The following is a 57,247-nucleotide window of genomic DNA, read 5'->3' as shown; positions in this document are numbered from 1 at the left end:
AGCTGAACACCCAGCCCCAGGAAGGACAGGGTGGACTCCAGCAGGATTGCCGCGGCGATGGAGAAGGTCGCGTTCACAATGATCACACCGACGCTGTTGGGCAGCATGTGCTTGAGGATGATGCGTGTCGGTGATGCACCCATGGCGATAGCAGCCGAGACGTACTCCTTCTCCCGCAGGGAGAGGATCTCGGCCCTGACCAGACGGGCCAGGCCCGTCCAGGTGACGCAACCGAGGACGAGTGCCAGCGCCCACACGTTACCTGCCACCATCTGCCCGAGAATGGCGGCGAGAACCAGAAGCGGCACCACGATGACCATGTCGGTGGCACGCATCAGCAGAGACTCGATCCACCCGCGGAAGAATCCAGCCGCCGCACCGACCACCACACCGATCATGGTGGAGACAATGCCTACCACAAAGGCGATGATCAGCGACTGCTGCATGCCGTACATCGCCTGGGCGAAGAAGTCCTGGCCCATCTGGGTCTGGCCGAAGGGATGCTCACCGAGGATCTGCCCGTCCTGGAACATCGTGGGCTGCCCACCGTTGAGCACCGGCCCGGTGGCAGTGAAGGTCTTGTCCCACCAGCCGGGGATGATCCCGTAGCCGATGGAGCTGAAAGCCAGCACTGTCAGGAAAGCAAGGAGGATCAGGGAGATCACCGCAGGCTTATGCGCAAAGAAGCGCCGGCGCACCAACTGGCTCTGGGAGAGGGACACCCCCTTGGCTTGGAGTTTGGCATCCTCGACCTCGGCGAGGTCGGCCATGTCCTGTTCAGTCTGTGAAGTATTAGGAGTCTGCTCGCTCATACTCGGATCCTTGGGTCGAGAACGGCATAAAGAATGTCGGCGAAGAAGTTGAAGAGCACCGCCACGAAGCCGGTGATGATCATGAAGCCCATCACCGGTGCTGGGTCTACCTGCTGCAGCGCTGTGACGAACAGCTGCCCCATACCGTTCCAGTTGAATATCCGCTCCAGGACCACCGTGCCCCCGATGAGGCCCGCGAAGTCAAAGGCAACAATGGTGGCCAGCGGGATCAACGCATTGCGGAAAGCGTGCTTGAGCACCACCGTTCGCTCACTAGCGCCTTTGGCGCGGGCCGTGCGGATGTAGTCCTGACGGGCGACCTCAAGCATGGAGGAGCGGGTATAGCGGGTATAGGTGGCCAGTGAGATCAGCATGAGAATCACTGTGGGAATCCACAACTGGGTCAGCAGATCAAGGTTCACCTGCCACCAGGTGACGTCGTCTTCGGTGAAGCGCCGAGTGTGCGAACCGATGGTCGAGATCGGGCGCGGCTTCAGCGACATCATATTGGGCCAGTGATACATGAAGTGATCCAGAAGGATGAGCGCTGAGCTCAGCACACCGGTCAGCACAGCCACTGAAGTGGCCTGCCCCTTAGCATAGCCGCCCATCGTGCGAGCAATGACCACACAGATCACAATGGTCAGCACGAACAGCGCCCCGAGGAAGAACCACCCTCCAGGTGGATCCTGCAGCAGATTCCACGTGGCGTAGTAGGAGACGATGCTCAGTGCCGCCACAGTCAGCGCGGTGTAGAGCACCTGCCGGTTTTTCAATCCCGCGATCAGTGCCGTCAGACCCACAGCCAGGCCGAAAGACAGGAGGATGACGCCCAGAGCACCGACCCGGGGGTAGAGCGCAAACTGCGCCGAGTCGAAGTACCAGAGAGCCCCAGCGCTGAACAGGCCCACCACTGCGCCGGTCACCAGCCGCCGCATGGCCGAACCACCGGCAATCAGCGGTACCACCACGGCCATCACGCCTGATATCAGCAGAAGCTGCCCCCAGGAGAACTCTGCGCCCTCCTGCATCCAGTCATTGAAGTAGATGGCCAGGTAGTCCTTGGCCAACACCGCTGCCCAGAAGGTCGGCAGGGAGAAGAAGAGAAAGACGATGAAAGAAACGCTGTAGTCGAAGACGGAGTACTGACGGATAGCGGTCAGAATTCCGATCAGGATACCCAGCACGATGGACGCGATGGTCGCGATGAACACCAGCCGCAGAGAGTCCTCCGCAGCCTGCATCAGAATGGGGTTGAGGTCCTGGCCTTCACGGTTGGTGCCAAAATCGCAGGAGAGCCGGAAACAGCCCAGTACTCCCTGCAGCCACCCCCAGTACCGGGTGTACCAGGGCTGGTCGAGCTGCATGTGATAGATGCGCTGCTCCATCTCGAATGGAGCGTCCGGGTCGTTGCTCTCACGCAGGTCCGCCAGCGGGTCGCCGGAGTGCACAGTGAGAAAGAAGACCAGGATGGACGCGAGGAACAGCACCAACACCGTGCTGCCGAGTCGTTTTAGGGTGTATTTCAGCAATGCTGGGGTCGCCTTCCAGAATAATCAGGAGGTACAGCCGGTGGGGCCTGCCAGAAACACTCTCTGCCAGACCCCACCGTCATGTATTCACTTACCTGAGTTCAGTGAAGATCAGTCCGGGGACTGAACCTCACTCAGCGGAGCGTTGCCACTGGTCGGCGTTCCACGTGATGCCGGTCTGCGCGGCGGTGGTCCGAACGTTGTCGATCGAAGCATCCGCGGCGAAGGTGCCCGGGTGGACGAACAGCGGAATGCTCATCAGATCATCCCAGAGGATCCGCTCGATCTCCTGGATCAGCGGGATCCGGTCCTCTTCGTCCATGGTGACCACCAGCTCGTCCCAGGCGGCATCGAGGTCCTCGTTGCTCCAGTTGCCGTCGTTCTGACCGCCCTCGGAGTGGTACAGGTTGCGGCCGGAGGCGATCTGCCCGGAACCGGCCCAGGCGAACAGTGCCACGTCCCAGTCCCCGGTCGGGATGACCTCGGCGAAGAAGGCGTCGTGTCCGCCGTCGGAGATCTCGAAGCCTGCCTCAGAGCACTGCTCGGAGATCAGCTGCACCTGGTCGGAGCGGCGCGGGTTGGGAGCCTGGTAGCCGATCTCGATTTCGACAGTGTCGTGGCCCGCCTCATCCAACAGCTCGCGGGCCCGCTCGATGTCCTGCTCGTCGTAGCGGCCGTCGTAGGACTCAGAGACGACCTCGTCGTAATGGTCCTGGTAGTTGAAGACCTCACGAGCATTGAGCAGTTCAATGTCATCAGACAACGGAGCGATCAGGTTGTCGATGATCAGCTGACGCGGGACACAGAGGGCGAACGCCTCACGGACCTCGTGGTCGCTGAACGGAGATTCTGACCCGTGGTTGAGGTCCAGGTGCTCCCAGGTGGCCAGCTCCTGCTCATAGATCTCGATGTCGCGGTTGGATGCCTCGAGCTGCTCGAGGGTGTCCACCGTTGCCTGCGGAGCGATCACGTCCACATCGGCGTTCTCCAATGCCTGGGTCATAATGCCGTCATCCAGGAAGTGGAAGGTGACGCGCTCAGTGCCGGCCGGAGTGCCCCAGTAGTCCTCATTGGCGACCAGTGAGAGGTACTCACCGGTGGCGTAGGAGTCCAGCACGTACGGACCGGAGGACGGCAGCAGGTCGGCGTCGGGCAGATCCCCGCCCTGGACGTGCCAGCCGGTGTTCCAGAACTCAGCAGCCTCTTCGAGCGCGCCGCCGTCCTTCTCGTAGAAGGCCTCAGCCAGCTCCTCCACGCTCAGTCCGCCCTGCTCAGCCACGATGTGCGAAGGCTGGGGACCGCCGACGACCAGCTGCCAGTCGACGTAGACATAGTGGTCAGAGTACTCGACGGTGAAGGTCTTGCCGTCGAGATCGCCCTGCGGGCCGTCCGGCACGTACTCACCGAAGGACTTGGAGACCGAGTCGAACAGGTGCGGAGACTCGTCGTAATCCGGGTCCTCCTCGGCTGCCTCCTCGTCGAAGTCGGGGTTGCTGATGCCCGGCGCCTGGGTGCCCCAGGTCAGGACGAAGTCAGCCACGGTGATGTCGGTGCCGTCCGACCAGACCGCGTCGTCGGAGATGGTGTACTCAACGACCATCGGAGAGGACTCGTCCTCGTTGATGACCGGCTCACCGGTCTCTTCATCCAGAACGGTCTCGCCGTCCTCGTCCTCCTCATAGACGGCCTCGCCCTCGTCGATCACCTCGTAAGAGCCGAACTCGTCGAAGGGATTGATCGACAGGTCGGTGCCGAAATACCAGAAGCTGGAGCCCATCAGGCCCACAATGGCGGAGTTGGTGGTGTTGTTGGCGGTACGGGCGTTGCCGTTGTAGGACACGAAGTCGACATCGGCCACGGAGACGTGAATCTCATCGTCGGTGGTCTCCAGGTCAAGGGCCTCGCGCTCACCGCTGGCTTCGCCTTCGTCACCGTCCTCCTCACCGCCCTCGTCGGTGGTCTCGCCGTTCTCATCGGTGACGTCGTCACCGTTGCCGTTGTCATCGTCGTCGCCGGGGGTGCATCCCGATAGGACCAACGCGCTGGAGGCCAGGATGGCGGCCGCAGCAGACAGTTTGCGTAGTTTCACTTCTTGCTCCTCATGCGAGTAGGTGCTAAGTGACCGGTGGTGCACAGCACAGAACCGGTACAAAGGTGGAACCCAGATTACGGCCGCCCGGTTCATCAGGTGAGACATTTCCAGCCTTGTAATCGAATCGTTACCGCCTAGTAGAACCGCACTCTCGAGGCAGTAGCATCTGCCCCCTAGAAGTCAAGCCGAGCCATTCAATCTCCGCGAAACATCGACTCAGGACGGCAGGGACCTGATTTTCTCCCAGGACTTCCCCGGCTTTTCGGGAAAGTTGATACTCAGGAAAAATTCAGGTCACGCCAAGCTTGCTCAAGGCAAATCGTCGACCAAATCACCTGGAGAAACACCGCCGTAACGCAAGCTGCCTTCTAGCAGGATCTTCCGCATCATGAAATATGACGGATTGTTACGTCATGAGATGCGAGTCACATGAAGGGCCCCACTGCACAGCTCACCAGCCACACCCCGGACTACCGCCGCCAAAGGTCCTCGGGGTCACTCGTCTCCCCCTTGGACATCCGCAGAGCATGCCCTGAGGCCACCAGCTTTTCGTAGGAGGAGTTCTTCTTCTCCACCCCTTTGGTCTGCCGCGGCGGAAGCAGGATGGTCCGCTCTGCCTCCACACCGGCCTGCAATTGCCTGCCTCGCTCCAGCTCGGCATCCAGCTCGGCACCCAGCAGCAGGACTGTATTCATGATGTAGACCCAGAACAGGAAGATGATCACGCTGGCCAGCGCCCCGTAGGTGGCTTCATAGTTGGCGAAGTTCATCACGTAGAACCCCACGCCCACCGTGGTGATGACCATGACCACAATGGTGATCAGCGCGCCGGCAGAAGCCCACCTGGACCAGGGTTGACGGATGTTCGGAGTGGCGAAGTACAGCAGCCCGATCCCGGCTGCGGCCACCACGATCAGCACCACCGGAGTGGCCCAGCTCCACACCGTCAGCGCGGTCTCCCCCAGCCCGACGGTGTTGCCCAGAGACTCAGCGATGGGCCCGGAGACCACCAGCATCACTCCGGCCGCCGCCACCAGCAGGATCAGCACCACCGTGACTGCATAGAGCACCGGACGCAGCTGCAGGAAGGACCGGCCCTCCTCGACCTCCCAGATGCGGTTCATGGCCCGGGAGAAGGCGTTGACGTAGTTCGACGCCGTCCAGATCGCCAGCAGAATACCGATGGCCAGCCCCAGCCCCGCTCCCCCGACACTGGTGATATTGCCGACCACGTTGTTGACAGTCTCCATGACCTGTTCATCGCCGCCGGTCATGTCATCGACCAGATCCACGAAAAACCCGGTGACCCGGTCGGCCTCGCCCACCAGGCCCAGGATGGAGACCAGGGCGATCAGCGCCGGGAAGATGGACAGCACCGTGTAGTAGGTCAGTGCGGCGGCCATATCGGTGCACTGGTCCCGGCCGAACTCAGCCAGAGTGCGCTTGAGACTGTATTTCCACGTGGTGCCGGTGAGCTTCAGCGGTGAGGCAATCTGGGCGCCGTCGTGCTCTTCTCCTGCACCCTCGGCATACTCCTCACGCTGGCGGGCCTTGACCATATACGGCTGGTCGGCAGCGGCGAAGACGGTACCTGGGCGTGCAGCGTCCTCATAGGAGGCCTCCTCCTCGAACACATCATGGGTGTCCTCTGTGCGCTCGCGGGCGTGATACGGCTGAAGTCCCGGCTGCTGCTCACTCATGGGCCCCACATTACCGGGGTTCGGCCTACCTGGAGTCGGCGGAGTCCCGCCTGGTCTTGATGAGATCATCAGTATGGGTGATCTCCGCGGGCCTGGAGTTGTTGAGGTATCCGGACCGGGCAATGGCCATCGAGCCCACCGCAGAGGTCAGCAGCTGGGCGATGATCGCCAGCAGCGCCTTGAGCAGGTTGAGCCAGCTGAAGTCCATCAGCAGCGCTCCCAGGACAATAGAGGCCACTCCGAGCCCGGCCGAGGTGCCCACCGCTGAGGCCCGCAGATACAGATCAGGGAGTCTGAAGAGTCCGAGGCCGGCCACAATGATGGTGAAGATCCCCAGGAAGATGAAGACCAGGCCTGCACCGTGCATGATTCCTTGGAGTTCCATCAGCGGCGTCCTCCTGATCCGAGCCGGGCCATAGAGATGGCAGCCATGAAGCCCAGAAGGGTGGCGATGAGAATGATGTCGAACAGTGCCTCGAAATCGCTGCGCAGACCGATGAGTGCGATGAACCCGATGATCGCGAAGAAGATCAGGTCAGCGGCCACGGCCCGGTCGGTGATCTTCGGCCCCAGATAGGCCCGCACACCGGCCAGGAGCATCCCCAGGCCCAGCAGGATCAGGGCTATCTCCAAGGTGATGTCTGAGATCACCGTCCCTCACCTCCCGGGGTCTCCTCGCCGGGAACGACGTCGGGCAAGCGGGTTGGCCGAGTCAGGTCACCCGGAGAGCGCCGCAGAGCCCGCAACATCCTGTCCTCCATCTCCTGGATCTCCCCCACCAGGGCCTCCCGGGAGTCCACGAACATGCCGTGCACATAGAGAATCTGGTGCTCGCGGGAGATCGACAGTGTCAGTGTCCCCGGAGTCAGCGTGATCAGACAGGAGATCAGAGTCCATTCCGTGTCAGAGGCACTGGCCGCCGGCACCGCGATGATCGCCGGTGACATCCGCATTCGCCGTTTGGGCCGGAGGACATCCAGGGTGACGTAGACATTGGCGAGCACAAAGGCTTTGGCGTACCAGAGCAGGAAGCTCACCATGCGCCAGGGCCATGATGCCAGGGATGCGGGGCTGCTCATGCGTCCATCACCGCCTCCACGTAGCCTTCAGGGTTCAGCAGGTTCTCCGCGGCGGTCTCCGAGAGCAGCATCAGCAGCTCGGCGCCGAAGCCGAAGAACACGGTGATGGCGGCCAGTATCGCTCCCGGGATGATGAGCTTGACCGGGACCCGGACCGCCCGCTCACCGGAGAGGACCGCGGACATGGTGGCCGTGGGCGGGCCGATGGTCAGCGTGGGGTTCTCCGCCTGCGCCTGCACCCGCAGATACCGTTTGCCGTGCATTCTCTCCTGGTAGGCCAGGGCGCGGTCCTCCAAGTCGGCAGGGGGTTTGCCCATGAAGACGCCCACCCAGATCTTGAGCATCGACAGCAGCGTGAAGACACTGACGATCACCGCCACCGCAGCCACCCAGTAGTGCGAGAGCTCCAAGGTGGCCTGGATGATGCTGAACTTGGCCACGAACCCGGAGAACGGAGGCAGACCGGCCAGGGACAGGGCGGCGATCATGAAGGTGACGGCAATCAGCGGCTCCCGTCTAAGCATGCCTCCGAGCTTGTCGATCTCGCCTGTGCCGTAGGTCTCCTCGATGGCGCCGGTGGACATGAACAGGCTGGCCTTCACGATCATGTGGTGCAGCAGGTAGAAGATGCCGGCGGTCAGCCCCAGGCCGGTGAACAGGCCCACACCAATGAGGATGTACCCGATCTGACTGATCATGTGGAAGACCAGGATGGATCGGGTGGTCTTCTCTCCGATCGCCCCCAGCACACCGATGAGCATGGTCAGGCTGGTCACCAGCAGTGCGATCCACAGGAAGCGCTCGTCACCGTCGAACATCACCGAGTAGATGCGGTAGATCGCATAGATCGAGACTTTGGTATGAATGCCTGAGAACAATGCGGTGACAGCAGGCGAGGTCATCGGGTAGGTGCGGGTCAGCCACCCGTGCACCGGGACCACTGCGGCTTTGATGCCGATGGCCGTGAGCACGACGCCGCCGCCCACTGCCACTGCCGGATCATCCACGGCAGCCCCGTGCAGCTCGGCCAGATTGACCGTGCCGGCGGTGCCGTAGACCAGACCGACGCCGAAGAGCAGCAGTGTTGAGGCCAGCAGGTTCACCGACACATAGATCCGCGCACCATGGGCACCGAGCTTGGCCCCCATCATCGCCAGCAGACCATAGCTGGGAAGCAGCATGACCTCGATGAAGACGAAGAGGTTGAAGATGTCTCCGGTCATCAGCGCCCCGGCCACACCGGCCATGAGAATCAGGACGAACGGGTGGTAGAACCGGGCCCTGGCCTCGTGGGTGGCCATGGCGAACATGACGCTGGTGATCCCCAGAATGGTGATGATCATCAGCACCAGGGAGTTCAGGGCGTCCACCACGAAGGGAATGGCCACCTGGGGTGTGAAGTCCCAGAATCCCACCTTGTGCGCCAGCACGGTTCCGTCATGGGTCTCGATGACCAGCAGGACCGAGAATGCGAACATAGCTGTCAGGGTGCCCAGACTGATCATGTGCCGGGCGCGCTTGCTCTTGCGCAGAGCCGCGCCCAAGGCGCCCATCAGCAGGGGGATGCCGACCAGCAGCGGCAGCAGCGGGGGAAGCAGCTCCGTCACGTCACATCCCTCCTGCGCCGGCCCTGGCGCCTTCCATCCACAGCATTGGGGACCTCCGCGGTGTCATCGTCCTGGGCCTCGAAATCGTGCACCGGGCTCAGAGGCGAGGCATCCGCGCCCCCTGTGCCCGCAGCGGCTGCTCCGGTGACGGCGGTGTCCACCGAAGAGCCCGCGGCGTCGCCAGTGTCCGTTGAGGTCAGCACTTTGGCCGGTGATTCCTCATCATTCTCCGTATCGTCGTCATGGGTGGTGGTGATCGCCAGAGTGATCATGAACATGGTGATGGAGAAGGCGATCACGATCGCTGTCAGCACGAAAGCCTGCGGAAGCGGATCTCCGCCCTCTCCGTAGTCTGAGGTGCCGATGTAGGGCACGCCGCGAAAAGCGGTGTTGCCGGCGGCGAAGAGCAGCAGGTTGGCTGCGTGGCTGGCCATCACGAAACCCAGCACGATGCGCACCATGCCCCGCTGCATGAACAGGTAGACCGCTGCGGCGGTGAGCAGCCCGACGGCAATGGCAATACTCATCAGGCCTCATCTCCTCCGCCGGTTCGCGGCCGGCTGGTGAAAGGCTCTGGGTGCCAGCCCTCGCCCTCTGCTTCCAGGGGTACGTCACCCGGGTCCTCACCGGCGTGCATCTCGATACTCTCGATCTGACCGGTCCTCTGCCCCTGGGACTTCATATGGGCCTTGAGCAGCTCAGCCGGATAGCGCTGGGCCTGGCCCAGCCGGTCCAGTGCCACCAGGACCGCACCGATGACCGCCAGGTAGATGCCGACATCGAAGATTAGCGCGGTGGTAAGCGTGAAGCCGGCCTCCGTGCCCCAGGGAAGCGGCAGATTCTCCCAGATCACCATGGGCCTCAGGTAGGACCCTTCGGCCCCGTCCAGGAAACCGGCAAGCCCGATCACTGCACCGATGGCGATGCCACCGACTATGATCAGGGCATAGTCGAACCGGAGTTTGACCGCAGAGTCAGAGGGCGCCACCAGATACCGCAGGGCGAAGAACCCGCCAAGCACCAGCGCGGAGATAAAACCGCCACCGGAATCGTAGTGGCCGCGCACCAGCAGCACCAGGGAGAGCAGCACGATGAACGGAGCCATCCAGTTGAACACGCTGCGCATGGCCTGAGTGTTATCCGCGGCGTGGTCCAAGGGAGTGCCCACCCACAGCTTGGACTCTGCCGGATGCGAGTCAGAGGTGGAGAAAGCGGAGTTCAGCAGCGCCAGGATCGCGAAGCCCGCCACCCCGAGCACGGTCAGCTCGCCGAAGGTGTCCAGGGCGCGGAAGTCGACCAGGATGGAGTTGACGGTGTTGAGCGCGCCGACGGTTTCGTAGGTCTCTTCCAAGTACCACTGTGCCGCCGGTGACTGCCCACGCCGGCCAGTCAGCGCAAAGGTCGCCACAAAAGCGACCGCACCGAAGCAGAGGGCCACCACCGCAGAGACCGCAGTGCGGGACCGGGAGACCCTGTGGAACTTGCGCGGGAGCTTTCGCAGCACCAGGACCAGCACCACCACTGTGAGGATCTCCACCAGCAGCTGGGTCATGCCCACGTCGACGGCCCCCAGGGCGAAGTACCAGGCGCCGACCACGAAGCCTGCTCCGCCGGCGAGCACCACCGCTGCGGTCCGCGACTCGGTGATCACGGTGCCCAGCAGGAACACCGCCAGCAGGCCGATGAGCACCCAGTCGGTCATTCGGGTATGTCCGGCCGTGAAATCTCCCACGTCCCCGACGTGCAGCAGACCGGCCAGGAAGATACCGGCCAGGAAGATACCGGGGGCGGTGAGGTGCACGGCGTGGACATCTGTACGGGTGATGTCTCCGACCCGGCGGCCGAAGGCGATGCTCCCGGTGCGCAGCTGCTCGGTGACCTCCACGCCGGTCCATGGCAGGATCCGCCGCGGAATGAGACTGTCCAGCCGGGTTCTCGCCAGAACGGCGACGACGCCCAGACCCATGATGATCACCGAGAGCATCAGATCGGTGCTGAGACCGCCGTAGAGGTAGAAGTACGGCTCATAGCCTGAGGTGGTCGAAGCCTGGGTTGAAGCGGTCAGCAGGCCGTCGAAGAGGAAGGGAACGAAGCCGAGGACAGCGCCCGCGGCGGCGGGCAGCAGCGCCGGAAGGTTGAAGGACAGCGGCGCTTCGTGGGCGGCCCCGGGCGCCATCGGCGCTTTGGCCTCGTCGTGGTCTCCTGTGCCGGTGTAGCTGGTGAACACGCCCAGGACGATCCGGCCGCAGTAGGCGAACGTGCCGACTGCGGCCAGCACGCCCAGCAGGGTGAGCGTCCAGGTCAGTCCCGGGCCGAACAGTGCGGGCTCCTCAGTGGCGGACAGGAGGCCTTTGAGCAGGTTTTCCTTGGAGACGAAGCCGAACAGCGGAGGAATCCCTGCCATGGACAAACAGCCCAGCACCGTGATCACGAAGCTGACCGGCATGGCCCTGCGCAAGCCGTTGAGCTCGCGGATGTCTCTGGAGTGTGCCTCGTGTTCGATGATGCCCACCATCATGAACAGGCTGGACTTGAACAGCGCGTGGGCAATCACATGGATGGTCGCTGCGGCAATCGCGATGGGGGTGCCGATGCCGATCACCGCCACCAGGAAGCCCAGCTGGGAGACCGTGGAGTAAGCCATGATCTCTTTGATGTCGTGGCGCTGCAGCGCAAAGAGCGCACCGATCAGGGCGGTGATCAGACCGCAGATGATCAACAGGGACTGCCAGACGACTACGCCTTCGAATACCGGGGAGAAGCGCAACAGCAGGTAGATGCCAGCCTTGACCATGGCTGCAGCGTGCAGATAGGCGCTCACCGGGGCCGGGGCCACCATGGCGTCGGGCAGCCAGAGGTGGAAGGGGAACTGGGCCGACTTGGTGAAGGCGGCGAAGGCGATGAGCACGGCCACCACGCCGGTGAAGACGGCGTCCTCGGCCCAGACCTCGTGCTGCAGGGCCGCCGAGAGGCTGGTGGTGCCGGTGCGCACAATGATCCACAGCACCGCGGTGAGCAGCCCGAGGCCGCCGGCCATGGTGATCAGCAGCGTCCGCTGGGCCGGAGCCGGCGCCTTGTCCCCGGACCGGTTGATGAGAAAGAAGGAGCACAGCGTGGTGAACTCCCAGAACACGAACAGCAGAATCATGTCATCGGCGAGCACCATGCCTGACATGGCGAAGACGAACAGGAGCATCCAGACGTAATAGTCGCTGGTCTTCTTCTTGGCCGAGAAATAGCGGGCACTGTAGGCCATCACCAGCGCTCCGATGAAAAGCACCAGCAGCAGGAAGACCATGCCGAGGCCGTCGAGCCTCAGGCTGATGCCCACGTCTACTGTGGGGATCCACGGCAGGTGCTCGTCGATGGTCTCGCCGGCGATGACCCCGGGGAGCCAGATGAGGCTGAAGCCTCCCAGGACCAGCAGCGCCGCTGCAGCGAACCACCCGGTGTCGCGGCCCAGGAACGTGTGAACAGCGGCCGCTGCGGGAACCAGCAGGAGGGTGAGGAACAGCAGGACCAGTAGGGTCACCGAACGCCTCCCGCCACGGCCGGGGCACCATACAGAGCGACGCGGCACACGGCGGGCACAGGCCTTGGCGACATCTCAGCCTCCTGTGTGCTCGGTATCGGTCAAACGGGTGCGATGAAGCGTCACATGCGCTCAGAGCATCCTACATTTGCTCCAATGAACGCAGTGTTGCAGCTACTTCCGCCGACCAGACTTCCCGGCACACCGTGATTCAGCTTACTCACAGCTTGAACGTCAGAGCAAAAGTGCGCTGCTCCCTGGGACCGTGCACCGCGCGGAGAGACTAGCCGACCACGCCGCAGGCGACCCGGGTGCCGGTGTCCCCGGTGGCCTGGGACTCGGCGTCCGGGCCGTAGGGAGCGTAGCGGCCGGGGATATTGCCGTGATGATCGGGGGCCGAGTGGATGATCACGGCTCGGCCGCCGTCCTCCAGCAGGAGACCCTCGCTGAGCCGATCGGTGACGAACTCGATATACCCGGTGCCATCCTGGTTGACCAGGACATTGGGCAGGTTTCCCGCCCGGTCCGGATGGTCCACCTCCGGCTCGGGCTCAGACTGCTGCTGCACTGTGATGAAGCTGAACCCGCCGCCGGAACCAACTTCGGGCGCGTTGGCCGGTGCCTCCCACGCCGGGCCAGAGGCGAACGGGGTTTCCCCGCTGGTGCCAGCACTTCCCTGCGGCGGGGGCTGTTCGCCTTCCCCGCCTTCATCGGTCCAGGTTTCGTCCTCTTCAAGACCGTCCTCAGCACCCTCTTCGGGCGGGGCCTCATCCTCCTCGAGGCCCTCCTCCCCATCGATGACGTCCGGTTCCGGCTCTGGTGTGCCCTGGAGATGACCGCCGGCTGAGAAGAAGTCGCCGATCTGACCCCACTCATTGGCGGACTGGACCTCGCAGACACCGTTCTGGTGAATGCTGATGCCCCGGAACCCGGGGGGCATATCCCGGACCTCGACGGCCACGCGCACACCAGCACCCTCCTCCTCGGTGAAATCCGCTGTCCCGACCTCATTGCCGGCAACATCCTGCAGCTCCGCCTGGGCGAAGGGCTCTGCCGACTCGTCCTCATCCTCCTGGTCCTGGTCCTGGTCCTGGTCCTGGTCCTGGGGGGCATCGTCTGCGCCCTCCGCCGGGGGCGCGGTGGTCTCCTGATCGGGCTCAGGGGCATCACCGGCGTCGTCGCCGTCTCCGCAGGAGGTCAGGAGCAAGGCTGAGGTCAGGGCGGCGGCCGCGAGCGCCGGCCAGTGGTGGGTGGTTCTCATCAGGGCACACTATAACGCCGTGGGGCCGCGAGCGCCTCCTCGATCAGGTGTAGAAGAAGCGCACCAGGTGGAAGAACACCGGGGCGGCGAAGCACAGCGAGTCCAGCCGGTCCATGATGCCACCGTGGCCGGGAATGGTGGAGCCGAAGTCTTTGATGCCGCGGTCACGCTTGATCGCCGACATCACCAGTCCTCCGGCGAAGCCCATGACACAGGAGACCAGCGCGAAGGCCGCTGCCACCAGTGGGGAGAACGGGGTCAGCCACCAGAGGGCTGCGCCCAGTGCGGTGGCTGAGAGCACCCCGCCGATGAAACCCTCCCACGTCTTATTGGGGCTCACCGAAGGCGCGATCGGGTGCTTGCCCAGGGTCTTTCCCCAGATGTACTGCAGCACATCCGAACCCTGCACCACGATGAGCAGAAACAGCAGCAGGTGTGCCCCTGTCGCCCCGCCCGAACCCGGTGAGGAGCCTTCAGCCGCCTCCCGTCCGAGCTCCATGGCCACCGGCAGCTGCAGCAGGGCCGGGGCGTGGCTGATGGCATAGACGCAGACCATCAGTGCCCATTGGATGGTGGCGCTGCGCTGCAGGAAGCCCTTGGTCTGCCCGGCCAGGGCGTTGCGGGCCGGCAGGAACAGGAAGGCGTAGACCGGGATGAACACGCTGAACATCCCGTACCAATGCTCCCAGAGGAACCAGTAGTGCACCGCAGGGATGATGAACACCAGCCAGACCAGGACTTTGTGGTCACCACGGCCGGTCGGTGAGATGGTGATGAACTCGCGCAGTGCCAGCAGACTCAGCACGAGGAACAGCAGAACGGTGACTGTCTCGCCGGCTGCTAGCACCGCACCGATCAGCGCGACCATCAGCCACCAGGCGTTGATCCGCTGCTTGAGGTTGGTGATGGTGCTGGTCACCCCCAGTTTCCGGCCCAGCAGCCAGGCCGTGGTGCTGGCGATCACCAGGATGACGACGACGCCGCCGAGCAGCCACAGCGCGGTCTCATCCAACAGGCCCATTCCCCAGTCACTCACTGAGCGTCCTCTCGCCGCTGATGCTCAGCGAGGCATTTCACCAGCACATCGCGGGCCCTGGTGAGGAAGCTCTGGCGGTCCTCGTCGGGCTTCGGGTGAATCGGATCGCAGAAGACGACTGTGGACAGATGCGGGACCGGAACAAACTCGCCCTTGGGCAGGATGCGGCCCATATTGGCCAGCGTCACCGGGACCACGGGAATCTCCGGGTTGTGCTGGGCTAAGCGGTAGAGGCCGCCGTGGAATTCGGCGATGGACTCACCGTCGCCGCGGGTGCCCTCCGGGAAGATGATGAGCGAGTCACCGGCGTCAAGCACCTCCGTCATGCCCGCGATCTGGCCTTTGGGGCTGACCCCGGAGTCGGATTCACGGCGGCGTGTGGAGCTGGAGCCGTGCCGGTCCACTAAGTAGGCGTTGAACACTCGCTCCACCACAGCTTTCCGGACTCCGGTGCCCCAGTAGTCTTTGGCCGCCACAGGGCGGGCACGGTGCTGCAGCTCAGCCGGCAGTGCGGCCCAGATGGTGAGGAAGTCCAGGTGGCTGGAATGGTTGGCGTAGTAGATCGCTTGGTCCGGCAGCTGCGGATCGGAGCCGCCGTCGGCCCCCATCACTCGGGCGCCGGCGAAGCCACTGATGGTTCTGGCCAGGGCGCGGCGGGCGAGCGGAGGCATGCTCACGCCTCCTCTGCGGAGCTCTGAGCCCGGGAACGGAGTACGGCAGTGACCCTGCGCAGTCTGCGCAGGCAGGTGAGCAGCGATCCCAGGGCGATCAGCGCCAGCGTGGCGAAGAGCACCCATCCGGGGGTCCAGGGCAGCCAGGGTTCGGCGATGGCGGCCAGGCATCCGAGCATCAGCAGCCACATCCGGTGCGGTTTGGCCAGTGGCCCGTCGAAGAAGCTTCCGGTGCCCAGGGCTGCACCCAGGCTGCGGATGTAGGCAGTGAGCACTGCGAGGATCGCTGCGGTGAATCCCAGGACGATGCCTACGTCGATGCCGCCTGCGGTGACCAGACCGGCGGTGGCGAACCCGGCGGCGGCGATCAGCAGCACATCGGCGATGCGATCGGGCAGTTCGTTGTAGATGTCGCCGACCGGGGAGCTCATCCCCTTCTCGACGGCCAGCATGCCGTCGAGCATGTTCAGCAGCAGGCGCAGCGGAATGCAGACCGCGGTGGCGGCAAGCAGGACGCTGCGGGCGGCGTCGTTGTCGGTGTATGTCGAGGCGATGAGTGCCGCGGCACCGGCAGCGGCGAAGATCACTGAGCCCACCGAGATCTGGTTCGGGGTGAGCTTGGCAGCTGCGAGGGTGTCAGCGGCCTTGGCCGCCCAGCGTGTGCTGCGCTGCGGGATGGCCCGCCGGTCAGTTCTGTGCTCCATCGGCTCTGTCAGCTCCTTCCGTTCCACCACACACGCTAGTACGGCAGGGTCGTCACCGTCACCCATTGATCCGCATACCCGGCGAGTTCCTCGCACAGGCCGCTGTCCCGCTTCCCACACCAGCACACACGTTCACTGGCCGAATATGCCGCCAATTCGGACCGAATCCACCGGAATTATGTGCAGAATCGGCCAGTGAAGAGAGTGGGCAAGGCAATCCTGCTGATTCCGATCGGTGAGCGCCAGTCTCAGGTGTCCGGTGTGCTGAGTCCCTGATCCGATAGGCTCGCTTCATGAGCATCAGACTCAGGGGCAGAGACCCGGGCTCGGGCCGGGCTCATCCTGCGCCGAACCGTCCGGTGCGGGATCACAGCGTGGCTGCTGCCTGGGGATTCGCCGAGGCGACCTTCTTCTTCGTAGTGCCGGATGTGTGGACCTCCTGGGTGGGGCTGCGCAAGCCTAAGCGCGCCCTGGGCACCACGGTCTCCGCCCTCGGCGGAGCGCTGGCCGGAGGCGCGGTGACCTACGCCTGGGGGCGCCATGCCTCGGCGTCGTCGTCGCGAACAGCACTGACCAGGGTTCCTGGCATTACCGACGGGATGATCTCCGAGGTGGAGCGCGAGGTGGCTGACTCCGGCCACGCCTCCCTCATGCGTGGACCGACCCGCGGGGTGCCGTACAAGATCTACGCCCGGGCCTCCGGGCTGCAGGGAAAGTCGCTGCTGAACTTCCTGGCCTGGAGCGTGCCGGGCCGGCTGGTCCGGTTCGTGCTGGTCACCCTGGTCGCCTCAGGGGTCGCCGCAGGTGTGCGGCGGCTCTTCCCCCGCATCCCGGAGAAGCTGATCTCCGGGATCTTCTGGGGCTGCTGGACCGCGTTCTACGCGTGGTTCATCCCCACCGTCGCCCGCCGCCGGTGAGCCACCTGCCCGACATATAGTTGCAATACGCAACAATCTGGGGCCGCTGCGTGGCAGACTGGCGCCCATGGCTGACTCGACTTTCTCCGATCTGGACCACTACGTCGCCCACCCGCGGATCAGCGGCCTCACTCTGAGCCCGGACGGTTCCCGTCTGGTCACCACAGTGCAGACGCTGAATGCCAAGAAGAACGGCTATGTGACCGCTATCTGGGAGGTCGATCCCGCTGGGCAGCAGCCGGCTCGGCGGCTGACCCGCAGCGCCAAGGGCGAGGCTGGGCCGGCATTCGCCGCCAACGGGGATCTCTACTTCACCTCCGCACGCACCGATGATGAGGGCGGGGAGGACGATGCCGCGCTGTGGTGCCTGCCCGCTGCCGGTGGCGAGGCATACGTGATCAACCGCCGCCCCAGCGGAGTCAGCGCCACCTTCACCGCCTCGGACGCCGAGGTGGTGGCTGTGACCGCCTCGCTGCTACCCGGCGCTGCCGATGAAGACGCCCACCAGAAGCTGCACACCGCGCGCAAGGACTCCTCGGTCAAAGCCATCCTGCACTCCAGCTATCCCATCCGGTACTGGGATCATGACCTCGGGCCCGGGCAGCCGAACCTCTTCGCACTCGGTGAGGAAGACACCGGGGAGGACGACGCCGCCGGCGGCACCTTCGAGCCGGCCCGCCGGAAGCTGCGCCTGATCACCGAGGGCATCGGCCACCGTTTCGCCGGTGAAGCACACCTGAGCCCAGACGGCTCCCAGGCATTGATCGGTGTCACTGTGCCGGAGCCGAAGACCGAGAGACGCAGTGCGGTCGCTCTGGTAGACACGGCAACCGGCGAGCGCAGACTGCTGGTTGATGAGCCAGGGATGAGCTACTCCCCCGGCCCGGTCAGCCCCGACAGCACCAAAGCGATCGTCTCCGGCACCATCATCCCCAGTCCTGCACAGGCGATGGCGCCGAGGCTCTACGCGGTGAACCTGCCCAGCGGCGAACTGACCCCACTGGCAGAGTCGGTGGACCTGTGGCTGACCCCAGGCTCGAACCGGCCGTGGATCGATGATCAGCGTGTCCTCGCTGTGGCGGATAAGAACGGCCGCGGCGCGGTGCTCATGATGGACATCACCACCGGCCAGGCCAGCGAGATTCCCGTGGAGGAGGGGGTCTACTCCGAGGTCTTCCCCTCCTCCGGCGGGAGCTCCGCCTACGCGCTGCGCAGCAGCTATGCCTTCCCGAACGAAGTGGTGCGCATCGACCTCACTACCGGCGAGACCGTTCGGCTGAACAACCCGGTCGAGCGCCCGGAGCTGCCCGGCAGGCTGGAGGAGGTAAAGACCGAGACCGATGACGGCGTCGTCGTGCGTGGTTGGCTGGCGCTGCCCCAGAACGCCTCGGGCGCTGAGCCGGCCCCGCTGCTGCTGTGGATCCACGGCGGACCGCTGGGCTCCTGGAACGCCTGGACCTGGCGGTGGAACCCCTGGCTGGCGGTGCAGCAGGGCTATGCGGTGCTGCTGCCGGACCCTGCGCTGTCCACCGGCTACGGGCAGGAGTTTGTGCAGCGCGGATGGAACTCCTGGGGTGATAAGCCCTATACCGATCTGATGAGCATCACCGACGCCGCCGAGGCCCGGGAGGACATCGACGCCACCCGCACCGCGGCGATGGGCGGCTCCTTCGGCGGCTATATGGCCAACTGGGTGGCCGGGCACACCGACCGGTTCTCCGCGATCGTGACCCATGCCAGTCTGTGGGCCCTGGACCAGTTCGGCCCGACTACGGATATGTCCCCGTTCTGGCGCCGGCAGCTGGACCAGGCGATGATGGATAAGCACTCACCGCATGACTTCGTCAGCGAGATCGTCACCCCGATGCTGGTCATCCACGGGGACAAGGACTACCGGGTGCCGATCGGCGAGGGTCTGCGGCTGTGGTTCGAGCTGCTGGCCGACTCCGGGCTGCCTGCCGATGAGAACGGCGAGACGAAGCACCGGTTCCTGTACTTCCCGGATGAGAACCACTGGATCCTCTCACCGCAGCACGCCAAGATCTGGTACCAGGTGGTGTTCGCCTTCCTGGCCGAGCATGTGCTGGGGAGTCAGCAGGAACTCCCGCAGGAGCTGGGGCTGAGCGCACCACGGGAGGCGCCGGAGAAGAGAGTCGGAGAAACGGAGAACGACGACGCCTGAGCCTCGCCTGCCCCCACGCCCCGGCATCACCGCCTGGGCTGGCTCAGCGCCGGACCTCGAACCCCTCCCCGGGAAGGCCGGCGAGCTGCTCAGCCGTGGCCTGACGGGTTTCTACCTCAGCGACCTGAGCATGACGAGGACCCTGGTGACACCAGGTGATGAGCTCATCCACTGCTGTGGCGTCCCCGCCAGTCAGAAGCTCGACCGCGCCGTCGGAGGTGTTGCGGACCCAGCCGGTCACACCAAGCTCATCGGCCCGGCGCTTGGCGGAGTTGCGGTAGTTCACGCCTTGGACCCGGCCGGTGATGCGGGCGAAGGTCCCAGAACTGAAATCACTGTCCATAGACCCCAGTCAAGCAAACTCGGGGCACGGTGTGAAGGACACGGTGTGACGCACGATTGCTAACGGTTCTGCGCAAGGTTCGCAGCTTATGCAATTCTCAATAAGCGGCCTTATTGTGAACACATGGGATTCGGACACAGCCACTCGCACACTGAGGATACGGCAGCAGAGAACGCCGGGCACCGCCGACGGCTGATCATCGCCTGCGGCATCACCTTCAGCGTGGTCGCCGCACAGGCCACCGGCGCGTGGGTCACCGGCTCGCTGGCACTGCTGACCGATGCAGTGCATTCAATGGTCGACGGCATCGGACTGCTCGTTGCGGTCATCGCCGCCAGCCTGATGTTCCGCGCGGCCACTGCCCAACGCACCTGGGGCTACCGGCGGGTGGAGATCCTGGCCGGGCTTCTGCAGGCAGCGCTGCTGCTGGGCATCGGCACCTACGCCGCAGTGGAGGGCATCCAACGGCTGGCCGAACCGCACGAGATTCTGTATGTGCAGCTGCTGGTCTTCGGAGCACTGGGCCTGATCGGCAATCTCATCTCCCTAACGGTGCTCTCCTCCGGCCGGAAGGCGAACTTCAATATGCGGGCAGCCTTCCTCGAGGTGCTCGCCGATGCACTGGGCTCAGTGGGGGTGATGACCGCCGCGGTGGTCATCTGGTTCACCGGCTGGCAGCAGGCCGACTCGGTAGCAGCACTGGTGATCGCGGCCATCATCATCCCCCGGGCAGCGCTGCTGCTGCGTGAGACCGGCAGGATCCTGCTGGAGTTCGCCCCGCGCGGCCTGGATCTGGACGAGGTGCGCAGGCATATGCTGCAGATTGAGCACGTCCGGGAGGTCCACGATCTGCACGCCTCCACTGTGGCCACCGGTCTTCCCGTCATCTCAGCGCATGTGGTGGTCGACGAATCCTGCTTCCATGACGGATGTGCACCGGAAAAGCTCGCAGAACTCCGCGCCTGCGTGGCCGAACATTTCGATGTCGCGGTGGAGCACTCCACCTTCCAGCTGGAGACTGCTCACCATGCCGCCGGCGAGTCCCACGTGCACCAATGAGCTGCCCAGCGGCTCAGGGCTGGCCTGCCCGGGGTCACCAACGTTCAGCGATGATGGGGGTGCCGGCCTCAGGATCATAGCGCTGCACCTCACGGCCCTCGATCCAAGTGCGCAGCGCCCGGTGACGGGTATCCAGCGGATCACCCTCCCAAAGCACCAGATCAGCATCCTTGCCCTTCTCCAGGGAGCCCACGCGGTCAGCCACACCCAGCACCTGGGCAGGGTTGATGGTGATGGCACGCAGTGCCTCATCCGGGTCCAGCCCCTCCTTGACCGCCAGGGCCGCCTGGTGGATCAGGAAGTCGATGGGCACCACCGGGTGGTCGGTGATGATCGAGACCTTCACCCCTGCCTTGGCCAGGATCCCTGGGCCACGCGGACTGCGGTCACGGACCTCCACCTTGGAACGGGAGACGATGAGCGGGCCGTAGAGCACCGGGATGCCGCGTTCAGCGATCCGGCCTGCGAGTTTATAGGCCTCCGTCCCGTGGTCGAGGACCAGCTCGTAACCAAACTCATCGGCAATGCGTATTGCGGTGGCAATGTCATCGGCACGGTGGCAGTGCTGACGCCAGGGGATCTCCCGGTTGAGCACCTTCTCCAGCGCCTGGGAGACCAGATCTGCTGAGCGCTCACCGGCCGGTTTCTCCGCCCACTTCTGAGCCTCGGCGAAGGCCTTGCGCACCGTCAGTGCGGTGCCCAGCCGAGTGCCGGGAGTCTTCTTCTGCTCGCTGTAGACCCGCTTGGGATTCTCCCCCAGGGCGGCTTTCAGCCCGGAGGGGGAACGCAGCACCATCTCATCGACCACCGCGCCGTGGGTCTTGATCGCCACGGTCAGCCCGCCGATCGGATTGGCCGAGCCGGGATTGACGTTGACGGTGGTGACCCCGCCGGCCAGAGCGTCGTCGAACCCCACGTCTAACGGGTTGATGGCGTCGATGGCACGCACTGCGGCGGTCACCGGATCGGTGGCCTCGTTGGTGTCATTGCCGGCCCAGCCTTCGCCTTCCTCATGGGTTCCCAGGTGCACATGAGCATCGACGAAACCGGGCAGCAGCCAGCGGCCCTCGGCGTCGAGCCGTTCATGCCCCTTTGGCACCTTGACCTTGGGTCCCAGTGCGGCGATCTTGCCGTCGGTGACCACCAGTGAGCCGTCGAAGGGGTCACCGGTGATGGGAACGATGTGGGCATTCTCGACAATATAGTTTCCTGAAGCAACCATTTCTCCAGCTTACTCAGCTAGGGCCGTTGCAGGGAAATCAACACGTCCATATTGTCATCCGGTGCCAGCTTATTGCGGTCCTGTGCTGCACAGACTGTGCACCGGTGCACCAGGATGTAGCCCTTCTTGCCGGAGTGGTCCACCGCCACCGGCTCCATGGGCCCGCCGCAGTCAGCCGCCCGGTCGCCGGGGCTGATGTCCACATGTCTGGACCACAGGCAGTGCGGGCAGTGGTTGCGGTAGCTGCCCCCGGTGTGCTGCGGTGCTTCCCGGGCACAGTTGACGCAGGAGAAACCAGTGTTCTCCTGCTCCCGGGCGCTGGGCGCGTAACTCACGGAGCTTCCTGGTGCCGGTGCAGCGGAGCGAAGCCCTCATGGTCTTCGGATAGGAGGGGAAGCGGGGCGTCCGGGGCTGCGGTGGCGTTGCGCTGAGCCATAGCCGTAGCGTAGAGGCACAGCGCCCCGGCCACCGCCACATTCAGCGACTCCGCCTGGCCATAGAGCGGGATCGAGATCCGGGTATCCGCCAGGGCTTTCTGCTCTGGACTCAGCCCGTGGGCCTCATTGCCCAGCAACCAGAGCGTGGGTGTCCGCAGCGCCTCCTGGTCGAGACCGTCGAGCGCGGTGTCGCCGGAGCCGTCGGCGGCCAGCACCTGAATGCCGTTGTCGCGGGCGAATCGGGTCAGCTGCTCGGGGTCGATGCCCGCGAAGACCGGCAGGTGGAAATGCGAGCCAACGGCCGAGCGGACCACTTTGGGACTCCACGGGTCCGCCGTCCCGGGACCGAGGACGACGGCGCCGGCACCGGCCGCATCTGCGGTGCGGATGAGCGTGCCCACGTTGCCGGGATCTTGCAGCCCCAACAGCACCGGAGCCAATGTCACCGACCCGTGGTGAGCGGTCTCCCCTCGCTCGGTGGAGCCGTCAGCGTGAACCACCACCTGCGACTCAGTAAAACCGACCATCAGTGAATCCAGACCCTCGAACTCGTTCGGCGGGATACGGCAGACCGCCACCATGCCTTGGGGAGCCTCGGCATCGCTCATCGCAGTCAGCACATCGGCAGTGGCCTCCCGCAGGAAGAACCGAGCCTCACGAGGCAGCTCTGCCTGCGGGTCGAACAGCACGCCTCGAGCCTGGTCCAGCAGGGCAGTGACGTCCGGGTGCTGCTCCAGCGCCTCGGGGGTGAAGTACAGCGCGTCGAGCTCAGGCAGCGTCCCCGGCGAATCCGCGGCGGGGTCGTGAGACTCCGGGGCGGCGTCGTACTGGGCCAGCCAGAGCTTCAGGGCCTCCCGCACCGGCTGCGGGCCTTCGGCCAGGAAGAGTTCCTGCTTCTTCCGCCCCGGACGGCCCGCCAGTGCGGCGACCTTCTTCACCCGCTCGGCCCGCGGATTGTCCATCACGTGTTCATCAGTCACCTGAGCATTCTCCCATCCGCGTGCCGGGAAACGGACAGTGCCGCATCGTCTGCCTCCGGATACGCACAGTCAATTGCCCAGAAAACCGGGGACTTCTGCCTGCTGTGGGAAACCCGCTGTGCGAATCGGAGGGATGGCCCGGAAACCACCCGTTATTCCCCCGGCTGCACCGCTAGTCTCAGCGGCTACGACACGGCAGCGCCAGTCCACGGAGTTCGCGCAGCTTGAGCGACACCAGATCAGACTGCGGGACAGAGACCAGATATCTTCGGGCACGTTTGGGCGGTGGTGCCTCTGGCCCCTCAAGCTGCGAGAGTCTCCGGGCCGCGTCGTCGTCGATCTCGATCATGACGGCCTCCGTGCCTGCCAGGTAGCCCGTGAGTCCTCCACCAAGCTGCTTCCACCCGAGTTGGAGTCCACTGCCGGTGGAGTCTGGCCGGACATCAGCAACGGCCTCCCAGGGAATGCTGGCCCGGAACCATCTCAGAGTGTGCAGCTGGATACCTGAGGAGTCAGCGGTCATCGACACCCGGCTGACGAGAAGGCACCAGAGCAGGAAGACTGCGCTCAGCGCGAAGGTGGCGGTCATGACTACCCAGGCACTCATCGGTGCCCCTTCGCCCAGCATCAGAGGCAGCAGGCAGACCGCTAAGACGAAAGCCATGACACTTCCCAGGAACCACCATGCGGATCGCTCAGGATGCGACACCGTCATCAGCTTCTGGCCCTCGATGCGGATCGAGTTCCGAGGATTCCCCTGGCGCTGCCTCATGGAGTCATCCTAGTTAAAACCAGACGGCGCCCGCTCCCTTGATGAGGGAACGAGCGCCGTCGTCGTTGTTCAGCTCAGCAGGCTCAGGCAGTGGCCTTCTCGCGAGGGGCGTTGACGTCCTCAGGCAGTGCCTTGCGTGCGGTCTCCACCAGGGCCTCGAAAGCCTTGGCGTCGGAGACGGCCAACTCAGCCAGCATGCGGCGGTCGACCTCCACCTCAGCGGCCTTCAGACCCTGGATGAAACGGTTGTAGGTCAGACCGTGAGCGCGGGAGGCAGCGTTGATGCGCTGGATCCAGAGGCGGCGGAAGTCGCCCTTGCGCTTCTTGCGGTGCTGGTAGTTGTAGGTGTAGCTGTGCAGCAGCTGCTCCTTGGCCTTGCGGTAGAGGCGGGAGCGCTGTCCGCGGTAGCCGGAGGCCCGGTCAAGGACCTTGCGGCGCTTCTTGTGGGCGTTGATCGCCCTTTTTACACGTGCCATGGTGGGTTCTCCTGTGCGTTAAGTCTTCGGCGAGGGGCGCTGGGGCTAGAGGCCCAGCATCTTCTTGATGCGCTTCTCGTCGGCCTTGGTGACGATCTGGTCAGAGGCCAGGCGGCGAGTCAGACGCGAGGACTTGTGCTCCAGGTAGTGGCGGCGGTTAGCCTGCTGGCGCTTGATCTTGCCGGAGCCGGTCTGCTTGAAACGCTTCTTGGCACCGGAGTGAGTCTTGTTCTTCGGCATAGTGCCGTACTCCTTTTGTTCGTTCGGACCTGCAGTGCCTAGTGCGTGTGACCATCGATAAAAGACGACGCGGCGGCACAGAGGTGGACTGCCCTGACTCAGCTGATGTGAGCCCTCATCGGAATGAGCACAGTCCCTTTGTCTGAGGCTGTCAGCGTGCTCCGCTCAAAGCAGGCACAGCTACACAGACCCAACCGAACATCTTACGGGACTGCGCCAGATTCAGCGAATCACAGGTTCTTCAGCTCATCCGGCAGGTAATCGGCCATGGAGTTGGAGAGCGGCTTGACGTCACCCTTGTCAGTGGAGACCCGCTGCTGACGCTCTTGGGTCTTCCGGGCCCGGCGCTCGCTCTTCTCCTTGGCCTTGGCCTTGTTCTCCTCATTGTCGGAGACTTCACCCTCGGTGCTGGCAGCCGCAGCCTTGGCCTGCTGCGCCTTGGTCCGCAGCGGACCGACCACCATCACCATGTGACGGCCGTCCTGGCGCGGAGAGGATTCCACCTGGCCCAGATCAGCGACATCCTCACTGAACCGCTGAAGCAGACGCACACCCATCTCCGGGCGCTGCTGCTCGCGGCCACGGAACTGGATCATGGCCTTGACCTTGTCCCCGGCGTCCAGGAACCGGCGAGCGTGGCCCACCTTTGTCTGGTAGTCATGGTCATCGATCTTCAGGCGGAAGCGCACTTCCTTGAGCGTGGTGGTCGCCTGATTCTTCCGAGACTCACGGGCCTTGACCGCGGCCTCGTACTTCCATTTGCCGAAGTCCATCAGCTTGCAGACCGGGGGTTTGGCCTGCGGGGCCACCTCGACCAGATCCAGATCAGCTTCGCCCGCCAAACGCAGTGCGTCTTCGATTCTGACGATGCCTACTTGCTCCCCCTGGGGACCGACGAGGCGGACTTCTGGCACTCGGATGCGGTTGTTGATGCGTGGTTCGCTGATCTGTCTTGCTCCTGATTCGATGAATGTATGGTGTGGCCACTTTTTTGGGCACGTAGTGGCGCGGCCGAAAACGACTATGAGAATCTTAGCAGTATGACTAGTGACCAGAACAGCCCGAACCAGCCCACCAGCCACAGCGACGCCGTGGCCGACGCGGCAGGCTCCCAAGCCCGGGACATCGCCGAGGTGCCCGCGGTGGAGCTGATCAACACCGTGGCGGTGCATCTGATGAGTGCCGCCGCGGTGAAGACCGGCTTGGCAGAAGGGCCCGATGCCGCTGAATTAAAGGACCTCGACGAGGCCCGGAAGCTCATCACCGCTCTGGCGGGACTGGTCACAGCAGCTGCACCGGAGGTGGGTTCCACCCATGCGGCTCCGCTGCGCGACGGCGTGCGCTCCCTGCAGCTGGCATTTCGCGAAGAGTCGATCATTCCCGATGCTCCGGGCAAAGGCCCCGGTGAGAAGTGGACCGGCGCGGTTAACTAGTCCCGCCGGCGGGGAAACCCCGCTCGGGATTCACCACAGAGGGTTGGTCCCGCACCTGACGATCACAAAAGATGAGAGATTCACGCTGAATCTCTCATCTTAATCTCACAGTGGTCTCACAATGGGTGGCCATGCTGGTTCACCATGACCATCACAGTTGCCATGTACTCCCACGATTCGGTGGGACTCGGCCACGCCAGGCGCAACCGCGCCCTCGCCTATGCACTGGCCGCCGATTTGCCGCGTATCACCGGAGAAAGGGTGCGCGGTCTGCTGGTGGCCGGTCACCCCGGGGCCACTGCCGATGCACTGCCCGAGGGCTGGGACTGGCTGGTGCTGCCCGGGTTCACCCGGACTGCCTTCGGCTACGAATCCCGCAGTCTAGACGTGAGCACCGAACGACTGTGGCATCTGCGCAGCTCCACTGCCGCCGCGGCGCTGGAGGCTGTGAATCCCGACCTGCTCATCGTCGACCGGCATCCTTTCGGCGTTGACAACGAGCTGCTGCCCGCCCTGGAGATCCTGCAAGGAACAGGCACCCACTGTGTGCTGGGTATGCGCGATGTCCTCGACACCGCAGAAGTGGCGCGCGCCGAATGGGAGCGGATCGGGGGCGCGGCCGGTGTGGCCCGCTACTATTCCGCGATGTGGATCTACGGGGACCAGAATGTCTATGATCCGCTGGCCACCGGTGAGATCCCTGCCGAACTTGCCGCGATCACCACCTTCACCGGGTTCCTCTCACACGGCCGGCCCGATGACCCGCTGACCGCCTCCTCGGTCGGAGCCCAACAGCCTTATGTGCTCACCATGGTCGGCGGCGGGTCCGATGGAGGCACCATCGGCCTCGCAGCTGCGCGGGCAGCCATCCCGGAGGGCCACCGGCACATCATTCTCACCGGCCCTCAGATGCCGGCAGCCGACCACGATCGCATCCTGGACGCGGTACGGGAATCCGGCGCTGTCCCGGGACATGTCAGAGTCACCCGCTACGCCCCCCACGTGCCCAAGCTGGTACGCGATGCTGCGGCGGTGATCTCCATGGGCGGATACAACTCTCTGACCGAAATCATGGCCACGACGACGCCCGCTCTGGTGATACCCCGCAACTCACGCCGGCAGGAGCAGCAGATCCGGGCCAGCGCGCTGAGAGCCGCCGGAGCAGTAGACGCCCTGAGCCCGGGGCAGCTCAGCCCGGAAAGACTGAGCACATGGCTGGCCAGTGCTGTCAGCCGGCGCAGCATCCGCGACAGTCTCGACCTGGACGGACTGACCAGGCTGGGCGATATCGCTGCCGCGGAGATCACCGCCCGCAGAACTACCCATACCCACATCCGAACAGCCCCGAACCGGACCTTCCCTGTTACCCCAGCCGTTGACGCTACCCGCTGAGATTGAAGAGGTCGATCACCCATGTCCCCCGCACCCGTTATCGGATACGTCCTGAAAATGTACCCCCGGTTCTCCGAGACGTTCATCGTCTCCGAGATCCTGGCCCGCGAAGCCGCCGGCGAACGCATCGTCATCTTCAGCCTGCGCACCCCCACCGACACCCACTTCCACGCCGAGCTGGCCAAGGTCAAAGCACCGGTTGTCCAGATCCCGCGAACCTCCAACGCCTCCAAGCTGTGGCAGCGGATGGCCGAGGTCGCTGAGGCCGAAGACCTCAGGGGCGGGATTCAGCAGACGATCCCCGAACTGCTGGAAGCTGAGGCCGACGACGCTTTCCAGGCGGTCCTGCTCGCCCAGGCCGCCCGGCAGCACGGGGTGACCCACCTCCACGCCCACTTCGCCTCGGTGGCCACCACGGTGGCCCGGTTCGCCGGCGCCATCGCAGGTCTGCCCTATTCGTTCACCGCCCACGCCAAGGACATCTTCCATCAGGACGTGGACCAGCACGAGCTGGAGCGGAAGTTCGCCCAGGCCCACCACGCCGTGACCATCTCGGAGTACAACCTGCGTGATCTGCAGCGCCGCTTCCCGGACTCCACGGCGAACCTGCACCTAGTGCGCAACGGACTGAACCTTGACCGGTTCCCTTTCCAGCCACACCGTTTCACGCGCGCGGTGCCGCGCATCCTGGCAGTGGGCCGGCTGGTGGAGAAGAAAGGATTCGGCGTGCTGGTCGCCGCCGTGGCCCTGCTGCAGGAACGCGGCATCCTGGTCCAGGCCAATATTGCCGGCGACGGCCCGCTGGCCACCGAGCTGGAAGCCCAGATCAGTGCCCTGGACCTGCACGACGATGTGCATCTGCTGGGCCCACGCACGCAGGCTGAGGTCACTGAGCTGATGGGCAGTCACGATGTCTTTGCCGCACCGTTCGTGGTCGGCTCCGATGGAAACGCCGACGGACTTCCCACCGTGCTTCTTGAAGCGATGGCCTGCGGTATCCGATGCGTGGCCGCTGACGTCACCGCAGTGAGTGAGGTCGTCCGCCCCGGCGAAACCGGATGGCTGGTGCCCTCCGGTGACGTCGAGGCGCTGGCCCAGGCCCTGGCCGAGGCCATCGGCGCCCAGACCAGTCCCCCGGTGACCGACGCCGCCCGCACGCTCATCGAGCAGCAGTTCGACTCCGCACGCCAAGCTGCCCAGCTGAAGTCACTGGTTCCGCCGGTGGGCGAAACACTCGCAGCGCAGCGCCAACTCCGGCGGCGTGGGACACACCGGCCGTCCTTCGGCCAGTTCGCGCCCACCAGCGTGCCTGAACCGCAAGCAGCCGCCGCCCATACAGCACTGAGAGCTGATTCGGACCGCACAGCCGACCCGGAGCATGCTGAGCCTACTGGTCACAAGACTGCCGAACTGGCCCGCAGCCGAACGGAGGTGCTCCGATGAGAATCGCCTATATTCTGGCCGACCCCGGAATCGGCGTCTTCGGCACCAAGGGCGCCAGCGTCCATGCCCAGGAGATGATCCGCGCCTTCCGCGCCCTGGGCCATGAGGTGACCGTTTTCGCCACCAAACGAGGCGATAGGCACCACGACAACGCCACTGAACATGTGCCCTCGGACCTGAAAGACCTTCCGGTGTACGTTGTCCCCGTCGCCGGGGTCAAGGGCGCGGCAGCCCGTGAGCAGGCCACCCTCCGCACAGCCAAACGGATGGCGCAGCTGGCCGCTGACGGCGCATTCGAGCTGATCTACGAGCGCTACTCGCTCTTCTCCACGTCAGGCGCTGAGCTGAAGGACCGCCTACGCACAGCACCACAACGCCCCCACACGAGGGGCCTCGGCATCGCCGCTCCGCGGCTGGTAGTCGAGGTCAACGCTCCCCTGCTGGAAGAGCAGTCGGCACACCGCAGACTGCACGACGCCGAAACCGCAGTGGAGGCCACACTGCAGACCTTCGCCGCGGCGGATGTCATCAGCTGCGTCTCAACACCGGTGGCCGAGTGGGTTCGCCGCCTCAGCGCCGGGCCGGGTGCAGAGGCCTCGGCCTTCACGCCTGAAGCGCCGTACCGCGCAGGCGGCGTCCCCACAGTGCTGGTCACCCCTAACGGTGTCAACACCGAACGATTCATCGTCCCCGAGAGCCGCAGCGCGGAGAACCGCCCCCTCACTGTAGGCTTCCTGGGCACCCTCAAGCCCTGGCACGGCACCGAGTTCCTGCTTGAGGCGTTCGCTCAGCTCACTGCGACCATCGCATCCGCTGATGCCGTCCTCGAGATCGTAGGAGACGGGCCGCAGCGTACAGAACTGCAAGCCCTTGCCCTCCGGCTGGGCATCGGCGGCCAGGTGCACTTCCGTGGTGCAGCGGCTCCGGGTCAAGTGCCGGCTGCACTGGCGGGATGGGATGTGGGCGTGGCCCCGTACCCGCTGTCCCAGAGCAGCGGCGAACACTACTTCTCCCCCTTGAAGGTCTACGAGTACCTCGCCGCCGGGCTGCCGGTGGTGGCCTCCGAGATCGGCGAGATTCCGGAGGTGGTCGAGCACTGGAGAACTGGGCTGCTGGTGCCAGGATCCGATCCGGGCGCCCTTGCCGCGGCCTTGCTCCTGCTCGCCGAGAACCCACAGCAGCGGCAGCAGATGGGGGCCGCGGCACGCGCCGAGGCTGTCGCCCGGCACCGCTGGGTCTCCCGGGCCGCCGATGTCCTGGAGGCGCTCGACGGCGCGCCCAGGCTCATCCGGCCGGCTCGCCAGAGACGAGAACCGGCGTCGTTCTCCAGATCCTCCGGCCGCCTCGTTCAGCAGGTGATGAGCTGATGGGCAAAGCATCCACCTCGCTGAACCGCCAGGCGCTGCTGCGCACACTCGGCATGGTGTGGCCGTTCGTCAAGCGCCACAAACTGCTGGTGGGCCTGGGTTTTTTGGCCCTGATGGGCGATGTGCTTTTCCGGATCCTGGAGCCCTGGCCGGTCAAGCACACCGTGGACGCGGTCTCCGACGCCCTCGGGGCAGAACTGGCCAGCAGCGCGGACGGTTCGGACAATGTGGCCGGTGTGATCGTCTTCTGGTCGGTGGCGCTGGCTGGAATCGTGGCCGGCAGAGCTCTCTGCAACTACGCCTCCACCATTGCGTTCGCCAAAACCGGAGTGAAGGTGGCCGCCAGGCTGCGCACCAAGGTGTTCGAGCATATCCAGTCGCTGTCCCTGCGGTACCACTCCAACGCCAGCATCGGCGACACCTCCCAGCGGCTGGTCGGCGATATGGGCCGGCTGCAGGAGGTGGCCGTCACCGCGGGCCTGCCCATGATGGGCAACCTGCTGACCCTGGTCACGCTTTTCGTGGTGGTCATCGTGCTCAACCCGGTGCTGGCGGTGGTGGTGTTCGTCACCGCCGGCGGTTATCTGCTGGCGTCCCGGGTGCTCTCCCCGAAGATCACCTCCGCCGCCCGCTCGACCCGCAAGGGCGAGGGACAGCTGGTGGGCGACGCCGCGGAAGCAATGGCGGCCATCCGTGTGGTGCAAGCCTACGGGCTGGAGGACACGGTGGCCTCAGGATTCGCCGCCGGGAACAAGAAAGCACTCAAAGCCGGGATCAAGGCCCGCCGGCTGGCCGCCCGGCTGGAGCGCTCCACCGATTTGTTCGTCGGGATCGCCACTGCGGTAGTGCTGGGCTTCGGCGGCTGGCAGGTGCTCGCCGGGATCATGACCCCCGGCGATATGGTGCTGTTCCTGATGTACCTGAAGATCGCCATGAAGCCGCTGCGCGATATGGCCAAGTACACCGGGCGGATTGCCCGGGCGACCGCCTCCGGGGAACGCATCGCCGATCTGCTGGACGAACCGGTGGAGGTCAGGGATCCCGCCGATCCCCTGCCCATGCACCAGGTCAGCGGCGAGCTCTGCTTCTGGCGGGTCAGCGCCGCCGACGGCAGGGGGGTGCCGCTGTTCCAGGACCTCAGCCTGGAGATTCCCGCCGGTCAGCGGGTGGGGCTGCTCGGACCCTCCGGCGCGGGCAAGTCGACACTAGCCGGTTATCTTCTGCGGCTGGCCGACCCCGACTCCGGGACCGTGCTGGTGGACGGGTACTCCACCCGCAATGTGGCCAAAGCAGAGCTGCGCAGCAATATCGCCATGCTGCTGCAGGAGTCGGTGCTGTTCTCCACCACTGTCGCCGAGAACATCCGCTACGGGCGGCAGGACGCCACAGACGAGGAGATCCTGCAGGCCGCCCGCCGCGCCGGCGCCCATGAGTTCATCATAAAGCTGCCCGCGGGCTACGAGACCGTGCTCGGCAATCGCGGTGATACGCTCTCCGGCGGTCAACGGCAGCGGATCGCCATCGCCCGTGCACTGGTCCGCAACGCACCGATCGTGCTGCTGGACGAGCCCACCTCGGGCCTGGACCCCGCCTCGCGCGCCATTGTCGAGGACTCCATCCGAGAGCTGACCCGTGGCCGCACCACGGTGGCCATCACCCATGACCTGTCGATGATTCAGGGACTGGACCGGGTGCTGTGGCTTCAGGACGGACATGTCGCTGAAGACGGCGCCCCCCAGGATCTGCTCAAGGACCCCGACTCCAAGCTCGCCCGGTGGGCCAGCAGCCAGCGCCGCACCATGGAATCTGCCACAGGGGAGAACGACGGCGAGTCCACCGACCCAGCTCAGACACTGCCAGATGCCCATGAGTCCCTGATCCCCGACCATCGTGAGAGCAAGGTGACTGCATGAACCCCCGCACTGATACCTACGTTCCCAGCGTGGCGGAGGCCGATGCCCTGGTCGCTGAGGGCGCCCGGCTGGACCGGGCGGAGGAGGTCATCGACTCCAGCAGGCTTTCAGCCTTGCTGGAACGCCATGTCACCATTACCCATGCCCGGCTGAAGCCCGAGCACTCTGTGGTGGTGGCCCACACCGAACTCGACGGCACCCATGGCTGGACCATGCTCACCACCGATCCCGATAAGTTCAGCAAAGCCCAGCAGCGGGCCGCTGAGACCGGCGATCCGCTGAGCGTCCACCAGCAGCGCGCTGGCCTCTTCCTCTGCACCGGCAGCGCCTGGTCGGATCCGGCGCTGGCCAAGGAGCTCGCTGAGGCCCAGCGGGCTCTGGAGAAGCAGGAGGAGCGGCAGGTCAGCTGGCAGATTCTGCGCTACAACCCGCGCAGACGCCTAGTGGCCATCGTCGACGCCGGCAAGAGCCCCAAAGTGGTGCGAATCCTGGCCGGAGGGGCTGACCACCTGCTCAGCGCCGCCCGCCGCTGGCGCGAACTCGGTCTCCCTGTCACCAATCTGCTTCCTCTGGGGGACCGGCGCTCAGCAACAATAGCGCCGCTGTGGGGATTCGGAGATCTGGCCCGCACTCCGTACGAGCCTGCATCAGAGACCGCCGGGGAGGTCATCGGACGGCTGCACGCCTCCTCACGCAGTGACAGCAGCCAGGGGCAGGGGCCCCCAGAGGCGGACCCTCTGCAGGCCTCCGCCGCGCTGCACCTGGTGGCACCGTGGCTCTCTGGCCGCGCCGAGCAGCTCGCTTTGCGCTGCCTTACAGACCTCAGAGCCGCCCTGGACTCCGCGACCGCCGAGGTTCACGGTGACCTCTCCCCCGACCAGGTGCTCTTGGCAGCCGAGGGCAGCCACAAGGTCCGCATCATCGATCTGGACCGAGCAGGCCCTGGCCACCCGATGCGTGACATCGGCTCCTGGGTTGCCAGCTGCCGGCATGCCGGGCACAGTGAGCTGATCGATGCGTTCCTGGCGGGCTACTCCAGCTGTGCCAGGCTCGAGCCTGCCGATCTCAACGCCTGGGAGGCTTACGCGCATTTGGCCCGGGCCACCGATTTCTTCCGTCACCGCGAGCCGGACTGGCCGGTGCACACTGTCAACGCTCTGAACCTGGCTGAGGAGGCTCTTGACCGATGAACGCAGCAACGATGCTCCAGCACACCTCCCGCCCGGACCAGCTCATCCCGCCGCACCGCGTGGAGGTCTCCGGGGAGACTCTCACGGTCCGGCGGGCCTGGCCGGTGCCGGCGGACAAGGACGCCTCAGGCGAACTGGCCGTGGAGCTCACCGACGGGCGTGGTCTCCGCGCCGGTTGGTGGGGCCGGAACGGTCCGCGACTGTTGAACGCGGGGGAAGACCCCAAGCTCCGCGACCTGAAGGACCTGCTCTCCCCAGGGAAAGGGCACCAGGCATCAGAGATCGTCTCCCACCGCCCCGGCAAACGTGCGGTGGTGCGCCGGGAGACGGCGCACAGCACTGAGACTGTCACCGTCGAGTTCGTCAAAGTCGTCAGGCGCGGCAAAGCAGCCGGGGTGCTGGACGGGATCCGCCGCGCGGAGCCTTTCACCGGCCCTTTCCGCACTCCGGATGTTCTGGACCACAGCGACTCCACCGTGACCTTCGCCGCCTTGGAGGGCGTCTCCCTCCATAACCCCGGGGCACTGGGCCAGGACCAATGGGTTCAGGCATGGAACGAGGTGTGCCGGGCCTGGGCCCAGACAGTCACCGGCAGTCTGCAGAGTGCCCCGCAAGTTACCGCACGCACCGGGGCGCTGGTGCACAGGGCGGAATCGGAGAGCGGTGTCCTGCGGCACTGGTTCCACCTGACCGTCGGCTACCTGCCAGATGCTGCGCAGACCGAACGCAGGGTGGCAGACATCAGCGCGCAGCTGAACCGGCTGAACGAGGACCGGCTGGTCCCGGCGCACCGGGACCTGCACGACAAGCAGCTGCTGTGGTCTCGGCGACGGGGACCGGGTCTGTTGGATGTGGACACTGCATGCCTGGCCGATCCGGCGTTGGACCTGGGAAACCTCCGTGCCCACGCGCTGCTGCGCACGTTGCAGGGCGTGTGGAGCGCGCGTCAGGCCGAAACGGTCCGGTTCTGCGTGGACGAGGCCGCCGAGCAGTGTGCCGTGCCCCGGAGCACGGTGGCCGTCTACGAGCGCGCCGCGCTGATGAGGCTGGGGCTGGTCTATGCGGTCCGGCCGCAGTACGCTGATGTCGCTGCCGAGCTCCGTCAGGTGCTGTGAACCTCAAGCCACTGAACTGTCGACCGGACGAACAGCAGCACCAGCGCCGTGCCCGCCGGGACCAGGAAGATCAGTCCCATGAGGAGCGCTCCCCCCGCGAAGAAGCTGAAGGAAAGCACCACCATCAACAGCTCAAGCACCATGGCCGGCGTCCGCGCTGAAGGAGAGCCGAGAAAGACGCGGAAGCCCAAGAGCACCAGCACCACTCCGGAGAGTACGTAGAGCACCGTCAGCGCGAGCGTCCCGGCGGCGTCAAGCACCTGGGCCTCCGCACCGATCACTGCGGCCAGGCTGCCCAGGATGATGGCAGCCCCTTGGAAGAACATGATCACGTAGACCACCCACACTGAGGCCGGGCGGGGCGGGCGGGAAGGTCGCGTCTCAGGCATGGAGACTATTCAACCATTTGCCAGCCCCATGGCTGAAAGATGAGAAAGCTCTCACTGCGGTCTCCTCCTCTTCTCACACTGATCGATGACAGTGGAGACGTACAATTGCCGACGACGACCAAACCCTAGGAGCACCCGAGACGATGGATCGACAGACCACCTGGGTCATCACCGGAGCGCTGAGCATCGTTGCACTGGGCGGCGGCACTGCAGTGGTCTCCGCCATGGGCCAGAACACGGACAAGGACTTCGGCCCCGCAGTTGAGGTCACCGCCGCTCCAGAGCCGACGCAGTCCACTGCCCCGCCCACCTCACCCACCAGCACAGCCGCTCCCACCTCGGCAACAAGCCCGCCGACGGCGCCCTCGCCGTCTCAGCAAGAGCCCACCACGTCCAGCCCCAGCCCCAGCCCCAGTCCGCAGCAGACCACCGGGCAGACGCCTGCGCCACAGACGGTGAATCCGGCCTCACCGCAGAGCTGGAGCGCCCCAAGCACCTGGTCTCCAGAGACACCGTCAAGCTGGTCGGCACCCTCATCACCATCGTCGTAAAGAACACCACCAGGCAGTTCTGCGGTTCAATCAGAAGTAACGAAGTTAGGCCCTGCCCAGCCCTGCGCGGTGAGCCATCAGAGCCAGTTCGGTCCGGTCTCTGATGTCGAGTTTTGTGAGGATTCGGCTGACGTAGGTGCGTGCGGTCGCGGGACTGAGGTAAAGCTCAACCGCGATCTCTGCGTTGCTCTTGCCTTCGGCCACGCCTCTCATCACTTCCACCTCACGCTCTGTCAGGACAGTGATATCCAGGTCCGACTCTGCGGGAGCGCCGCTGACGACGTGATCCATCAGCTTGCGCGTGATCTGTGGCGAGAGCAGGCTCACCCCCTCCGCTGCGGCGCGAACCGCACGGCGCAGCTCCGCCGGGTGAGTGTCTTTCAGAAGGTACCCGCAAGCTCCGGCCCGGATAGCGCTGAGAACCTCTGTGTCATCATCGAATGTCGTCAGAATCAGCACCGCACCGGTGTCCTGTTTGTCATCGCGGAGCCTGAGGGTTGCTTCGATACCGTCCATCACCGGCATCCGGATGTCCATCAGGACCACATCCGGGCTCAGTCTCTTCGCCTGGCTGATGGCTTCTTGCCCGTTGCTGGCTTCACCGACCACCTGAATATCCGGGTCGCTGTCCAGCAGTGCGCGAAGTCCTGCCCGCAGCAGGTCCTGGTCATCCACGATGAGCACCGTGATCATGTGGCCTCGACTCTCACCTGTGCCAGGGGCAGCAGAGCTCTTATGCGGAATCCCGCACCCCACGGGCCGGCCTCCAAAGTCCCTCCCAGCCAATGGCATCGCTCGGCCATGCCGACCAGGCCGAAACCGCTGTCCCGTGGAGTCACTGCGCTGTGCCGGGGCCCGCTGTCCCGCACGATGATCTCCAGGTCCCGTTCCTCCCCCTCCCACCGGGGCCTGATCTCAACACGGGCCTCCGTGGCTCCAGAGTGCTTGACCACGTTGTTCAGCGCTTCCTGGACGATGCGGTAGGCAGCGGCATTGACTGGTTCGGGCACATCGGGCGGGACCATGATGTCGGCAATGACGTTGATCACTGCATCGTCGAAGAGCGTATTCTGCACGTCTTGGAGCGTGAGTCTGGCCGGTTTCTCGTGGCGGTCGCGCAGGGTGCGCACAGTTTCGCGCAGGTCCCCCATCATCCGGCGGCTGGTCTCCCCGATGATGGTGAGTGAGGCTTCTGCCGTCTCTGGATTCTGGCGGAGTGCCTCTTTGGCCACATCGGAATGGGTGGCGATCAACGTGGTCTGGTGCCCGAGCGCGTCGTGAAGCTCCTGGGCGATCCGGGTGCGTTCCTCAGCGGCTACTGCCTTGGCCTGTGCTCTTTCCTGCTCTGCTGTCGCTTGGAGGATGCGCTCGGCTCTGGCGCGTATCACCCGCCGCGCCCTGACGCTATCGCCGAGTGCGATCACAGCGGTCATCAGTGCCACGTCGGGTCCAAGTTTGTAGATCAGTTGGGCTACCACGTCATCGGCCGGCAACGATGCCAGTTTGGTGGCCACCAGCAGAACGATCAGAGAGGAAGCTGCCCATACCGGCCACCTGGAGCCTCGAAACTCCGCAGCCGAGTACAGTGCCGGAGCCAATGGGAGGGCGATCCCGATGTTGGGGTGGTCCACTCCGACACTCGGGTGGCCCATTCCGTAATACAGGATGAGCACACCCACGGTGAGAAAGAGCACCAGCGGGGCGTGTTCCCGTCTGAACAGAAGCAGCACGCCCAGCAGAACGATCAAGAGATAGGCCAGTGCACTGACAGGACGGTCAGCCTCTTGCTCGACTTGACTGATCCACACCAGTATCGCGATCAGGCCAACTGCCAATGCACTGTCCACCAGACGAGGGTATTCACGCAGGGTGTCGAGGACACCCATAGCAGCGCGGCGCTTCCCCTTCGGTGGCATAGCCCAAGCTTACAACCGGCGAGCGGGTCTTCATCAGTCGCTCCAAGGCGACGAATCTGTCGCCTGGAGGCGATTCAAAGTGTCGCTTCCAGGGTGATGTCCTCAGCGCGCCCGGTTCCTAGAGTGAACAGAGTCAATTCTGGACCTAACGCACCCAGTGCCTGGTGAATCTCGAACACAGGAGCCCATTCTGATGCCACGCAAGCCTGGTCTTGATACCGCCTCGACAGTGGGCAAGGTCCTCAGTTTTCTGGGGATCAGCGCCGTGTGCGGTGCTTTGGCTGCCGGCCTGCTGTTCCCACTGGCTGCCACCGGGGGTGCGGCGGCATCGCTGGGTGATGATGTCCTCGATGAGCATCCTGTCCAGTTGCGGGAGGCTCCGTTGAGCACGCCTTCGGTGATCGAGGCCGCAGACGGCACCGAAATCGCCCGATTCTATGCAGAGAACCGGGAACCAGTCTCCCTCGATGAGATCTCGCAAGAGATGCAGGATGCCATCGTCTCCATCGAAGACGAGAGGTTCTACGAACACAGCGGCACCGATGTCAGGGCTCTTGCGCGGGCGGCAGTGAGCAACATGGGCTCGGGTCCCACCGAGGGCGGGTCGACGATCACTCACCAGTATGTGAGTCTGATCCTGCTCAACGCCGACTACCTCGAGGGCCGCGAGAATCTGGTGATGGGCGGAACCACCACGGTGGCCGACCGGTTCAACGAGGCCCGGCTGGCAGCTGACCTTGAAACGCAGATGACCAAAGAGGAGATCCTCGAGGGGTATCTCAACATAGTTCTGCTGGGCCAGCAGAACTACGGGGTTGAGGCTGCCGCTCAGCACTACTGGGGGATTCCGGCAAGCGAACTGGACATCGCCCAGTCAGCGACCCTTGCCGGGATGGTGCAGGCACCGAACTACTACGACCCTCAGGCCAATCCCGAGGCCGCCGCCAACCGGCGCAATGTGGTGCTGGAGACCATGGTGCGCAATGGCTACATCAGCGAAGAGCAACGGGAAGAAGCAGCAGCCTCCGACCTCGACCTGGATCCTCACCCCGCCGAATCCGGCTGCGTCTCTGCGGCATTCGCCCCCTATTTCTGCGACTACGTTCAGAGGCTGATCCTGGACGATGAGGCCTTCGGAGAAACCCGCGAGGAGCGCGAGACCCTGCTGCTGCGCGGGGGGCTGAGGATCGCCACCACACTGGATCCGCAGGCGCAGGATGAGGCACAGCGCCACGTCGACAACACCGTGCCCCCCGGTGACAGCTCCGGCGCAGTGGCCACGCTCACCTCGGTTGAGCCCACCACCGGCAATATTCTGACGATGGCCCAATCCACCGTGTACCACCCCGAGGGCGATGAGGCCGCGGGCCGGACCACCATGAACTTCAACGTCGACTTCGCCTACGGAGACTCCGGCGGATTCCCCGTAGGGTCCACCTTGAAGCCTTTTGTCGCCGCGGCCTGGCTGGAAGAAGGCGGAGCGATGGACGATGTCATCGATGCCAGCATCACCGAATACGACTACGGCCAGCCCTGGGAAGCCAGCTGTATGCCCGGTGGTGAAGTACAGCTATTGGCAGACGGGACAGAGGATGACTCCAACAGCTGGGAGATCGTCAACGTCGTCAATGGCATGGAACAGGAGATGACCCTCGATTACGGTCTGTTCTATTCGGTCAACACCGCCACCGTGGCCACCGCCCACCAGATGGATCTCTGCGCCATCACTGACCTGACGGAACGATTGGACATTCGCTCAGCCGGTAATGGGGAGCTGCTGACGCCGAACACTCCGGCATTCGTGCTCGGCGCTATCGAGCTTTCCCCGATGACCCTGGCTACCGCCTATGCCACCTTCGCCAACGACGGCGTGCGCTGTGAAGAACGCGCACTGGTCGGGATCACGGACGGTCAGGGCAACGACTACCCAGTACCTGAGACCACCTGCGAAGAAGTCATAGACCCCGACATCGCCGCCCAAGTCAACGACACACTGATCAACATCGCCGAGCAGAGCATTGCCGCCGGGAACCCCGCGTTCCCGATGACGGGCAAGACCGGGACCTCCAACACCGGCTCGAACACGTGGTTCGTCGGCTCGACAGAAGGCATGACCACCGCGGCCCAGATCGGACGCACCGACGGGATCCGCCCACTGCGCGGCAACACCATCAACGGCCAGTACTACGAGAGGCTCTTTGGTTCCACCCTGGCAGCACCAATGTGGAATCAGTACATGAACTCTGCTGCCGGGAGCTACCGCACCGGAGACTTCCTCGAAGCCCAAGACTCCCCCTTCGACGACCGGCGCGCCAATCGTTACAGCGGCTCAGGCGCAGGCGCAGGCGCAGGCGCAGGCGCAGGCGGCTGATGAAAGCACCCCCCAAGCTCGCGTCTGAGTCACAGGCCCCACCGGCATCGCGTCTGACGGGATTGGATGCTGCACGTGCTTTGGCGATCTTCGGAATGGTCATCGTCAATGTCGGTGCCGCCGCTGGCTACCAGGGTGTCGAAGGCATGCTGGTGCGTTTGACCCATGGGCGGGCCGCCATCCTGTTCATCGTCTTGGCTGGTATCGGGGTGAGTCTGCTCGTACGCAGCGTCACCGCCAGAGGCGGCTCGCTGTGGTCCACCGTCCTGTGGCGAGCGGGAATTCTGCTGGTACTGGGCTTGGGGCTGCAGCTGCTGCCGGTGGGGGTCAATGTGATCCTCGCCCTGTATGCCGCCCTGTTCCTGATGGCGCTGACCACACTCCGGTGGTCGAGCATGTGGCTGCTCAGCAGTGCGGTGGTTATCCTGCTGGCCGGCCCGGTGGTCTACATTCTGGTCAGTACCTGTACAGAGCTGCCCACCGGGCCGGCAGCCTTCGGGCAGAACCCGGTGGAGATCCTGGCCTCAGTGACACTGACTGGCCCGTATCCGATGATTGTGTGGGCGGCTCCGTTTCTCTTTGGCATGTGGCTGGGCCGGCTGGATCTGTCCTGCGCTGGCATCCAGTTCAGGTTCATGGCGTTCGGAGCGATCGCCGCCGGTACCGGAGTTCTCTTCTCTCGCGGGCTGGTGTGGGCGTTCAGCGAGCCTGATGCTGCCCTGGGGTTTAGTCACCTGGTGCTGTCATCCGGGCATTCAGAGATGCCACTGTGGCTGATCTCAGCAGTCGGGAGCTCAACACTGATCATCGGCCTGATGCTGGTGATCACACCAAAACTCGGTGCCGCGGCCAGGTGCTTGACGGCTACCGGACAGCTGGCGCTTACCTGCTACAGCCTGCACCTGATAGCGATTGCAGTCCTTGTCCGCCCTGAATCGGCAGAGCCTCACCAATCGATGACCATCAGCCTGATCATTATCGCCGGGCTCATCACGTTGAGCACTGCCTGGCGGGCGGTCGCGTCGCGCGGCCCGCTGGAAGCACTACTGAGAATCCCGTCACTACTGAAGAGGTGAAGACGATGCCCATTGCCATGCCAAGCAACCCAGTACGAGCCATCGCGCCACTGGCGCTGGCCAGTCTGCTGGTCACATCATGCGGGATCTTCGAAGCGGACACCCCTGAGCCCCCGGATGCGGAGCAGACCACGGACACCGGGCAGCAGCCAAATGATGCCGAGTCCGACGAGTCTCCACAGGATGAAGAGACCAGTGCGGAGCCCGAGCCCGAAGAGCCACATCTGAGCCAGCAGGGTGTCAGCGCCGGCAACCGGGAGGCGGTGGACGTGGCCACAGACATCCTCGAACAGGGCGGCAACGCCGTCGACGCCACCATCGCTGCTGCCTTCGCGGTCTCAGTGGTCGAACCCGTCTCCTCCGGAATAGGCGGAGGCGGTTCTGTCATCGTGGCCGCCCCAGAGGGTGACCCGGTGTTCTACGACTACCGCGAAGTCGTCAACACCGAGGGCCAGATACCAGCCAGCCAGACCGGGATCCCTGGATTCGCTGCCGGGATGGGACAGCTGCACGCCGACCATGGGCAACTGGAATGGGAGGAGCTCATCGCGCCGGCGATCGCCCTGGCAGAGGAAGGAACCCAGGTCGCACCCTATCTGGCAGAGCGGATCACCACTGGCAACGGCCCCGAGTACCTCGCCGGCATCGACGTCTTCGCCCCCGGTGGGGCGCCCCTGAGCCCCGGAGACACCATCACCCAGCCCGAGCTGGCCCAGACTCTGCAGCGGCTGGCTGATGCGGGCTGGGAAGATTACTACACCGGTGAGTTAGCTGAGTCGCTGAGCAGCCAGTCCGGAGGAATCAACACCCAGAGCCTGGAGGACTATGAGGTGGTCATCACCGAACCGGTGCGCGGAGACCTCGGTGACTACCAAGTGGTCTCTGCTGCTCCGGCCCTGCCCGGGGCGGCACTGATCCAGCTGCTGCATATTGCTGAGGCCCAGGGCATCGCCGAGATGACCCCAGATTCCCCCGAGTACGTCGATACGCTCTCCCGAGCCTGGGCGGTCGCCGAAGACACCATCCAGACCGAGCTGGGTGATCCGGACTTCGTCGATGTTCCGATCGAGGAGATCACCGACCCCGGGGCCAACGCCACCATCGATGCCAGTGGAGCAGACCAAACTCCCCAGGCTGCCCCGGTGGCCCCGGTGGCCCCGGAGGAGACCTCAGATCCGAACACCACCCACATCTCGGTCATCGATCAGGACGGGCTGACGGTCTCGATGACCAACACTCTCACTGACTTCTGGGGGTCAGGACAGTTCGTGGACGGGTACTTCCTCAACAACGCCCTGAGCCGGTACACCACCATCGACTCCCAGGCCAATCAGCCAGAACCCGGGCGGCGCAGCGTCACCTGGTCGAACCCCACCATGGTTTTCGATGACCAGGACCGGCCCGTGATGGCTATCGGCAGCCCGGGAGGCATTCAGCTGATCCCAGCCCTGTCCACGGTCATCACCCAATGGACGCTCCATGGCTCAGACCTCCAAGCCGCGGTCAACTCAGCACGCTACCGCTCCGAGGGAAACCTGCTCTACCTCGAAGAGGGGCAGCTCACCGGCATCCATACCGAACTCAACAATCTGGGCTGGCAGATCCAGCCCTGGCCGCGCCCGTACTTCGGCTCTGTCCAGGCACTGACCATAGACTACGATACCGGGACCATCACCGGAGCAGACGACCCCCGCCGGGCAGGCACCCATAGGATCATGGATGAGTAAACCCTTCCCCGTGCCCGGTTCGGAGAACGCGGCACCGCGGCCCTGGGGAGCAACCAGCCTCTTGAGCGGGCTCTACACCTCGAGGCGGTAGCCGACGCCGCGGACGGTCTTGATGGTCTCGGCACCGATTTTGGCACGCAAGTAGCGCACGTAGACGTCCACCAGGTTGGACCCGGGGTCAAAGCTGTAGCCCCAGACCATCTCCAACAGCTGCTCGCGGGAGAGCACCTGGCCGGGATGACGCATGAACGTCTCGGCCAGCGTGAACTCCCGGGAGGACAGTTCATGCTCCGTCTCATCGACCTGCACTTTCCGGGAATGCAGGTCCAGGGTGAGCCCGCCGGCAGTCAGCGTGGTGGGCTCTTCGGCTGACCCCCCACGAAGGCGCAGACGAATGCGGGCCATGAGTTCATCGATGCTGAACGGTTTGGCCATGTAGTCGTCGGCACCGGACTCCAGCCCCTTGACCGTATCCGCAGGGGTGTCCCGGGCAGTCAGGATGATCACCGGGGCGGCGAACTTCTTGGCGCGCAGCCGGGAGAGCAGCCGCAACCCATCCTCATCCGGCAGCCCCAGGTCCAGCACCGCCAGATCCACCGCGACGTTGAGCGCGTACTCGAAGCCCTCGCCTGCGGTAGCCGCCCGGACTGTGGCGTAGCCGGCTGAGCGCAGGCCCTTCTCTACGAACGAGGCAATGCGGTCCTCGTCCTCGATGATCAGGATATTGGTCACTGGGTATTCTCCTCCGGGTTCTGCTGGCTGCCCTGCGCATCAGCACCCAGCGCCGGGGCCAGGTGCTGGGTGGTCTTTTCAGCCGCACCGGGCAGGATGAGGCTAAAGGTGGTTCCTGCATCAACTCGGGAGTCCACCTGGACAGTTCCCGCATGCGCCTCAGCGATGGCCCTGACGATGGGAAGGCCCAGGCCTGAGCCTGGCTGGGTGGTGGTGCTGCGCTGGAAACGCTCGAACACACGGTCCAGATCCGCCTCAGGGATGCCGGTTCCCTGGTCGCGGACGGTAAACATGACCGAACCGCCATCAACGCGTGAGCCCAAGGAGACCACTGAGCCGGGCGGGGAGAACTTCACTGCGTTGGCGGCCAGCTGCAGCAGCGCCTGGGTGATGCGCTCCCGGTCGAGCACTGCCATGCCTTCGGCACGATCACTGACCAGCCAGCGCCGGTCGCCCAGGGCGAGGATCTTGTCATAGACCTCGTCGGTGAGTGTCCCCAGATCCACGGGGGCGAGCTGGACGAAATCGGGCCGGTCTGCCTGGGCCAGGGTGGTGAGGTCATCGACCACGCGGTTCATCCGTTTGAGCTCGTCAAGGGTGAGCTCACGGGTGGAGATCACATCCTCACGGTCGCCGGTGTCGAGCACCTCCAAATGACCGCGCAGGATGGTCAGCGGGGTACGCAGCTCGTGGCTAACGTCGTTGATCAGCTGTTCCTGGGCGTTGAACGCGCCCTCCAGGCGATCAAGCATCTCGTTGACCGAACGAGTCATGGCAGCCAGATCGTCCTTTCCAGTCACCCGGATCCGCTCGGAGAGGTCCTCACGGGTGATCCGCCGGGAGGTGTCCGCCAGAAGCCGGATGGGGGCCAACAGCCGGCCGGCCACCAGGTATCCCACCAGGGCGACAATCAGCAGGGAGAAGACCGCGACCCCTGCGTAGGTGAAGAAGATTCTGGAGAACAAGGCCTCTTCAGCGGTCTGGTCATAGGCCAGGACGAAGGCGGCGACCTCATGGTCTCTGCCCTCGCCATCGACCACGACTTCACCGCCGGCGTGCACCGGGACCGCCACAGCACGATACGTGGTCTGCTCGGTGGTGATGGTGGTGAACTGGGCACGGTCGGCCACCGCATAGCCGGTCAGGGCCTCGAGCAGTTCCTGGTCGTCCTGCAGGGCAATATCTGCGACCCGGGAGGCGTAGGCCATCTCACCGTCCACCATGCCGATCGCACCTTCGTTCCGCGTCGGAGTGATCCGGGTCATAGCGGTGCGCACCAGATCTGAGGGTGTGGCGAACCGCTCTCCGGTCTCTGGGTCAACACCGTCACCGCTGAGCATCACGAACTCCTGCGCATCCGCCTCCAGCTCAGCATTGATACGGTCTTCGACCTGCATGAGCTGCAGGTAGTAGGCCGTATATCCGGAGACCACCAGAGCAAGCGCCGCTAGGCCCACCACTGCGGTGAGAATACGGGCGCGCACGGACAGGGGCAGCGGACCAAACCTGAACCGCTGCTTGGACCCCCGTTCCTCAGGTGCGCTCGTTTCGCTCACGCGGCATAGTTTCTCATTTTTCCGGCACCGTAAGCCACAAAATGCGATGAGAGTTTTCTCATCACGATAATCAGTCAGAATTGTCACTATGGTCGCGGTGAATTGGGAGATTGAGCAGCTGCTGCGCAGTGCAGAGATGGATCTCCTGCTGCAGCGCGCAGTGCGCACCTCCGGGCTGGAGTTGGAGTCATGGGAGCTCAAGCGTGTCTATTCACGTCCGCACGGAGAGACCTCAGCCCGCTTCCATGCTCAGGTCTCCGGGCGCCCGATCACCCTGGTGGCCAGCACCCGCAAACTCGGTGACTCCGATCGCGCCCGGATCGGAGCCGTACGCTGCGAGTCAGCAGTGGGCATCCTGCACATCTGGGCCCATCCGTCAGATCCGGAGCTGCCAGGGCTGCACATCGTCGAGGAAGAGAACCGGCTCAGGCAGCGGTTGTCTCCGCTGCTTGGAGCCGAGCTGCAGATTGAGCAGTCGCAGATGCTGGTACTACGTCCGCTGCGCCGGGCGGTCTACCGGGTGGTGGTGAGTTCTGAGATGGGGTTCCGCACTGTCTTCCTGAAGGTGGTCAGACCTCGAAGGATCGCGGAACTGGTAGCTCGGCACAGGGCGTGCACCCTGGCCCCGCCCGCAGCCGATCTGGGTGACGGGATTCTCGCGGTGGACCAGGCTCCAGGAGTGTCGATGACAGATCTGCTGTATCTGCCCAACTCCCCGAACCCGGGGGTGCGGATCAGCCCTGAGACAGTTCTCTCTGGGCTGGAGAGCATCACCGAGAGCGCCCTGCAGCTGCCGCCGAAGACACCGGCGGCCAGACGCTTTGAGAGTTTCATCGATACTGTCGTTGCCGGCGGAGCTGACCCCGAACGTCTCCGTACGCTCTCCAGGCTCATCCGGCATCAGTTGAGCACCTCACCCGGAGCCGCAGAACCAAGCCACGGCGACTTTCACCCGGCCAACGTGTTCCTCACCGAAGATGGTAGGCGCGTCACAGCTCTGATCGATGCCGACACCGTGGGGCCAGGGCATCGCAGGGATGACCTGGCCATGATGCTTGCTCACCTTGTGGTCCTGCCCAGTTTCGACGCCATGGGCTACCGAACAGCCCCTGGCCTCGCCCAGGCGCTGTGGCACGCATATGCCCACAGCGGCAGACATGATCTGGCTGCGCGCACTGCGGCGTCGCTTCTGTGCCTGGCTCCCGGTGCGCGCAGCCCAGATCAGCTCAGGTACTTCATTGCTGCGGCGGAGAGTACCGTGCGCTCTGGCCACATCTCCGTCATAGAACACACCCATGATTCGCAATTGTGAGTAATCCCACACCGCTTTCCTGGGATTCACCTCCTGAGAGGTCTTGTTTGCCTGGGCGTAACATGCCAGCCTTTAACACTGAACACCAAGAACCGGCCTGAGCACCCCTGAGATCAGGCACAAGGAGTAGTGATCGCCATGGATTGGCGCAGCCGAGCAGCTTGTCTGGACAAGGACCCTGAGCTCTTCTTCCCCGTCGGCAACACCGGCCCCGCTCTTCTTCAGATCGAAGAAGCCAAGAGCGTGTGCCGGCGCTGTCCGGTGATGGACACCTGCCTGCAATGGGCGTTGGACACCGGACAGGACGCTGGCGTCTGGGGCGGCATGTCAGAAGACGAGCGCCGCGCACTCAAGCGCCGCGCCGCCCGCGCCCGCCGCGCAAGCTAGAGTCGCCACGAGGCGCGCAGCGAAGCGATGGAGCCGACTCGAGGCGTGATGGGCAGCGCCAGCTGACTGAGAAGCGGAGGGGGCTTCCCCGCCGCCGGAACTAACCCAGGATCGGGGCCCGGATCACCACGCGTGTCCCGGGTCTCTCCGCATCCGCCCCTCGCCAGGGGAGCCATTCAATGGATCCTGAGAGTTCACCCCGGACCAAGGTGCGTACAATCTGCAGCCCGAGTCCGGGCTCCCAGTCCTGTTCGGGGATGCCGACACCATCGTCGGTCAGTTCGATATCCAACCGTTGGCGTCCGGCGGCGTCGGCATGCCTCTGGACACTGAGACTCACCTGAAGCGGCTCGGCGGGCTGAACCCCGGGAAGCCCGTGCTCCACCGCGTTGGCCACGATCTCGGTGATCACCAGTGCCAGTGGCGTCACCATATCCGGAGGCAGTTGGCCGAAACTGCCCACCAGAGAAGTCTGCGCGGTCCGGTCGGACTGGGCCATCTCCGCGGCCAGGCGCAGCTGACGGCGCATTAGTTCATCGACATCCACACTCTCCTCCAAGCCCTGGGAGAGTGAATCGTGGACCATGGCGATCGTCTCGACCCTCCGCATGGCTCGGCTCAGGCCTTCGCGCCCCTCCTGGGAGTCCATCCGCCTGGACTGCATGCGCAGCAGCGCTGAGACTGTCTGGAGATTATTCTTCACCCGGTGGTGAATTTCCTTGATGGTGGCCTCCCGGCTCATCAGCTGCTTCTCCCTGCGGCGCAGCTCGGTGACGTCGCGGCAGAGCACCAGCGCGGCGAAACGCTCTCCGTCCCGGTGGAGCGGGATCGAGCGCAGCGTCACCGCAGCGCCGTGAGCTTCCAGCTCGGCGCGCATAGCACGGCGGCCGGTGAGCATCATGGGCTGAGACTCGTCCACAGCCAGCCCGGTGGCTCGCTGCAGCTCAGCACCGATCCCCGCCAAGGGGCGACCCTCCAGGGCGTCCTGGACCCCCAGCCTCGACAGAGCGGACACCGCGTTGGGGCTGGCGAAGGTGATTCTTCCCTCCGCGTCAAGCCGAAGCAGCCCATCCCCCACCCGGGGGGCCCCGGAGTATGCGGTGAACTCCTGGGCGGTGTCCGGCCATGCCCCCTGAGCGATCATGCTGAGCAGGTCGGTGGCGCATCTGCGGTAGGTGAGCTCCATCCGGGAAGGAGTGCGCAGCGCAGCGACGGAGAAGTGCAGGGTCACCACCGCGACTGTCCGGCCGGAGCGCACCAGGGGGATCGCAGTCACCCGCATTCTCGCCGGTGTGGGCTGCCCCTGATCCGAGGAGTTGGTCTCCACCTTGGCCATCCAGGACCGTTCCACCATTCGGCGCAGGTCGGCCCGGATCCGGTCGCCGATCACATCCCGGTGGATCAGCGTCTGTGTGGTCGAGGGCCGCGCCTGCGCCAAAGCCACGAATGAACGGCCCACGGACTCTACAACACCCTCCGCAGTGTCGGGGAACCAAAGCACCAGATCGGAGAACGCAAGGTCAGAGAGCAGCTGCCAATCGCCGAGCAGCGCGTGGATCCACTCCACATCCGCGCGCTGCAGATACGGGTTCCCGTCGAGGCGTTCGTTGAGCACCGCCATGCCGGGACTAGGTGCCGGTCAGTCCGCGCAGGTGGCGCAGCAAGACGGTGATCGACGCCATGCTGTATTCGCGGCCGCGGAGCTCCTCGGTGAGCCGCCCGGCCCGCTGCAGTGCCGAGGACTTCGCCTGTTTCCAGGACTCGAGGCGCTGCCCCGCCTGCTGATGCTCAGTGGTGGTCAGGATCGACTCAGTGATCTCGCGCAGTGCGAAGTACAGTTCGTCGCGCTGGGCGCCGCGGGCCAGGGCCTGCCATTTGTCCTTTCTGGGGAGGTTGGTGATGTGATTCAGGAGTGAATCGGCGTCGAACTCCGCGTAGACGGCATAATAGACCTCCGCCACACTGCGGGAGTCGAGCCCGTGGGTACGGGCTATTTCTGCGATGTCCAGCAGGGAGAATGACTCGAACAGTTCGGCGTACCAGCCCGCAAGCTCCTCGTCCATGCCCAGGGCGAGCACCTCGTGGCGTTTCTGGGCGACGCGCTCGGCGTCGGGGCCGGTCAGCAGACCATCGAGCTTCCGGTAGAGCGGCTCCACATGCTCCCAATAGGAGGCGATGTCCTCCTGAAGCGAATCACCCTCCACGCCATGGTTGACCAGCCAGCGCACAGCCCGGTCCAGCAGCCTGCGCATATCCACATAGGTCTCTGCCCAGGAGGCGGTGGGGAACCCCACCGGCAGCCGGCGGAGGGCGCCGTCGAACTCCTCCAGTGTGAACAGCTCCCGGGCGATGATGAAAGCCCTCACCACTTGCCCCGGAGAGGCGAAGGTCTCCTCTGAGGTGCGGAAGATGAACGTGGACCCGGCCATATTGATCACATCATTGGCAATATCGTTGGCGATGATCCGGTCTGCCAACGGGTGCCTGGGCAGCTGCTCAGCGAACTGGGAAGACAACTGCTGAGGGAAATACTCTTCCAGGATGCTACGCAGCCAGGGGTCTGCGGGAAGCTGGGTTCCGGCCAGGTCTCCCTTGAGGTGAATCTTGGCGTAGGCGGCCAGCACCGCGAGCTCCGGGGATGTCAGCGGCGGCACACCGGCCTCCAACCTCTCGGCCATGTCCTGATCGGTGGGAAGCACCTCCAGCTGGCGGTCCAGGCCTGCGTGCTCCTCCAGCCACGTGATGAGCCTGCCGAAACTCGGCGACCAGTCGGAGAGCCGGTGCCGCTCGGCCAGCAGCAGGACATTCTGGTCCTCATTGGTCTGCAGGACCAGCTCGGCGACTTCTTCGGTCATCTCCTCCAGCAGCTCATTGCGGGCCTCAGACTTCAGGTGTCCAGAGTCCACCAGCGCATCGAGCAGAATCTTGATGTTGACCTCATGGTCGGAGCAGTCCACCCCGGCAGAGTTGTCGATGGCATCGGTGTTGATCAGCACTCCGCGCTGGGCGGCCTCAATGCGTCCGGCCTGGGTCAGCCCGAGGTTGCCCCCTTCGGCGACGACCTTGGCCCGAAGATCTGCGCCATTGATACGGATCCCGTTGTTGGCGCGGTCCCCCACCTGTTCGTGCGATTCATGCTCGGCTTTGACATAGGTGCCGATGCCGCCGTTGTAGAGCAGATCAACCGGGGCTTTGAGCAGCGCGGTGATCAGCTCCGGCGGGGTCAGCCGCTCAGCATCGATGCCGAACCGCTCACGCATCTGTGAGGTGATCTCAATGCTTCTGGACTCCCGGGAGAACACTCCGCCGCCTTCGGAGATGAGGTCTGGGCTGTAGGAGTCCCAGCCGGACCTCGAAGCGGTGAAGAGCCTCTGGCGCTCAGCGAAGGAAGCCTGCGGGTCCGGATTCGGATCGACGAAGACATGGAGGTGGTTGAAGGCCGCGACCAGCTGGATGTGCTCGGAGAGGAGCATGCCGTTGCCGAAGACGTCACCGCCCATATCCCCGATGCCGATCACCGTGAAGTCCTCGCTCTGGGTGTCATGGCCCAGGGTGGAGAAGTGAGACTTGACCGATTCCCAGGCACCGCGGGCGGTGATGCCCATCGCTTTATGGTCATATCCCACCGACCCTCCCGAGGCGAAGGCATCACCCAACCAGTGACCATAATCCTCACTGATGGCGTTGGCGGTGTCGGAGAAGGAGGCTGTGCCCTTATCCGCAGCGACCACCAGATAGGGGTCGTCGCCGTCGTGCCTGACCACATGCTCAGGGGGCACCACGGTGATGCTGCCGCCACCGTCGGTGTGCTGATTGTCGGTGACATCCAGCAGTGCGCGGATGAAGGTGGTGTAGGCTTCACGCCCGGCCTCGAACCAGGCCGCCCGGCCCTCTGCGGGATCAGGAAGCTGCTTGGGGTAGAACCCGCCTTTGGCCCCGGAGGGAACAATCACCGAGTTCTTGGTCATCTGGGCCTTGACCAGGCCGAGCACCTCAGTCCGGAAATCCTCCGACCGGTCCGACCAGCGCAGTCCGCCGCGGGCGATCCGCTCGAAGCGCAGGTGGGTTCCCTCCACCTGCGGGGAGTAGACCCAGATCTCATGCGCCGGCCGAGGCACCGGTGCGGCGTCGATGTCCTCCGGGCGCAGCTTGAGAGCCACCCAGTCGTGCCCCTGATAGAGATTGGTACGGTCTGTGGCCTCCACAAGGTCAAGGAAGGTGGACAGCACACGGTCTGCGTCCAGGGTCTTCACCGACTCCAGTGCGGTACGCACATTGGCCCGGCAGGCCTGAACCGCCTCCACGCGGCCTGACTGCAGGGTGGGGTCGAATTTGGCGGTGAATACCGAAATCAGCGCCCGGGTCACCGCGGGGTGGGCCAGAAGCGCATCGGCGAGGAAGTCGTATGAGTGCGGCATACCCAGCTGACGCATGTACTTCGCGTAGGCGCGCAGCACGGTGACCCTACGGACATCCAGCTGAAGCTGCAGCACCAGCCGGGAGAACTCGTCGGACTCCACCCGGCCGGTGAGCACCTGGTGGTAGGCCTCCTTGAAAAGTTCCGTGGTGGCGTAGGGGTCCACCTCGGCGGGATAGCAGATGCCCAGATCATAGAGGTAGAAGGTCTTCTCATCCGGGGTGACGATGGTGTAAGCGCGTTCATCGAGCAGGGACAGGCCGAAGTCATCGATGATGGGCAGAGTGTCAGTCAACGTCTTGGCATCAGTGAGATAGAGCTTCAGCCGCATATGTGCTGAATCGCCTTGGCCGGGGGGATAGAAGTACAGGCGCGGGCCGGCCTCGGGCTCAGCCTCCAAGGTTTCGAACTCCGCAGCATCGTGCAGGGCATCGGAGACCTCGTAGAGCACCCGGTACTCCGGCGGGAAAGCCTCGCCCCACCTGCTGGAGATCCGCTCGGCATGAGCCGAGGAGTACGCTGAGGCGGCGTGCTGGGCAATGCCCTCGCCCCAGGAGCGCACCGCCCGGGCCAGTTTCGCCTCCAGCTCCTCCACGCTGACGCTGAGCTCCTCCGCCTCCGGCTTGAGCCGCATCCGGAAGAAGACACGGGCCAGAACAGAGTCCGAAAGCCGAACGGTGAAGTCGATGGACTCAGCATCGATATGAGCCATCAGCTCATCCTCAGCCCGCCGCCGGGTCTGGGTGTTGTACCGATCACGCGGCAGATACAGCAGAGCCGTCATGAAACGCCCAAAGTGGTCCAGACGGAGGAACAGTTTGACCCGGCGCCGCTCTTGGAGCTGCAGGATCTGCCAGGCGACGTCCTCCACCTCAGTGATCTCCATCTGCATCAGCTCGTTGCGCGGATAGGTCTCCAGGATCTGCAGCAGGTCCGATCCGGAGTGCGAATCCGGGCTGAACCCGGAGCGGGCCAGCAGCTGCTTGGCGCGGGAGCGCAGCAGCGGGATGGTGGAGATGGACTGGGTATAGGCACGTTGGCTGAACAGCCCGAGGAATCGCCGCTCCCCGGTGACCTTGCCTTCAGCGTCGAAAGACTTCACCGCCACGTAGTCCATATAGGTGCGGCGCCTCACGGTGGAGCGCGAGTTGGCCTTGGTGATGACCAGGGCCTTGGGCTGCAGCGCCCTGGCCCGGCTGGCGGCCGAGAGCTCAGACGTGGTTCTGGGCCGGGGAACCCCGCCGACATCTGACAGGATGCCCAGCCCGGTCCCTGGAAGCGGTTCCAGGCGGGCGGTGTGCCGGTCACCGGTGAGCTCATACTCCCGGTAACCCAGGAACAGGAAGTTCCCCTGCGCCATCCATTCGACGAACTCAGCGGATTCATCGCGGTCCACCACCCCGTCCAGCCTGCGGATGGTCGAGGCCGCACGGTGAGCCTGACCGATCATGCTGGCCTGGTCCCGCTGGCTGGCCCGGACATCGTCAAGCACCTTGTTCAGCCCTTCGACCAGGGCCTCGGCCGCCTCGTCATCAATGATCCGGTCAAGCTCCACAGCGATCCACGACTCCACCTCGCCGCGGTGCTGCTCGTCGATGAAGGCCGCAAGACTCGGCAGCGCTTGAGTGTCCCCGGAGGAGAGCGAACGGCCCTGGGTAGGCAGTGACTGCACCGCTTTCAGCCTCGCGTCCTGTGAGCTTCGCATGGTCAGCAGAATGGGATGGACCACCAGGGCGATCGCGTGTCCGCAACGAGTGATCTCGCTGGTGACCGAGTCCACGAGATAGGGCATATCGTCAGTGGCCACCTGGACCACACTGCGCTGACTCATCTGCGCCACCGCCACAGCATGCTGTGCGCTGGTCCGCGAATTGGCCAGTTTCACATGCGCCTGGACCCGGTCCTCCCTGCCCGCAGAATCTATGGCTGAGAGGTCCTCCTCGGCGATGTTGGCGAAGTACGCTTCCGCAAGAGTGCCGAACTGATCATCGTCGCGGGTCCAGAGTGTGGTGGGCTGCTCTGCCATCGCCTGCTTTCGTCTCCCTTGAAGATCCGGTGAACCACCTGCCAGCCTATCGCTCGTCCGCACGCCCCGGAAGCCTTCCCCCTCGAGGCAGCCCAGCTAGTCCCTGGTACGGCGCCGGGGCCGTCTGCCCTGTACGGGGTGGCCGGACAGCCTGCGACGACGCCGGCGCACCTCAACGCCGGCCAAAGCGGCGATCTGCTGACGAAGCGGTGAGTCCGCAGCAGCCTCTGCGAGCACCTGACCGGCGCGCAGCGCGGCATCGCAGGACTCTGGTTCCCAGGGCAGGAACGCGGAGATCCCCTGGCTTTGGTCCAGCTCACCCCAGGTCTCGGTCAGCTGCCGCCGGGGAGAGCGGCCGATCACACGTTTGCGCAGCTTGTTGACGACCACTTCGGGCACCGGGGCATCAGGCAGAACCTCGGCATAGAGCTGGACAGCCTTGGTCAGCCGGACGAAGCCCACCGGATCAGGCGCCCCGACGGCGATGACGTGGTCGGATGCTGCCAGCACCGTCTGTGCGGCACTGTTGCGCTGGACAGCCGGGGAGTCGAAGCCCAGGTCTTGGTCAGGGGAGATCTCGGAGCCGATGTCCACCACCACATGGTCGTACCGTGCACGGCTGAGCTCCAACACCCGCTGCAGCGCCCGCGGGCGGAGTTCAGTCCAGCGGTTGGAACGGGGCAGGCCGGTCAGCACATCGCATCCTGCCCCGCCAATCTGCACTTCGAGAGTGGCCCGCAGCAGTGCTTCCTCGTCAAGGCTGCCGAACTCTGCGGCTCGGCACACTTGGGCGATTCCCGCGGACTCCTCCAGCAGACCGAGGTGAACAGCCGCCGACGCCGCATAGCTGTCGGCATCGATCAGCAGCACCTTCCTACCGGCAAGGCTCAGCTCCGCGGCAAGATTCACTGCGACGGTGGTCCGCCCCGGCGCTCCGGAGATTCCCCACACTGCAGTCACCGCAGGTGCTGGTTTCGCGCCGGCGTGGCCATCCGCTCCGGTGAAGCGGGCATCCACCGGCCTTTCAGCGTCTGCGTCAAACCCGTTGGTCTCCATCAACGCGGCAAACTCTGCCTGCTCCGATGCTTCCGAGCCGCCGCCGCGCCTGTGCGGGCCCAAAGGCTCTGCGACTTTGCCGAGATCCGGAGCTGGGGAGGTGGTGTGCGGAGTGTCCCCGCCACCGGGCCTTCCATGGTGCAGCGCCTGGGCCAGCTGTGTTGCCGGGACTGCGTCATCGAAGGCAGTCAGGCCCAGCTGCGCAAGCCGGGTTCGTTCACTCGGAAGATCGGAGATCACCACCACAGCATCAGTGTCTTCCTGCAGCTGTGCGACTGTCGTCTCCGTGAGCTGATCCGTGTCACCGATGATCAGTGCGGCATCGGCTCGGCCGGTGCGGACTGCGGCGAGGAGCTCTGCGAGGTCGGCGCAGCGGCGGGAGATGGTCACCTCGGTGTGCAGCCCCTCCAACGATGCCACATGGTCGGTGCTCAGCTGGCCGACGGTCACGACCGAACAGCGTTCCATCAGTGGTCCCGCAGATCTGCCGGCAGCACAGTCACTGAGTCTCCGCGACCATGGGCGGTCAGCAGACCAGGGAGCTCTTCGGGATCTACCAACAGCTCGATGGTCAGCCCGCCGCTGGTGCCGAAGGTGGACTGCGACTCCCAGATATCTGCAACCTCCGCAGCTGCGGCGATCAGGGAGACATCCCCCTGGGCCTCTGCGGAGGAGAACCCCGAGGCGGTCCAGACATCGACTAATCGCCCAGCCTCCACGGAGCCGGAGAGGGTGTGCTCCACCTCGACGGTGACAGGCTGGCGCCCGTCTGCGTCTCCCGCGACAAGTGCGGAGCTGGGCAGCAGCTCTCCCTCGCCGACCGGTCTGCTGAGCTGAGCGTCCGGTGGCACACCTGCCTCTGCGGAGATGTAGTGCTCCGAGGCGGCGTCGAGCTGGACGTTGACGATCCGCAGGTCATCAGCCTCCAGGGTCGCGCCCGTGCTGAGCCCGCGATCGGCGGCGTAGACCGGCACTGTGCGGTCTTGGGCTGCCACCAACAGGACCACGGAGACCACCGAGGCCACAATCAGCAGCAGACCGACCAGTAGGCGAGGATCTCGCCAGGAAGGACCTCGAAGCCGCCTCGCCGGAGGGGGCCGGAGGTCACTACGGCTGGCAGCGGGGCTGGCCCCTGACTCTTCTGATGCACTGTGCAGCATGGCCACTGTCGACTCCTGGTTGAATCCCGTTCTGTTCGCACACGAGTGCTCAGATGCTAACCGATTGTGACCGCTGTGGCGAGGGCGTCTTCACGGCTGTCCAGGTGTTGGATTCCCTGGATTCAGCTGGCACAATAGAAACAAATGTCAGCAAATGCTAGTCAGGGAGACAATATGCGCAAGTTCCTCACTCTGCCAGATGTTGCGGAGGCACTGAACATCTCCATGTCTCAGACTCGGGCGCTGATCAACCGGGGAGAGTTGGAAGGGATCCAGATCGGTGGGCGCGGGCAATGGCGAGTGGAGCAGGAGAAGCTCGATGAGTACATTGACCGGCTCTACGCCGAGCAGCGCCAGGCGCGGGCCGATCGCACTGAAGTCTCAGGGTAAGGCATTCACAATACTCACCCCAGACCGGCCGCGCTGCGCACACTGCTCAGAGCACGCATCGGAATTGTTGTGATTCTCTGCGCCTGACCTGTGGAACGGATGTCAAGAAAGTCCGCGCCGACACCCACTAGCACCCCTTCTGCCAGTTCCCCCATAGAGCCCCGCACCACGACCTGTTCCCGGGCGGCCGCCAGCACCCTCAGCGGCGCCCCTATCCCCAGTCTCTGCCGAGAGGGGCTGCTCTCTTGCTGAGCCTTTCGGGACAGACCCGTCACCGACACCACAGCCTCAGCCGGAATCAGCCATGCCTGGACACCTGCGCCTCCTGAGAGCCAATCTCTGCCCACTGCACCGATGGTGAACATCACCACCGCACCCCCACGCAGTTGGAGTGTCACCTGGTGACCGATATGTGCGCGGAAGCGATCGCACAGCATGGTGCGTGACCACTCCAAGCCGACAGCTTCGGCCACCTCCGTCTCGAAAAGCTCCTGGCGGTGCGCAGCAGACTGCACCTGAAGATCCGCAAAGAGCGCCTCCCAGCGCATACACCCCTCCCTGAGGTCCAAGCTCACCGACGATCATTCTCACTCTACGACTCCCCTGTTGCACAGCACAGCGTCTTGTGTATTATCTTATGGCATCAAACGTCATCAAAATGAAGTAAAGGTGAGTAATGTCTCGTTTTATCCCCGCCAAACCGATGATGTCCTCAGCCCGGCATCTGGGCGCACCATCCCGGCACGGGGCTGAGCACAGTGCGACAGTCCGTCCTGGCGACACACTGTGGGACCTGGCCGCAGCCCAGCTCGGAAGCGGCGCCACCGACTGGGAGATCGCCCAGCAGTGGCCGCGTTGGCACAGGCACAACCTAGACCGGATCGGCCCCGAACCCGGAGCCCTCCGCCCCGGCACCGTGCTACGAGTGCCCCCGCCAGTGAGCGTTAATGCCCCCTCCTCCCTGTGAAGGAGACCGACCATCACGAATCAGGAGTAACCGATGACCGCGACCACCTTCCCTCAGCCGGCCACCGTCCAAGATGAGCTCCCAGACCAGAGCTCTGCGTGGAGGCCGCTGCGGGCCAAGCAGTCCGCGCTCTCCGCTGAGGACTGGTCACAGCTTCAGCTGAGTTCAGGACCCCGAAGGTTCCGCCTGCAGCGTGAGTCCGAGGTGCCGCGGCTGATGGCATCCATGGAACCGGAGGGCTCCTCTTCGGCGGCCCCCTCTGGTCAGCACGACTCGCAGCGCCCCGATCAGCTGGCTGGTGAACGGCAGGAACGCCGCCAGATCGTGGCCATAGCCCGCATGGTCTGCCAAGCCACAACAGAGGTGCTGAACGGGCTGCGTCCGGTCAATCAGCTGCGCAGATGGCTGGATGCAGAGGTCCACAGAAAGGTTGAGCAGCGGGCGGCCATTATGGCCAGGCACCGCTCACCCTCGACTGCTCGGCCGCACAGGCTGAGCTTCGACGCCGAACAGACCACTCACCCCCGCGCCGGGGCCTGGGAGGTCTCTGTCATCTTCACCGATGAGCACAGGACCCGAGCTTGCGCCTTGCGGCTGCAGGCGCACCGCGGTCGGTGGCGGGTAGTCGCCATGGAGCTGGGCTGAGTGGGTCCCGCTGGCGGGCCAAGCCCGCTCAGCTCTCGGCGAGCTCACGCCCGCCATCACGC

Annotated in this window: 51 protein-coding genes (1 of these 51 cut by a window edge); 19 read left to right on the top strand and 32 right to left on the bottom strand. The window is 64.7% G+C overall.

Going from position 1 to position 57,247, the window contains the following annotated elements:
- The 14 genes from DVO78_RS09090 to DVO78_RS09025 all read right to left on the bottom strand — a co-directional run.
- On the bottom strand, nt 1-812 hold the 5' portion of the coding sequence (locus DVO78_RS09090; RefSeq protein WP_120004496.1) for an ABC transporter permease subunit. The gene continues 340 nt to the left of window position 1, outside the view; 812 of the gene's 1,152 nt are visible here — the first part of the coding sequence; the start codon lies at nt 810-812; the stop codon falls past the left edge of the window.
- Entirely contained in the window at nt 809-2,344 is a 1,536-nt protein-coding gene (locus DVO78_RS09085) for an ABC transporter permease (RefSeq protein WP_120004495.1), read from the bottom strand. Before DVO78_RS09085 ends, DVO78_RS09090 begins: the two co-directional genes overlap by 4 nt.
- Nucleotides 2,345-2,474: 130 nt before the next feature.
- The gene (locus DVO78_RS09080) at nt 2,475-4,433 is read right to left on the bottom strand and encodes an ABC transporter substrate-binding protein (protein ID WP_157983966.1); all 1,959 of its coding nucleotides are present in this window, start codon (nt 4,431-4,433) and stop codon (nt 2,475-2,477) included.
- Between the two features lie 473 nt (nt 4,434-4,906).
- Entirely contained in the window at nt 4,907-6,136 is a 1,230-nt protein-coding gene (locus DVO78_RS09075) for a YihY/virulence factor BrkB family protein (RefSeq protein ID WP_238385222.1), read from the bottom strand.
- A 25-nt stretch (nt 6,137-6,161) separates the two neighbouring features.
- Entirely contained in the window at nt 6,162-6,521 is a 360-nt protein-coding gene (mnhG, locus tag DVO78_RS09070; protein ID WP_120004493.1) for a monovalent cation/H(+) antiporter subunit G, read from the bottom strand.
- Nucleotides 6,521-6,787: an MrpF/PhaF family protein gene (locus DVO78_RS09065; protein WP_120004492.1), complete on the bottom strand. Its 267-nt coding sequence runs from the start codon at nt 6,785-6,787 to the stop codon at nt 6,521-6,523. The genes mnhG and DVO78_RS09065 overlap by 1 nt, the downstream gene beginning before the upstream one ends.
- On the bottom strand, nt 6,784-7,215 hold the full coding sequence (locus tag DVO78_RS09060; RefSeq protein WP_120004491.1) for a Na+/H+ antiporter subunit E: 432 nt from the start codon (nt 7,213-7,215) through the stop codon (nt 6,784-6,786). The genes DVO78_RS09065 and DVO78_RS09060 overlap by 4 nt, the downstream gene beginning before the upstream one ends.
- A complete protein-coding gene (locus DVO78_RS09055) occupies nt 7,212-8,822 on the bottom strand; it encodes a monovalent cation/H+ antiporter subunit D family protein (protein WP_120004490.1) in 1,611 nt (536 codons plus the stop codon). The genes DVO78_RS09060 and DVO78_RS09055 overlap by 4 nt, the downstream gene beginning before the upstream one ends.
- Nucleotides 8,819-9,349, bottom strand: a complete 531-nt coding sequence (locus tag DVO78_RS09050; RefSeq protein WP_120004489.1) for a sodium:proton antiporter — start codon at nt 9,347-9,349, stop codon at nt 8,819-8,821. The genes DVO78_RS09055 and DVO78_RS09050 overlap by 4 nt, the downstream gene beginning before the upstream one ends.
- On the bottom strand, nt 9,349-12,354 hold the full coding sequence (locus DVO78_RS09045; RefSeq protein WP_120004488.1) for a DUF4040 family protein: 3,006 nt from the start codon (nt 12,352-12,354) through the stop codon (nt 9,349-9,351). The genes DVO78_RS09050 and DVO78_RS09045 overlap by 1 nt, the downstream gene beginning before the upstream one ends.
- Before the next feature lie 283 nt (nt 12,355-12,637).
- Nucleotides 12,638-13,615 (bottom strand): superoxide dismutase family protein, encoded by a 978-nt coding sequence (locus tag DVO78_RS09040; protein ID WP_120004487.1) that lies wholly within the window; start codon nt 13,613-13,615, stop codon nt 12,638-12,640.
- Nucleotides 13,616-13,658: 43 nt separating this feature from the next.
- The gene (locus DVO78_RS09035; protein WP_238385221.1) at nt 13,659-14,651 is read right to left on the bottom strand and encodes a phosphatidate cytidylyltransferase; all 993 of its coding nucleotides are present in this window, start codon (nt 14,649-14,651) and stop codon (nt 13,659-13,661) included.
- Nucleotides 14,648-15,322, bottom strand: coding sequence for a lysophospholipid acyltransferase family protein (locus DVO78_RS09030; protein WP_157983965.1), 675 nt, complete (start codon nt 15,320-15,322; stop codon nt 14,648-14,650). Before DVO78_RS09030 ends, DVO78_RS09035 begins: the two co-directional genes overlap by 4 nt.
- 2 nt (nt 15,323-15,324) lie before the next feature.
- Nucleotides 15,325-16,026, bottom strand: coding sequence for a CDP-alcohol phosphatidyltransferase family protein (locus DVO78_RS09025; RefSeq protein ID WP_120004517.1), 702 nt, complete (start codon nt 16,024-16,026; stop codon nt 15,325-15,327).
- 293 nt (nt 16,027-16,319) lie between these two features.
- Between DVO78_RS09025 and DVO78_RS09020 the strand changes: the two genes are divergently transcribed.
- The gene (locus tag DVO78_RS09020) at nt 16,320-16,943 is read left to right on the top strand and encodes a hypothetical protein (RefSeq protein WP_238385220.1); all 624 of its coding nucleotides are present in this window, start codon (nt 16,320-16,322) and stop codon (nt 16,941-16,943) included.
- A 67-nt stretch (nt 16,944-17,010) separates the two neighbouring features.
- Nucleotides 17,011-19,125: a S9 family peptidase gene (locus DVO78_RS09015; protein WP_120004484.1), complete on the top strand. Its 2,115-nt coding sequence runs from the start codon at nt 17,011-17,013 to the stop codon at nt 19,123-19,125.
- Between the two features lie 43 nt (nt 19,126-19,168).
- Here DVO78_RS09015 and DVO78_RS09010 read toward each other — a convergent pair whose 3' ends face one another.
- Nucleotides 19,169-19,468: an acylphosphatase gene (locus DVO78_RS09010; RefSeq protein WP_120004483.1), complete on the bottom strand. Its 300-nt coding sequence runs from the start codon at nt 19,466-19,468 to the stop codon at nt 19,169-19,171.
- 123 nt (nt 19,469-19,591) lie between these two features.
- On the opposite strand from DVO78_RS09010, the gene DVO78_RS09005 reads away from it, so the two are divergent.
- Nucleotides 19,592-20,527, top strand: coding sequence for a cation diffusion facilitator family transporter (locus tag DVO78_RS09005; RefSeq protein WP_120004482.1), 936 nt, complete (start codon nt 19,592-19,594; stop codon nt 20,525-20,527).
- A gap of 34 nt (nt 20,528-20,561) precedes the next feature.
- Here DVO78_RS09005 and DVO78_RS09000 read toward each other — a convergent pair whose 3' ends face one another.
- From DVO78_RS09000 to infC, 7 genes are all read right to left on the bottom strand, one after another.
- Nucleotides 20,562-21,749, bottom strand: a complete 1,188-nt coding sequence (locus DVO78_RS09000; RefSeq protein ID WP_120004481.1) for an amidohydrolase — start codon at nt 21,747-21,749, stop codon at nt 20,562-20,564.
- 17 nt (nt 21,750-21,766) lie between these two features.
- Complete coding sequence (locus DVO78_RS08995; RefSeq protein WP_120004480.1) at nt 21,767-22,084, bottom strand: RNHCP domain-containing protein; 318 nt, start codon at nt 22,082-22,084, stop codon at nt 21,767-21,769.
- On the bottom strand, nt 22,081-23,166 hold the full coding sequence (locus DVO78_RS08990; protein WP_238385219.1) for a TrmH family RNA methyltransferase: 1,086 nt from the start codon (nt 23,164-23,166) through the stop codon (nt 22,081-22,083). The genes DVO78_RS08995 and DVO78_RS08990 overlap by 4 nt, the downstream gene beginning before the upstream one ends.
- A gap of 178 nt (nt 23,167-23,344) precedes the next feature.
- Nucleotides 23,345-23,938: a hypothetical protein gene (locus tag DVO78_RS08985; protein ID WP_120004478.1), complete on the bottom strand. Its 594-nt coding sequence runs from the start codon at nt 23,936-23,938 to the stop codon at nt 23,345-23,347.
- Between the two features lie 83 nt (nt 23,939-24,021).
- Nucleotides 24,022-24,414: a 50S ribosomal protein L20 gene (rplT, locus tag DVO78_RS08980; protein ID WP_120004477.1), complete on the bottom strand. Its 393-nt coding sequence runs from the start codon at nt 24,412-24,414 to the stop codon at nt 24,022-24,024.
- Nucleotides 24,415-24,459: 45 nt separating this feature from the next.
- On the bottom strand, nt 24,460-24,654 hold the full coding sequence (gene rpmI, locus DVO78_RS08975; protein WP_120004476.1) for a 50S ribosomal protein L35: 195 nt from the start codon (nt 24,652-24,654) through the stop codon (nt 24,460-24,462).
- Nucleotides 24,655-24,884: 230 nt separating this feature from the next.
- Complete coding sequence (gene infC / locus DVO78_RS08970) at nt 24,885-25,568, bottom strand: translation initiation factor IF-3 (RefSeq protein WP_238385218.1); 684 nt, start codon at nt 25,566-25,568, stop codon at nt 24,885-24,887.
- Between the two features lie 126 nt (nt 25,569-25,694).
- Between infC and DVO78_RS08965 the strand changes: the two genes are divergently transcribed.
- The 7 genes from DVO78_RS08965 to DVO78_RS08935 all read left to right on the top strand — a co-directional run bounded on the left by DVO78_RS08965 (nt 25,695) and on the right by DVO78_RS08935 (nt 34,507).
- Complete coding sequence (locus DVO78_RS08965; RefSeq protein WP_120004475.1) at nt 25,695-26,087, top strand: DUF1844 domain-containing protein; 393 nt, start codon at nt 25,695-25,697, stop codon at nt 26,085-26,087.
- Between the two features lie 144 nt (nt 26,088-26,231).
- Nucleotides 26,232-27,479 carry a glycosyltransferase family protein gene (locus tag DVO78_RS08960; protein ID WP_120004474.1) on the top strand — a complete coding sequence of 416 codons (1,248 nt, stop codon included), beginning with the start codon at nt 26,232-26,234 and terminating at the stop codon, nt 27,477-27,479.
- 21 nt (nt 27,480-27,500) lie between these two features.
- On the top strand, nt 27,501-28,922 hold the full coding sequence (locus DVO78_RS08955; protein WP_120004473.1) for a glycosyltransferase: 1,422 nt from the start codon (nt 27,501-27,503) through the stop codon (nt 28,920-28,922).
- Nucleotides 28,919-30,289 carry a glycosyltransferase family 4 protein gene (locus tag DVO78_RS08950; protein ID WP_120004472.1) on the top strand — a complete coding sequence of 457 codons (1,371 nt, stop codon included), beginning with the start codon at nt 28,919-28,921 and terminating at the stop codon, nt 30,287-30,289. Before DVO78_RS08955 ends, DVO78_RS08950 begins: the two co-directional genes overlap by 4 nt.
- Complete coding sequence (locus DVO78_RS08945) at nt 30,289-32,202, top strand: ABC transporter ATP-binding protein (RefSeq protein WP_120004471.1); 1,914 nt, start codon at nt 30,289-30,291, stop codon at nt 32,200-32,202. The genes DVO78_RS08950 and DVO78_RS08945 overlap by 1 nt, the downstream gene beginning before the upstream one ends.
- A complete protein-coding gene (locus DVO78_RS08940; protein ID WP_120004470.1) occupies nt 32,199-33,392 on the top strand; it encodes a phosphotransferase in 1,194 nt (397 codons plus the stop codon). Before DVO78_RS08945 ends, DVO78_RS08940 begins: the two co-directional genes overlap by 4 nt.
- Complete coding sequence (locus DVO78_RS08935) at nt 33,389-34,507, top strand: phosphotransferase family protein (protein ID WP_120004469.1); 1,119 nt, start codon at nt 33,389-33,391, stop codon at nt 34,505-34,507. The genes DVO78_RS08940 and DVO78_RS08935 overlap by 4 nt, the downstream gene beginning before the upstream one ends.
- On the opposite strand, the gene DVO78_RS08930 is transcribed toward DVO78_RS08935, so the two are convergent.
- Nucleotides 34,495-34,896: a hypothetical protein gene (locus tag DVO78_RS08930; RefSeq protein ID WP_157983964.1), complete on the bottom strand. Its 402-nt coding sequence runs from the start codon at nt 34,894-34,896 to the stop codon at nt 34,495-34,497. The genes DVO78_RS08935 and DVO78_RS08930 overlap by 13 nt on opposite strands.
- Nucleotides 34,897-35,039: 143 nt before the next feature.
- On the opposite strand from DVO78_RS08930, the gene DVO78_RS17545 reads away from it, so the two are divergent.
- A complete protein-coding gene (locus DVO78_RS17545) occupies nt 35,040-35,447 on the top strand; it encodes a hypothetical protein (RefSeq protein WP_157983963.1) in 408 nt (135 codons plus the stop codon).
- Nucleotides 35,448-35,492: 45 nt separating this feature from the next.
- On the opposite strand, the gene DVO78_RS08920 is transcribed toward DVO78_RS17545, so the two are convergent.
- Both DVO78_RS08920 and DVO78_RS08915 read right to left on the bottom strand, forming a co-directional pair.
- Complete coding sequence (locus DVO78_RS08920) at nt 35,493-36,140, bottom strand: response regulator (protein WP_120004466.1); 648 nt, start codon at nt 36,138-36,140, stop codon at nt 35,493-35,495.
- Nucleotides 36,137-37,363, bottom strand: a complete 1,227-nt coding sequence (locus DVO78_RS08915) for a sensor histidine kinase (RefSeq protein ID WP_120004465.1) — start codon at nt 37,361-37,363, stop codon at nt 36,137-36,139. Before DVO78_RS08915 ends, DVO78_RS08920 begins: the two co-directional genes overlap by 4 nt.
- A gap of 193 nt (nt 37,364-37,556) precedes the next feature.
- Here DVO78_RS08915 and DVO78_RS08910 point away from each other — a divergent pair, with 193 nt between their 5' ends.
- The 3 genes from DVO78_RS08910 to DVO78_RS08900 are packed head-to-tail and all read left to right on the top strand — an operon-like array spanning nt 37,557 to nt 42,537.
- On the top strand, nt 37,557-39,734 hold the full coding sequence (locus tag DVO78_RS08910; protein ID WP_120004464.1) for a transglycosylase domain-containing protein: 2,178 nt from the start codon (nt 37,557-37,559) through the stop codon (nt 39,732-39,734).
- Nucleotides 39,734-40,810, top strand: coding sequence for a DUF418 domain-containing protein (locus DVO78_RS08905; protein ID WP_120004463.1), 1,077 nt, complete (start codon nt 39,734-39,736; stop codon nt 40,808-40,810). Before DVO78_RS08910 ends, DVO78_RS08905 begins: the two co-directional genes overlap by 1 nt.
- A 5-nt stretch (nt 40,811-40,815) precedes the next feature.
- On the top strand, nt 40,816-42,537 hold the full coding sequence (locus tag DVO78_RS08900) for a gamma-glutamyltransferase family protein (RefSeq protein WP_120004462.1): 1,722 nt from the start codon (nt 40,816-40,818) through the stop codon (nt 42,535-42,537).
- Between the two features lie 72 nt (nt 42,538-42,609).
- Here the strand turns inward: DVO78_RS08900 and DVO78_RS08895 are convergent, their stop codons facing one another.
- Nucleotides 42,610-43,269, bottom strand: a complete 660-nt coding sequence (locus DVO78_RS08895; protein ID WP_120004461.1) for a response regulator transcription factor — start codon at nt 43,267-43,269, stop codon at nt 42,610-42,612.
- Complete coding sequence (locus tag DVO78_RS08890) at nt 43,266-44,825, bottom strand: sensor histidine kinase (RefSeq protein ID WP_238385217.1); 1,560 nt, start codon at nt 44,823-44,825, stop codon at nt 43,266-43,268. The genes DVO78_RS08895 and DVO78_RS08890 overlap by 4 nt, the downstream gene beginning before the upstream one ends.
- An 88-nt stretch (nt 44,826-44,913) precedes the next feature.
- Here DVO78_RS08890 and DVO78_RS08885 point away from each other — a divergent pair, with 88 nt between their 5' ends.
- Together DVO78_RS08885 and DVO78_RS08880 are read left to right on the top strand one after the other, a co-directional pair.
- Nucleotides 44,914-46,137, top strand: a complete 1,224-nt coding sequence (locus DVO78_RS08885) for a phosphotransferase family protein (protein ID WP_120004460.1) — start codon at nt 44,914-44,916, stop codon at nt 46,135-46,137.
- A 138-nt stretch (nt 46,138-46,275) separates the two neighbouring features.
- Nucleotides 46,276-46,524 carry a WhiB family transcriptional regulator gene (locus tag DVO78_RS08880; protein ID WP_028463811.1) on the top strand — a complete coding sequence of 83 codons (249 nt, stop codon included), beginning with the start codon at nt 46,276-46,278 and terminating at the stop codon, nt 46,522-46,524.
- 100 nt (nt 46,525-46,624) lie between these two features.
- Here DVO78_RS08880 and DVO78_RS08875 read toward each other — a convergent pair whose 3' ends face one another.
- The 4 genes from DVO78_RS08875 to DVO78_RS08860 form a co-directional block, all read right to left on the bottom strand.
- Nucleotides 46,625-48,145, bottom strand: a complete 1,521-nt coding sequence (locus tag DVO78_RS08875) for a sensor histidine kinase (protein ID WP_120004459.1) — start codon at nt 48,143-48,145, stop codon at nt 46,625-46,627.
- 7 nt (nt 48,146-48,152) lie between these two features.
- Entirely contained in the window at nt 48,153-52,967 is a 4,815-nt protein-coding gene (locus tag DVO78_RS08870) for an NAD-glutamate dehydrogenase (protein WP_120004458.1), read from the bottom strand.
- 96 nt (nt 52,968-53,063) lie between these two features.
- Entirely contained in the window at nt 53,064-54,473 is a 1,410-nt protein-coding gene (locus DVO78_RS08865) for a CpaE/TadZ family protein (protein WP_157983962.1), read from the bottom strand.
- Nucleotides 54,474-54,490: 17 nt separating this feature from the next.
- Entirely contained in the window at nt 54,491-55,183 is a 693-nt protein-coding gene (locus tag DVO78_RS08860) for a CpaB family protein (RefSeq protein ID WP_157983961.1), read from the bottom strand.
- A gap of 144 nt (nt 55,184-55,327) precedes the next feature.
- Here DVO78_RS08860 and DVO78_RS08855 point away from each other — a divergent pair, with 144 nt between their 5' ends.
- Nucleotides 55,328-55,573, top strand: a complete 246-nt coding sequence (locus DVO78_RS08855; RefSeq protein WP_420799084.1) for a helix-turn-helix domain-containing protein — start codon at nt 55,328-55,330, stop codon at nt 55,571-55,573.
- Between the two features lie 14 nt (nt 55,574-55,587).
- Here the strand turns inward: DVO78_RS08855 and DVO78_RS08850 are convergent, their stop codons facing one another.
- Entirely contained in the window at nt 55,588-56,148 is a 561-nt protein-coding gene (locus DVO78_RS08850) for a hypothetical protein (protein ID WP_157983960.1), read from the bottom strand.
- 101 nt (nt 56,149-56,249) lie between these two features.
- On the opposite strand from DVO78_RS08850, the gene DVO78_RS08845 reads away from it, so the two are divergent.
- Together DVO78_RS08845 and DVO78_RS08840 are read left to right on the top strand one after the other, a co-directional pair.
- A complete protein-coding gene (locus tag DVO78_RS08845; RefSeq protein ID WP_202912141.1) occupies nt 56,250-56,540 on the top strand; it encodes a LysM peptidoglycan-binding domain-containing protein in 291 nt (96 codons plus the stop codon).
- A 33-nt stretch (nt 56,541-56,573) separates the two neighbouring features.
- The gene (locus DVO78_RS08840) at nt 56,574-57,185 is read left to right on the top strand and encodes an Rv3235 family protein (RefSeq protein ID WP_120004453.1); all 612 of its coding nucleotides are present in this window, start codon (nt 56,574-56,576) and stop codon (nt 57,183-57,185) included.
- The last annotated feature ends 62 nt before the right edge of the window (nt 57,186-57,247 follow it).

The sequence above is a fragment of the Nesterenkonia muleiensis genome, from assembly GCF_003600155.1.
Taxonomy (GTDB): domain Bacteria; phylum Actinomycetota; class Actinomycetes; order Actinomycetales; family Micrococcaceae; genus Nesterenkonia; species Nesterenkonia muleiensis.
Note: the sequence above shows the minus strand (reverse complement) of the source record. Positions and strands in the feature narration are given on the sequence as shown.

What these genes read in the sequence shown, in the direction of transcription:
- rplT (WP_120004477.1), bottom strand. Translation starts at nt 24,414, where the DNA reads ATGGCACGTGTAAAAAGGGCGATCAACGCCCACAAGAAGCGCCGCAAG.
- DVO78_RS09020 (WP_238385220.1), top strand. Translation starts at nt 16,320, where the DNA reads ATGAGCATCAGACTCAGGGGCAGAGACCCGGGCTCGGGCCGGGCTCAT.
- DVO78_RS08985 (WP_120004478.1), bottom strand. Translation starts at nt 23,938, where the DNA reads ATGAGGCAGCGCCAGGGGAATCCTCGGAACTCGATCCGCATCGAGGGC.
- DVO78_RS09010 (WP_120004483.1), bottom strand. Translation starts at nt 19,468, where the DNA reads ATGGACAGTGATTTCAGTTCTGGGACCTTCGCCCGCATCACCGGCCGG.
- DVO78_RS08900 (WP_120004462.1), top strand. Translation starts at nt 40,816, where the DNA reads ATGCCCATTGCCATGCCAAGCAACCCAGTACGAGCCATCGCGCCACTG.
- DVO78_RS08955 (WP_120004473.1), top strand. Translation starts at nt 27,501, where the DNA reads ATGTCCCCCGCACCCGTTATCGGATACGTCCTGAAAATGTACCCCCGG.
- DVO78_RS08965 (WP_120004475.1), top strand. Translation starts at nt 25,695, where the DNA reads ATGACTAGTGACCAGAACAGCCCGAACCAGCCCACCAGCCACAGCGAC.
- DVO78_RS08920 (WP_120004466.1), bottom strand. Translation starts at nt 36,140, where the DNA reads ATGATCACGGTGCTCATCGTGGATGACCAGGACCTGCTGCGGGCAGGA.
- DVO78_RS08935 (WP_120004469.1), top strand. Translation starts at nt 33,389, where the DNA reads ATGAACGCAGCAACGATGCTCCAGCACACCTCCCGCCCGGACCAGCTC.
- DVO78_RS08845 (WP_202912141.1), top strand. Translation starts at nt 56,250, where the DNA reads ATGTCTCGTTTTATCCCCGCCAAACCGATGATGTCCTCAGCCCGGCAT.
- rpmI (WP_120004476.1), bottom strand. Translation starts at nt 24,654, where the DNA reads ATGCCGAAGAACAAGACTCACTCCGGTGCCAAGAAGCGTTTCAAGCAG.
- DVO78_RS17545 (WP_157983963.1), top strand. Translation starts at nt 35,040, where the DNA reads ATGGATCGACAGACCACCTGGGTCATCACCGGAGCGCTGAGCATCGTT.
- DVO78_RS09040 (WP_120004487.1), bottom strand. Translation starts at nt 13,615, where the DNA reads ATGAGAACCACCCACCACTGGCCGGCGCTCGCGGCCGCCGCCCTGACC.
- DVO78_RS09000 (WP_120004481.1), bottom strand. Translation starts at nt 21,749, where the DNA reads ATGGTTGCTTCAGGAAACTATATTGTCGAGAATGCCCACATCGTTCCC.
- DVO78_RS09005 (WP_120004482.1), top strand. Translation starts at nt 19,592, where the DNA reads ATGGGATTCGGACACAGCCACTCGCACACTGAGGATACGGCAGCAGAG.
- DVO78_RS08855 (WP_420799084.1), top strand. Translation starts at nt 55,328, where the DNA reads ATGTCAGCAAATGCTAGTCAGGGAGACAATATGCGCAAGTTCCTCACT.
- DVO78_RS08950 (WP_120004472.1), top strand. Translation starts at nt 28,919, where the DNA reads ATGAGAATCGCCTATATTCTGGCCGACCCCGGAATCGGCGTCTTCGGC.
- DVO78_RS08940 (WP_120004470.1), top strand. Translation starts at nt 32,199, where the DNA reads ATGAACCCCCGCACTGATACCTACGTTCCCAGCGTGGCGGAGGCCGAT.
- DVO78_RS08885 (WP_120004460.1), top strand. Translation starts at nt 44,914, where the DNA reads ATGGTCGCGGTGAATTGGGAGATTGAGCAGCTGCTGCGCAGTGCAGAG.
- DVO78_RS08905 (WP_120004463.1), top strand. Translation starts at nt 39,734, where the DNA reads ATGAAAGCACCCCCCAAGCTCGCGTCTGAGTCACAGGCCCCACCGGCA.
- DVO78_RS08910 (WP_120004464.1), top strand. Translation starts at nt 37,557, where the DNA reads ATGCCACGCAAGCCTGGTCTTGATACCGCCTCGACAGTGGGCAAGGTC.
- DVO78_RS09075 (WP_238385222.1), bottom strand. Translation starts at nt 6,136, where the DNA reads ATGAGTGAGCAGCAGCCGGGACTTCAGCCGTATCACGCCCGCGAGCGC.
- mnhG (WP_120004493.1), bottom strand. Translation starts at nt 6,521, where the DNA reads ATGGAACTCCAAGGAATCATGCACGGTGCAGGCCTGGTCTTCATCTTC.
- DVO78_RS08860 (WP_157983961.1), bottom strand. Translation starts at nt 55,183, where the DNA reads ATGCTGCACAGTGCATCAGAAGAGTCAGGGGCCAGCCCCGCTGCCAGC.
- DVO78_RS09015 (WP_120004484.1), top strand. Translation starts at nt 17,011, where the DNA reads ATGGCTGACTCGACTTTCTCCGATCTGGACCACTACGTCGCCCACCCG.
- DVO78_RS08945 (WP_120004471.1), top strand. Translation starts at nt 30,289, where the DNA reads ATGGGCAAAGCATCCACCTCGCTGAACCGCCAGGCGCTGCTGCGCACA.
- DVO78_RS08880 (WP_028463811.1), top strand. Translation starts at nt 46,276, where the DNA reads ATGGATTGGCGCAGCCGAGCAGCTTGTCTGGACAAGGACCCTGAGCTC.
- DVO78_RS08875 (WP_120004459.1), bottom strand. Translation starts at nt 48,145, where the DNA reads ATGGCGGTGCTCAACGAACGCCTCGACGGGAACCCGTATCTGCAGCGC.
- DVO78_RS09060 (WP_120004491.1), bottom strand. Translation starts at nt 7,215, where the DNA reads ATGAGCAGCCCCGCATCCCTGGCATCATGGCCCTGGCGCATGGTGAGC.
- DVO78_RS08870 (WP_120004458.1), bottom strand. Translation starts at nt 52,967, where the DNA reads ATGGCAGAGCAGCCCACCACACTCTGGACCCGCGACGATGATCAGTTC.
- DVO78_RS09050 (WP_120004489.1), bottom strand. Translation starts at nt 9,349, where the DNA reads ATGAGTATTGCCATTGCCGTCGGGCTGCTCACCGCCGCAGCGGTCTAC.
- DVO78_RS08930 (WP_157983964.1), bottom strand. Translation starts at nt 34,896, where the DNA reads ATGCCTGAGACGCGACCTTCCCGCCCGCCCCGCCCGGCCTCAGTGTGG.
- DVO78_RS09030 (WP_157983965.1), bottom strand. Translation starts at nt 15,322, where the DNA reads ATGCCTCCGCTCGCCCGCCGCGCCCTGGCCAGAACCATCAGTGGCTTC.
- DVO78_RS08840 (WP_120004453.1), top strand. Translation starts at nt 56,574, where the DNA reads ATGACCGCGACCACCTTCCCTCAGCCGGCCACCGTCCAAGATGAGCTC.
- DVO78_RS08915 (WP_120004465.1), bottom strand. Translation starts at nt 37,363, where the DNA reads ATGCCACCGAAGGGGAAGCGCCGCGCTGCTATGGGTGTCCTCGACACC.
- DVO78_RS08960 (WP_120004474.1), top strand. Translation starts at nt 26,232, where the DNA reads ATGACCATCACAGTTGCCATGTACTCCCACGATTCGGTGGGACTCGGC.
- DVO78_RS09025 (WP_120004517.1), bottom strand. Translation starts at nt 16,026, where the DNA reads ATGGAGCACAGAACTGACCGGCGGGCCATCCCGCAGCGCAGCACACGC.